This is a genomic window from Sulfitobacter dubius (assembly GCF_900113435.1).
GTDB lineage: Bacteria > Pseudomonadota > Alphaproteobacteria > Rhodobacterales > Rhodobacteraceae > Sulfitobacter > Sulfitobacter dubius.
In genome coordinates this window covers 846,015-902,447 of record NZ_FOPG01000001.1, presented here as the reverse complement: position 1 = coordinate 902,447, position 56,433 = coordinate 846,015, and the positions used below count along the sequence as shown (strand labels likewise).

General features: G+C 60.4%; 55 protein-coding genes (2 of these 55 running past the window's edge). 30 read left to right on the top strand and 25 right to left on the bottom strand.

Going from position 1 to position 56,433, the window contains the following annotated elements; translation table 11 throughout:
* From BM229_RS04420 to BM229_RS04400, 5 genes are all read left to right on the top strand, one after another.
* Positions 1-720 carry the 3' portion of a transketolase gene (locus tag BM229_RS04420; protein WP_093926442.1) on the top strand. 150 nt of this gene lie to the left of the window's left edge, so the window shows 720 of its 870 coding nt (coding positions 151-870); its start codon lies off the left edge, out of view; it ends in the stop codon at positions 718-720.
* A complete protein-coding gene (locus BM229_RS04415) occupies positions 717-1,742 on the top strand; it encodes a transketolase family protein (RefSeq protein ID WP_093926441.1) in 1,026 nt (341 codons plus the stop codon). The genes BM229_RS04420 and BM229_RS04415 overlap by 4 nt, the downstream gene beginning before the upstream one ends.
* A 249-nt stretch (positions 1,743-1,991) precedes the next feature.
* Positions 1,992-2,936 (top strand): helix-turn-helix domain-containing protein, encoded by a 945-nt coding sequence (locus BM229_RS04410; RefSeq protein WP_093926440.1) that lies wholly within the window; start codon positions 1,992-1,994, stop codon positions 2,934-2,936.
* 100 nt (positions 2,937-3,036) lie between these two features.
* Complete coding sequence (locus BM229_RS04405; protein ID WP_244152108.1) at positions 3,037-4,455, top strand: aldehyde dehydrogenase family protein; 1,419 nt, start codon at positions 3,037-3,039, stop codon at positions 4,453-4,455.
* Between the two features lie 74 nt (positions 4,456-4,529).
* Positions 4,530-6,512 carry a copper amine oxidase gene (locus tag BM229_RS04400; RefSeq protein WP_244152107.1) on the top strand — a complete coding sequence of 661 codons (1,983 nt, stop codon included), beginning with the start codon at positions 4,530-4,532 and terminating at the stop codon, positions 6,510-6,512.
* A gap of 652 nt (positions 6,513-7,164) precedes the next feature.
* Here BM229_RS04400 and BM229_RS04390 read toward each other — a convergent pair.
* Positions 7,165-7,377, bottom strand: coding sequence for a hypothetical protein (locus BM229_RS04390; protein ID WP_093926438.1), 213 nt, complete (start codon positions 7,375-7,377; stop codon positions 7,165-7,167).
* A 112-nt stretch (positions 7,378-7,489) separates the two neighbouring features.
* On the opposite strand from BM229_RS04390, the gene BM229_RS04385 reads away from it, so the two are divergent.
* A complete protein-coding gene (locus tag BM229_RS04385; protein ID WP_093926437.1) occupies positions 7,490-8,035 on the top strand; it encodes a YaeQ family protein in 546 nt (181 codons plus the stop codon).
* A 47-nt stretch (positions 8,036-8,082) separates the two neighbouring features.
* On the opposite strand, the gene BM229_RS04380 is transcribed toward BM229_RS04385, so the two are convergent.
* Positions 8,083-8,529 carry a hypothetical protein gene (locus BM229_RS04380; protein ID WP_093926436.1) on the bottom strand — a complete coding sequence of 149 codons (447 nt, stop codon included), beginning with the start codon at positions 8,527-8,529 and terminating at the stop codon, positions 8,083-8,085.
* Between the two features lie 156 nt (positions 8,530-8,685).
* The gene (locus BM229_RS04375; RefSeq protein WP_093926435.1) at positions 8,686-9,252 is read right to left on the bottom strand and encodes a carboxymuconolactone decarboxylase family protein; all 567 of its coding nucleotides are present in this window, start codon (positions 9,250-9,252) and stop codon (positions 8,686-8,688) included.
* A gap of 99 nt (positions 9,253-9,351) precedes the next feature.
* On the opposite strand from BM229_RS04375, the gene BM229_RS04370 reads away from it, so the two are divergent.
* Positions 9,352-9,924, top strand: coding sequence for a TetR/AcrR family transcriptional regulator (locus BM229_RS04370; protein WP_093926434.1), 573 nt, complete (start codon positions 9,352-9,354; stop codon positions 9,922-9,924).
* A gap of 12 nt (positions 9,925-9,936) precedes the next feature.
* On the opposite strand, the gene BM229_RS04365 is transcribed toward BM229_RS04370, so the two are convergent.
* A complete protein-coding gene (locus tag BM229_RS04365; protein ID WP_093926433.1) occupies positions 9,937-10,551 on the bottom strand; it encodes a hypothetical protein in 615 nt (204 codons plus the stop codon).
* 122 nt (positions 10,552-10,673) lie between these two features.
* On the opposite strand from BM229_RS04365, the gene BM229_RS04360 reads away from it, so the two are divergent.
* From BM229_RS04360 to arsH, 3 genes are read left to right on the top strand one after another with little or no spacing between them, the layout of a single operon-like run.
* Complete coding sequence (locus BM229_RS04360; protein WP_093926432.1) at positions 10,674-11,003, top strand: ArsR/SmtB family transcription factor; 330 nt, start codon at positions 10,674-10,676, stop codon at positions 11,001-11,003.
* Positions 11,004-11,032: 29 nt separating this feature from the next.
* Positions 11,033-12,091: an ACR3 family arsenite efflux transporter gene (gene arsB / locus BM229_RS04355; protein ID WP_093926431.1), complete on the top strand. Its 1,059-nt coding sequence runs from the start codon at positions 11,033-11,035 to the stop codon at positions 12,089-12,091.
* A gap of 39 nt (positions 12,092-12,130) precedes the next feature.
* Positions 12,131-12,841 (top strand): arsenical resistance protein ArsH, encoded by a 711-nt coding sequence (gene arsH, locus BM229_RS04350; RefSeq protein ID WP_093926430.1) that lies wholly within the window; start codon positions 12,131-12,133, stop codon positions 12,839-12,841.
* A gap of 64 nt (positions 12,842-12,905) precedes the next feature.
* Here arsH and BM229_RS04345 read toward each other — a convergent pair whose 3' ends face one another.
* From BM229_RS04345 to BM229_RS04300, 10 genes are all read right to left on the bottom strand, one after another.
* A complete protein-coding gene (locus BM229_RS04345; protein WP_093926429.1) occupies positions 12,906-14,345 on the bottom strand; it encodes an aldehyde dehydrogenase family protein in 1,440 nt (479 codons plus the stop codon).
* A gap of 168 nt (positions 14,346-14,513) precedes the next feature.
* Positions 14,514-15,650 carry a sensor histidine kinase gene (locus BM229_RS04340; protein ID WP_093926428.1) on the bottom strand — a complete coding sequence of 379 codons (1,137 nt, stop codon included), beginning with the start codon at positions 15,648-15,650 and terminating at the stop codon, positions 14,514-14,516.
* Entirely contained in the window at positions 15,650-16,657 is a 1,008-nt protein-coding gene (locus BM229_RS04335) for an ATP-binding protein (RefSeq protein ID WP_093926427.1), read from the bottom strand. The genes BM229_RS04340 and BM229_RS04335 overlap by 1 nt, the downstream gene beginning before the upstream one ends.
* The gene (locus BM229_RS04330) at positions 16,654-17,094 is read right to left on the bottom strand and encodes an ATP-binding protein (protein ID WP_093926426.1); all 441 of its coding nucleotides are present in this window, start codon (positions 17,092-17,094) and stop codon (positions 16,654-16,656) included. The genes BM229_RS04335 and BM229_RS04330 overlap by 4 nt, the downstream gene beginning before the upstream one ends.
* On the bottom strand, positions 17,066-17,419 hold the full coding sequence (locus BM229_RS04325) for an STAS domain-containing protein (RefSeq protein WP_093926425.1): 354 nt from the start codon (positions 17,417-17,419) through the stop codon (positions 17,066-17,068). Before BM229_RS04325 ends, BM229_RS04330 begins: the two co-directional genes overlap by 29 nt.
* A gap of 1 nt (position 17,420) precedes the next feature.
* Positions 17,421-18,296 (bottom strand): STAS domain-containing protein, encoded by an 876-nt coding sequence (locus BM229_RS04320; protein ID WP_093926424.1) that lies wholly within the window; start codon positions 18,294-18,296, stop codon positions 17,421-17,423.
* Positions 18,297-18,531: 235 nt separating this feature from the next.
* Positions 18,532-19,578 (bottom strand): quaternary amine ABC transporter ATP-binding protein, encoded by a 1,047-nt coding sequence (locus tag BM229_RS04315; protein WP_093926423.1) that lies wholly within the window; start codon positions 19,576-19,578, stop codon positions 18,532-18,534.
* Between the two features lie 8 nt (positions 19,579-19,586).
* On the bottom strand, positions 19,587-20,612 hold the full coding sequence (locus BM229_RS04310) for an ABC transporter permease (protein WP_093926422.1): 1,026 nt from the start codon (positions 20,610-20,612) through the stop codon (positions 19,587-19,589).
* A 246-nt stretch (positions 20,613-20,858) separates the two neighbouring features.
* Positions 20,859-21,827, bottom strand: coding sequence for an ABC transporter substrate-binding protein (locus BM229_RS04305; RefSeq protein ID WP_093926421.1), 969 nt, complete (start codon positions 21,825-21,827; stop codon positions 20,859-20,861).
* A gap of 302 nt (positions 21,828-22,129) precedes the next feature.
* A complete protein-coding gene (locus BM229_RS04300; protein ID WP_093926420.1) occupies positions 22,130-22,417 on the bottom strand; it encodes a DUF1127 domain-containing protein in 288 nt (95 codons plus the stop codon).
* A 1,370-nt stretch (positions 22,418-23,787) separates the two neighbouring features.
* On the opposite strand from BM229_RS04300, the gene BM229_RS04295 reads away from it, so the two are divergent.
* Positions 23,788-26,700, top strand: a complete 2,913-nt coding sequence (locus BM229_RS04295; RefSeq protein ID WP_093926419.1) for a Hint domain-containing protein — start codon at positions 23,788-23,790, stop codon at positions 26,698-26,700.
* Between the two features lie 72 nt (positions 26,701-26,772).
* Here the strand turns inward: BM229_RS04295 and BM229_RS04290 are convergent, their stop codons facing one another.
* Positions 26,773-27,381, bottom strand: coding sequence for a nucleotidyltransferase family protein (locus tag BM229_RS04290; RefSeq protein WP_093926418.1), 609 nt, complete (start codon positions 27,379-27,381; stop codon positions 26,773-26,775).
* Positions 27,382-27,525: 144 nt separating this feature from the next.
* Here BM229_RS04290 and BM229_RS04285 point away from each other — a divergent pair, with 144 nt between their 5' ends.
* The gene (locus BM229_RS04285) at positions 27,526-28,836 is read left to right on the top strand and encodes a DUF2254 domain-containing protein (protein WP_093926417.1); all 1,311 of its coding nucleotides are present in this window, start codon (positions 27,526-27,528) and stop codon (positions 28,834-28,836) included.
* 7 nt (positions 28,837-28,843) lie between these two features.
* Here BM229_RS04285 and BM229_RS04280 read toward each other — a convergent pair whose 3' ends face one another.
* On the bottom strand, positions 28,844-30,151 hold the full coding sequence (locus BM229_RS04280; protein WP_093926416.1) for an HlyC/CorC family transporter: 1,308 nt from the start codon (positions 30,149-30,151) through the stop codon (positions 28,844-28,846).
* An 87-nt stretch (positions 30,152-30,238) separates the two neighbouring features.
* Here BM229_RS04280 and BM229_RS04275 point away from each other — a divergent pair, with 87 nt between their 5' ends.
* The gene (locus BM229_RS04275; protein WP_244152106.1) at positions 30,239-31,069 is read left to right on the top strand and encodes a metallophosphoesterase family protein; all 831 of its coding nucleotides are present in this window, start codon (positions 30,239-30,241) and stop codon (positions 31,067-31,069) included.
* Here BM229_RS04275 and BM229_RS04270 read toward each other — a convergent pair.
* From BM229_RS04270 to BM229_RS18185, 3 genes are read right to left on the bottom strand one after another with little or no spacing between them, the layout of a single operon-like run.
* Positions 31,006-31,989: a tyrosine recombinase gene (locus BM229_RS04270; protein WP_093926415.1), complete on the bottom strand. Its 984-nt coding sequence runs from the start codon at positions 31,987-31,989 to the stop codon at positions 31,006-31,008. The two genes, BM229_RS04275 and BM229_RS04270, sit on opposite strands and share 64 nt — an antisense overlap.
* Entirely contained in the window at positions 31,986-33,620 is a 1,635-nt protein-coding gene (locus tag BM229_RS04265) for a hypothetical protein (protein ID WP_244152105.1), read from the bottom strand. The genes BM229_RS04270 and BM229_RS04265 overlap by 4 nt, the downstream gene beginning before the upstream one ends.
* A gap of 17 nt (positions 33,621-33,637) precedes the next feature.
* Positions 33,638-33,787, bottom strand: coding sequence for a hypothetical protein (locus BM229_RS18185; RefSeq protein ID WP_167360187.1), 150 nt, complete (start codon positions 33,785-33,787; stop codon positions 33,638-33,640).
* Positions 33,788-33,867: 80 nt separating this feature from the next.
* On the opposite strand from BM229_RS18185, the gene BM229_RS04260 reads away from it, so the two are divergent.
* Positions 33,868-34,464: a shikimate kinase gene (locus tag BM229_RS04260; protein ID WP_243267292.1), complete on the top strand. Its 597-nt coding sequence runs from the start codon at positions 33,868-33,870 to the stop codon at positions 34,462-34,464.
* Positions 34,457-35,572, top strand: coding sequence for a 3-dehydroquinate synthase (gene aroB, locus BM229_RS04255; RefSeq protein WP_093926412.1), 1,116 nt, complete (start codon positions 34,457-34,459; stop codon positions 35,570-35,572). Before BM229_RS04260 ends, aroB begins: the two co-directional genes overlap by 8 nt.
* Positions 35,573-35,866: 294 nt before the next feature.
* On the opposite strand, the gene BM229_RS04250 is transcribed toward aroB, so the two are convergent.
* The gene (locus BM229_RS04250; protein ID WP_093926411.1) at positions 35,867-36,397 is read right to left on the bottom strand and encodes a single-stranded DNA-binding protein; all 531 of its coding nucleotides are present in this window, start codon (positions 36,395-36,397) and stop codon (positions 35,867-35,869) included.
* A 204-nt stretch (positions 36,398-36,601) separates the two neighbouring features.
* Here BM229_RS04250 and BM229_RS04245 point away from each other — a divergent pair, with 204 nt between their 5' ends.
* Both BM229_RS04245 and BM229_RS04240 read left to right on the top strand, forming a co-directional pair.
* On the top strand, positions 36,602-37,213 hold the full coding sequence (locus tag BM229_RS04245; RefSeq protein WP_093926410.1) for a lytic transglycosylase domain-containing protein: 612 nt from the start codon (positions 36,602-36,604) through the stop codon (positions 37,211-37,213).
* A 182-nt stretch (positions 37,214-37,395) separates the two neighbouring features.
* On the top strand, positions 37,396-37,923 hold the full coding sequence (locus tag BM229_RS04240; RefSeq protein WP_093926409.1) for a hypothetical protein: 528 nt from the start codon (positions 37,396-37,398) through the stop codon (positions 37,921-37,923).
* Between the two features lie 94 nt (positions 37,924-38,017).
* Here BM229_RS04240 and BM229_RS04235 read toward each other — a convergent pair whose 3' ends face one another.
* The 5 genes from BM229_RS04235 to miaA all read right to left on the bottom strand — a co-directional run bounded on the left by BM229_RS04235 (position 38,018) and on the right by miaA (position 44,826).
* Entirely contained in the window at positions 38,018-40,108 is a 2,091-nt protein-coding gene (locus BM229_RS04235; RefSeq protein WP_093926408.1) for a dipeptide ABC transporter ATP-binding protein, read from the bottom strand.
* Positions 40,109-40,170: 62 nt separating this feature from the next.
* A complete protein-coding gene (locus BM229_RS04230; RefSeq protein WP_167360186.1) occupies positions 40,171-41,637 on the bottom strand; it encodes an ABC transporter permease in 1,467 nt (488 codons plus the stop codon).
* 12 nt (positions 41,638-41,649) lie between these two features.
* On the bottom strand, positions 41,650-42,738 hold the full coding sequence (locus tag BM229_RS04225; protein ID WP_093926407.1) for an ABC transporter permease: 1,089 nt from the start codon (positions 42,736-42,738) through the stop codon (positions 41,650-41,652).
* Positions 42,739-43,058: 320 nt separating this feature from the next.
* The gene (locus BM229_RS04220; RefSeq protein ID WP_093926406.1) at positions 43,059-43,835 is read right to left on the bottom strand and encodes a helix-turn-helix domain-containing protein; all 777 of its coding nucleotides are present in this window, start codon (positions 43,833-43,835) and stop codon (positions 43,059-43,061) included.
* A 100-nt stretch (positions 43,836-43,935) separates the two neighbouring features.
* Entirely contained in the window at positions 43,936-44,826 is an 891-nt protein-coding gene (miaA, locus tag BM229_RS04215; RefSeq protein WP_093926405.1) for a tRNA (adenosine(37)-N6)-dimethylallyltransferase MiaA, read from the bottom strand.
* A 130-nt stretch (positions 44,827-44,956) separates the two neighbouring features.
* Here miaA and pyrH point away from each other — a divergent pair, with 130 nt between their 5' ends.
* From pyrH to lpxB, 13 genes are all read left to right on the top strand, one after another.
* Positions 44,957-45,682: a UMP kinase gene (gene pyrH / locus BM229_RS04210; protein ID WP_067261559.1), complete on the top strand. Its 726-nt coding sequence runs from the start codon at positions 44,957-44,959 to the stop codon at positions 45,680-45,682.
* A gap of 173 nt (positions 45,683-45,855) precedes the next feature.
* On the top strand, positions 45,856-46,422 hold the full coding sequence (gene frr / locus BM229_RS04205; RefSeq protein ID WP_007120421.1) for a ribosome recycling factor: 567 nt from the start codon (positions 45,856-45,858) through the stop codon (positions 46,420-46,422).
* A 48-nt stretch (positions 46,423-46,470) separates the two neighbouring features.
* Entirely contained in the window at positions 46,471-47,208 is a 738-nt protein-coding gene (gene uppS / locus BM229_RS04200; RefSeq protein ID WP_067628873.1) for a polyprenyl diphosphate synthase, read from the top strand.
* A gap of 11 nt (positions 47,209-47,219) precedes the next feature.
* Positions 47,220-48,011, top strand: coding sequence for a phosphatidate cytidylyltransferase (locus BM229_RS04195; protein ID WP_093926404.1), 792 nt, complete (start codon positions 47,220-47,222; stop codon positions 48,009-48,011).
* 6 nt (positions 48,012-48,017) lie between these two features.
* Entirely contained in the window at positions 48,018-49,199 is a 1,182-nt protein-coding gene (gene dxr / locus BM229_RS04190) for a 1-deoxy-D-xylulose-5-phosphate reductoisomerase (RefSeq protein WP_093926403.1), read from the top strand.
* A 4-nt stretch (positions 49,200-49,203) separates the two neighbouring features.
* Positions 49,204-50,556 (top strand): RIP metalloprotease RseP, encoded by a 1,353-nt coding sequence (gene rseP, locus BM229_RS04185; protein ID WP_093926402.1) that lies wholly within the window; start codon positions 49,204-49,206, stop codon positions 50,554-50,556.
* A gap of 175 nt (positions 50,557-50,731) precedes the next feature.
* Positions 50,732-50,857, top strand: a complete 126-nt coding sequence (locus BM229_RS18420) for a hypothetical protein (protein WP_276326634.1) — start codon at positions 50,732-50,734, stop codon at positions 50,855-50,857.
* A 195-nt stretch (positions 50,858-51,052) separates the two neighbouring features.
* The gene (gene bamA / locus BM229_RS04180) at positions 51,053-53,386 is read left to right on the top strand and encodes an outer membrane protein assembly factor BamA (RefSeq protein WP_093926401.1); all 2,334 of its coding nucleotides are present in this window, start codon (positions 51,053-51,055) and stop codon (positions 53,384-53,386) included.
* 4 nt (positions 53,387-53,390) lie between these two features.
* A complete protein-coding gene (locus BM229_RS04175; protein WP_093926400.1) occupies positions 53,391-53,975 on the top strand; it encodes an OmpH/Skp family outer membrane protein in 585 nt (194 codons plus the stop codon).
* An 82-nt stretch (positions 53,976-54,057) separates the two neighbouring features.
* Positions 54,058-54,528, top strand: coding sequence for a 3-hydroxyacyl-ACP dehydratase FabZ (gene fabZ, locus BM229_RS04170; protein WP_067939985.1), 471 nt, complete (start codon positions 54,058-54,060; stop codon positions 54,526-54,528).
* Positions 54,525-55,307, top strand: coding sequence for an acyl-ACP--UDP-N-acetylglucosamine O-acyltransferase (gene lpxA / locus BM229_RS04165; RefSeq protein ID WP_093926399.1), 783 nt, complete (start codon positions 54,525-54,527; stop codon positions 55,305-55,307). The genes fabZ and lpxA overlap by 4 nt, the downstream gene beginning before the upstream one ends.
* On the top strand, positions 55,304-56,104 hold the full coding sequence (locus BM229_RS04160; protein WP_093926398.1) for an LpxI family protein: 801 nt from the start codon (positions 55,304-55,306) through the stop codon (positions 56,102-56,104). The genes lpxA and BM229_RS04160 overlap by 4 nt, the downstream gene beginning before the upstream one ends.
* Positions 56,101-56,433, top strand: partial view of a lipid-A-disaccharide synthase gene (lpxB, locus tag BM229_RS04155; RefSeq protein ID WP_093926397.1) — the 5' end (the start) only. It continues 819 nt past the right edge of the window; 333 of the gene's 1,152 nt are visible here — the first part of the coding sequence; its start codon is at positions 56,101-56,103; its stop codon lies beyond the right edge, outside the window. The genes BM229_RS04160 and lpxB overlap by 4 nt, the downstream gene beginning before the upstream one ends.

The following is a 56,433-nucleotide window of genomic DNA, read 5'->3' as shown; positions in this document are numbered from 1 at the left end:
TACGATCAGATGCGCCTGGAGCCGGGGCAACCACAGTGGCCCGAGCGGGATCGCTTTGTCATGTCCAAGGGGCATGCCGCCATCGGGCTCTACCCCGTGCTGGCAGATCTGGGGTTTTTCGACCCCTCTGAGCTCGACACCTATACCCGGCTGGGGTCAAGCTACGGTGACCATCCGGATATGAAGAAGGTCAAAGGGATCGACTTTTCCTCCGGCTCGCTGGGGCATGGGCTTTCTATCGGCGTTGGCATGGCGCTGGCAGCCCGGATGACGCAGCGCGACTACCGGACCTACGTGATGCTTGGCGATGGCGAGTTGAGCGAGGGACAGATTTGGGAGGCTGCAAATTCGGCTGGGCATTTCGGACTGCAGAACCTCGTGGCCGTTGTGGACCGCAACGGTCTCTCGATCGACGGGCATACCGAAGACATCATGACCGTTGAGCCGATGGAGGACCGCTTTGCAGCCTTCGGTTGGGAGGTGCAGCGCATTGATGGCCATGACCTTAACGCCGTCCGCGAGGCATTCGCGCGCCTGCCTTCGGGCCGCAACGGGCGACCGCAGGTGATCATCGCCGACACCGTAAAAGGGCGCGGCGTGGCGCATATGGAGATGTCGCTCGATTGGCACGTCGGCAACCTTGTGGGCGAAGACTACGACGCCGTGATGGCCGAGTTGGAAGCAGGCCTGAGACCCTATGAGCCGGAGAGCATGGCATGACCAAGGATATGCAGGACGAGAGCGAGATTTTTCGCGGCACCACCACCGGCAGCACCCGGCTGCGCGATGCCCGTTCGGTACGCGGCACGCCCAAGGCCGGGATGCCGGCCTTTGTATTGGGAGAGGAGCTTGCCGATCTGGCCGACAGCGATCCGCGCATTGTTGTGGCGACGGCGGATCTGGCTTCGGCCAACCGCACCAATGATTTTCGCGACCGGCACCCTGAGCGTTTCGTGAATTTCTCCATCGCGGAGAAGAACATGATCACGGCGGCGGCGGGCATGGCTTCGACCGGCTTGGTGCCCTATGTCGCGACCTTCGCCAGCTTTGCGGCGATCCTCGGGGCTGAGGCGATCCGCACAGACTGCGCCTATCCGCGCATGAAGGTCCGAGTGCTCGGCAGCCACTCTGGCATGTCGATGGGGTTCTACGGAAGCTCGCATCATGCGTTGGAAGACCTCGGGATGTTGCGCTGTATGGCCGATCTGACGGTGGTTTGTGCCACAGATGCCAATCACCTGCGCGCGATCCTGCGCGCCTCGGTTGACCATCCCAAAGCGATGTACATCCGGCTGGGCCGGGGGCGCGATCCCGAAGTTTATCCGTCCGTGCCGCAGATCACTTTCGGTAAGGCGGCACGGCTGCGCGAAGGGACCGACTTGACCATAATCACCTGCGGCTCGCAGGTCCGCGCCAGCCTCGACGCGGCAGAGGTTTTGGCAGGCGAGGGGATCTCTGTTCGCGTTGTTGACATGTTCACGATCAGCAAGATGGATCGCGATGAGATCAAGGCCGCTGCCGCGGAAACTGGGGCGATCCTGACCATAGAAGAGCACAACATCACCGGCGGTCTCGGATCAGCGGTGACTGAGGTGCTAATTGACCTGCCAAGGTGCAGGTTTCGCAAGCACGGCGTTCCAGACAAATACGTCGAAGTCGGTCCACCCGCAGCACTTTATGCGCATTACCGATTGAATGCGGAGGGTGTCGCCGAAATCGCGCGTGAGTTTCATTCATCTTGAAGGTTGATGTGAGCTTGGCGTTTAGCTCTCATCTGAGCCCGTCAGCCTGCGGCGTTTTAGGTTTCGATGCAGCTTTGTGCCGCAATCTATACTTCGGTGCGGCCGGACGGTGGAAGGAGCGAAAGCACCTCTTTAGATGTTGTAAACCGTCAATCGGCCTTCGTTCGACCGCGCTTGATGCATGCAAATGAATGCGATAACCTTTTCTAAGGGGCGCCACAGCGCGGGTTTCTGAGGGGTTGCGGGATCATGAAAGCACTGAGCCGAATCTCGACGAAATCCACGCCTATCGAAGTCCTACGCAACGACATTCTACAAATCTGCGGCGCTTTTGAGGTGGAACCAGCGCGCCACGGGGGGCCGTCTCATGGTCGGGCGCGGAAACAAGGAATGGGTGGGTTCGAAGCCGCACTGGTCTCGCTCGATGCCCAGGAAGCGGCCCGCACGCAGACTTGCATCCGGCGCGATCCGGGCGAATATTTCTTTATGCTGGTGCAGGATGTCGGCGAATGCGTGGTGCATCAAAACGGTGCATCGACCCTTTTGCGGCCCGGCGATATGTTCATCGTCGACGCGACCCGCCCCTCGAAATTTGTCTATGACGGGCAATTGGCGCATCAGATTTCAGTGCACCTCCCCCGGGATGAGATGATTGGCAGGTTTGGTGGCGTCTGCGATGGCGGCGTGGCGATTGACCGCAATGATCCCCTGTGGCTGGCGCTGCGCGCGGTGCTTTACAAGATGATGCACTGCCCGCCCGAAACCGGCTTGCAGTTGAGCGAAGCGTTTTATGGGCTGATGGGGGCCTATTTCCACGAGCGGCGCAGCCAGACCTTGGATGCACGTGGGCAGGTCATGGAGCGGGCTCTACAACTCATGACCCGACACTACCGCGATCCTGAGTTTGGGCCGAGCGCTTTGGCGCTGCACTTGGGCGTATCGCTGCGCAGCTTGCAGCGCTATTTCGAACCCTTGGGCGAAACGCCCGGTCAGCGTCTGTTGCAATTGCGCCTGACACAAGCGCACGCAGAACTCTCCCGCCGAGGGCCCAAAGAGGTCGCTGTCGCCGACTGCGCCTATAGCTGCGGCTTTAACGATCTTTCGCATTTCTACCGCGCCTTCCGGCAGCGTTACGGCATGACCCCCGGTGCCGTTGTCGCACAGGCCCGCGACGGTGGCGCGATCGTCCAATAGGGCTGTCGCGTTATCCCAAGATGCCCGTCCAATCCGCGCCTAACCTCCTGCCCGAGGAGGCGTTTCGGCACAGTGCCGGAACGGGATGACGGAGGATATCATGAAAGACACCATTGATAGCATCGGCCTGATTGCGGGCGGTACGCGGGTTGAAGCGGGCGCGCGTTTCCCGGTGGCCAATCCCGGCACGGGCGGCCAAGCAGGCACGGCGCCCGATGCCGGTCAGGCGGAATTAGACCGCGCAGTTGCTGCGGCAAAGGCGGCTTTCCCCGCGTGGTCGGCCAAATCCGACGAAGAGCGCGCCGCCGCGTGCACAGCCGTGGCCGATAAGATCGAAGCCCATGCGGAGGAACTGGCCCAGCTTGTCACCGCTGAACAGGGCAAACCCTTGGGTGGCATCGGTTCGCAATGGGAGTTGGGCGGCGCGGTCGCTTGGGCGCGTTATACCGCCAGCCTGTCGCTGCCGATGGAAGTGCTGCAAGACACGCCTGAGGGCCGGGTCGAGATGTACCGCAAGCCGCTCGGTGTGGTGGGGTCGATCACCCCGTGGAACTTCCCCGTGCTGATCGCGGTCTGGCACATTCTGCCCGCGCTGCGTAGCGGCAATACTGTGGTCAGCAAACCATCCCCGATGACCCCGCTCGCGTCCCTGCGCATGATTGAGTTGATGAACGAAGTACTGCCAGCAGGCGTGGTCAATTCCGTGAGCGCCGCCGATGGCGCCTTCAACATGGGCGCGGCCATGTCGGCGCATCCGGACATCGCCAAGATCGTCTTTACCGGCTCTTGCGGGACCGGCCAGAAGGTCATGCAATCCAGCGCTGAGACGATGAAGCGTCTGACCCTTGAGATGGGCGGCAACGACGCGGGCATTGTCCTGCCCGATGCCGATCCACTGGCGATTGCCGAAGGGCTGTTCTGGGGGGCCTTCATCAATAACGGCCAAACCTGCGCCGCGATGAAACGGCTTTATGTGCACGACGATATCCACGACGCGGTCTGTGACGCACTGGTCGCCTATGCACGTAACATCAAAGTGGGCGAAGGCACGCAGGAGGACAGCGTCCTTGGCCCCGTCCAGAACCAGATGCAATTCGACAAGGTGGCGAAGCTGGTGGCGCAGGCCAAGGAAAGCGGGCAGGTTCTGCTAGGCGGTGAACCGGGCGAGGGGCTGTTCTACCCGCCGACGATCATCGCCGGGATGAGCGCCGACGACCCGCTGGTCTACGAAGAGCAATTCGGCCCCGCGCTGCCGATCATCCGCTATAGTGATCTCGACGATGCGCTGGCGCAGGCCAATGCGCTGGACGTGGGCCTTGGTGGTTCGGTCTGGTCGTCGGATAAATCGGCTGCCAAGGAGGTGGCGAAACGGATGGAATGCGGCTCGGTCTGGATCAACAGCCACGGCATGATCCAGCCCAACGTGCCCTTCGGGGGCGTCAAGAAGTCAGGCTTCGGCGTCGAGTTCGGCGAAGAGGGGCTGAAGGAATACACCGACATTCAGGTGATTTTCGCCTGACGCTGGGAGGCGAGGGCGATCATTCGGTGTCCGCCATGGCGGGCGCCTTCAAGAAAAACATGAAGGGAGACAGCATGTTACGTAAAACTCTACTCGGCGGGGCCGCGGCCCTTGCCTTGACTGGCGGGGCGTCATTCGCGCATCCGCTCGATGGTTTTTCCGGTGAGGAATACCAAAAGATCAACGAAATCCTGCGCGCAGGCGATCTGGCGGGGGATGACACGCTCTATCCGCTGATCGAATTGATCGAGCCGCCCAAGGCCGATGTGCTGGCATGGAACGAGGGCGACACGCTCGACCGCCGCGCGATGGTGCATATGTCCAACGCCGACAACAGCGGCTTTGTCGAGACCATCGTGAACCTGACGACCGGAGAGATCGAGAGCAGCGCGCCCACCGAAGGGCAGCCGATGATCCTTTTCAACGAGTTTGCCAACGCTATGACCGCCGCGCTAGAGCATCCCGACATGATCGCGGGGCTGGAGAAACGTGGGCTGACGCCGGATCAGGTGTTCTGCCTGCCGCTCACTGCGGGCAACTTCTTCTCTGAAGAAGACGACGGCACGCGCTTGATGAAAGTGCCTTGCTACGTGTCGCCCGAAGGGTCGAATTTCTATGCCAAACCGATTGAGAACATCTATGCCGTGGTGGACCTGCAAACCGGCAAAGCGCTGCGGGTGATCGACGAAGGCAATGTAGCAATCCCCGAAGACGGCTGGGGCTACACGGGCGAAGAGATCGAGGCGCGCACTCCACAACGTGCCGCGACCAATCCCGCCGTGCTGACCCAAGAGGGCGGGCCGAATTTCACCTATGCCGATGGCGCGCTGGAATGGGACATGTGGCGCATGCGTCTGCGGGTCGACAAACGCCCCGGTCCAGTGCTGTCGAACATTGACGTGAAGGATGGCGAGGAGTGGCGCACGCTGCTCTATCAAGCGCATCTGTCTGAGGTCTTCGTGCCCTATATGGACCCGAGCGCCGGGCTCTATTGGCGGACCTATATGGACAGTGGCGAATATGGTTTCGGGCTGTTCCTGACCCCACTGGTGGCCGGGATCGACTGCCCGTCTTACGCGACCTTCCTGCCAGCAATGATCGCGGGTGACGATGGCCAGCCGCTGGAGATCCCCGACGCGGTCTGCATCTTTGAGCGGAACATCGGTGATCCGGCGTGGCGGCACTTCGAGGTCTTCGCTCAAGGCCCCGATCAATACACCCCCGCCGAGGGTCGCCCCGAGACCGAGTTGGTGGTCCGCACAGCGTCCGAAGTGGGCAACTATGACTATCTGATCGACTACCGTTTCAAACAGAACGGCCAAATGGAGATCAAGATCGGTGCCACAGGTCTCGACGGTGTGAAAGGCGCTGATGCGACTTCGATGGATGATCCTTCGGCAGCGCGTGAGACAGAGTACGGCACGCTCATCGCGCCCAATCTGGTGGCGGCGAACCATGACCACTACTTCAACTTCCGGCTCGATTTCGACATCGACCAGCCCAGCAACCGCTTCATGACGATGGACATTGTGCCTGCCGAAGTGGCCGAAGACAGTCCGCGCCGGTCCCTATGGAAGGTCGAGCATAACATGCCCAAATCCGAGGCCGAGGCGACCTATCAGGTGTCTTCGTTCAAGCCGCGCTACTTCATGCTGCAAAACCCCGACCGCAAAGGCCCGTTGGGGCACAAGCCGGGCTACATGATCCACCACGGCAGCGTCGCCTATGGGCCTTTCGACTTTGAGAACGACCCCCCGATGATCCGCAACGCCTATATCGAGAATTCGGTATGGAACACGGTGCATGATCCTGAGGAACGTTATGCTGGCGGCAAGTTCGCTTTGCAAAGCGACGGCTCCGACACGCTGGCGCAATGGGTCAAGGAAGACGCGCCGCTACAGGATCAGGACATCGTTACGTGGTTCACCGCGGGCTTCCACCATGTGCCCCGCACCGAAGATTGGCCGGTGATGTCGACCGAATGGAAGACCGTGCATATCATGCCGCACAACTTCTTCCCGATGAACCCGGCGATCACGATCCGCGATCCTGAATAAGGGCGCGTGCGAAAGAAGAAAGGCGAGCAGCGCAAGCTGTTCGTCTTTCTCAAGCACAAGGTAGAGTTATCTTGAGAGGCGTGTCGGCCTTGAAGCCATCCCGGCAGCTATTTTCAAACTCGCAGTGGAACAAGGCGAGCGAGAGACCATTTATCCTTCCGAAGTCGTCTGAGGCCTTTGCGGCAGTTTGGCATTTTCTTGCCCTTTCGCCCTTGACGCAGACGTCTCTCCTCAAACTCATGGCTTAACGAAAAGCAGGACCAGAGCCCCGAAAATATAATCGCCAGACCGCCCGTGCAGGGCGCAATGTTCGGAATAGGGCGCCGCGCCGAGCCCGATAGCGCCGCGCGCCGGTGAAGCCCGGAATGCGAACGCGCTCTTCCATATGCTCCCGGTCATACCACCGATTGAAATCAGCCTCATGATCGGGGTCTATATCGCTCCAGACGAGAAGCTGGGCCTGATCGGTCGTACGGATATTGCTGCATTCTGCATCCTGATCCTCGGGCAATGTTCTCCAGTCACGTGGCGGGGCGCGGTCGATATGCGGTCAATCTCTGTCGATTGTTGTTGGGGCCCCCTTGCCGAGATGGGGTCCAACGACAAACGGGATTATTCAGGGGGGTGTTAGTGTGTTCCGATCAGCCCCGTTTCAGGCCGCGCTAGGTCTGGCGCTGATGAGGTTCTGCGCAGGCTGGGCCAGATCGGCACTGGTTTCGTAGGTCGCCACATCGGAACTGCGCCGCCAGATGCAATACAGCGGCAGGGGCGACAGTTTCGCATCGACATCAAGCTCATAAATACCCCTCCCGGCTGGCCGCAAGCCATGAGGTAAGGTCAGCCCAACGATAAAGTCACTGCCCAAGCAGAAACATAGGGTCCTTGGTCAAATGCGTGACGCTGGCCATCGCTATCGCCTTTCCTCGGCAGCCCCAAGCGCGTAGGCAGCCCGTAACCCAGAAAAATTGAGACATATCATGGCGCAGAATGCCACCATCTACAAAGTCGAACTGTCGGTCTCTGACATGGACCGCCACTATTACGAGACCCACAAGCTGACCATCGCCAAACATCCTTCGGAAACGGATGAGCGGCTGATGCTGCGTCTTGCGGCCTTTGCCCTGAACGCCCATGAGCATCTGGAAATGACAAAAGGCCTGTCGACCGACGATGAGCCGGACATCTGGCAGAAAAGCCTAAGCGGGGAGTTGGATGTTTGGATCACGCTCGGTCTGCCAAGCGAGAAGGTCTTGCGCCAGTCCTGCAACAAAGCGGCCAAGGTGGTGGTCTATCCCTATGGCGGCCGAACGGCTGAGGTTTGGTGGGACAAGATCAAGAACAGCACAACCCGTTTTGACAATCTCGAAGTGGTCAACCTGCCCGAGGCCGACACGAAAGCGCTGGCCGATCTGGCAAACCGCGCGATGAAGCTTCAGGTGATGATCCAAGACGGCGAAGTGACGGTCAATCTGGAAGAGGCGTTGGTCACACTAACGCTTGATCGATGGAAAAGCGCCGCCTGATTCATACTGCGGGCGCGGCAGGGAGCAATTCACCTGCCGCGCTCGATTTACGCCGTTTGTTTGCGTTGCAACGCCGCGATGACATAGCCGATCACCATGGCCATCCCGACATGTCCGACAAAGGATGACTGCGTGTAAGCGCCAAATCCCATCATAAAGCTACGCCCGATCAGTGGTGCCAGAAGCCCCTGTGCGACAAACCAAAGCACAAGACCCGACAGCGCCCCTGACAGCACTAGCCCCAGCCGCGTCAAGCGATGCGCGAGCCAGACCGTGGCGGAAAAGCCTGCGATGCCAATGGCGATATGCAGCGCAAACCCAAGCCAATAGGGCAGGGTAACCCCGATAAGCTTAGCAAGTGCTACGACAAGGTTCGCCGGGGCGAGTGCGACGCCAAAAAGGAGGGGGGACAACAGCCAAGCATAAAGCTCAAAGGCGATTTCACCGGCAAGCCCTGCCAGTGCGAGGGTGCGAAGGGTCTGAGTGAGGGGCATGGGGGCGGTTCTCTTGAAGAAGGACAGCACATTTGGACCACCAGCAGCCAATTAGGCGTTGGGGCAGATATCTGTCGGCCATGGAAGGGAGAATGGGCGCGCTACGTCCGCGCGAAGGCGAAAAAAGGCGCGCCGCAATCGGGCGCGCCTTTAACTTTATACGTCGAGTTTGTTGTCGCCGCGGCTCCATGCCAGGGGTTGGAAAACTTCGTCCACGGGGGTTTCGGCCACGTGGTTGACGTAGTTCGAAATGGTTTTCTGCGCCATGCCAAGGATCACGTCCAGCACCGCGCGGTGGCTGTAACCTGCGTCAAAGAACGTCTTCATCTGCTCGTCAGAGACAAAACCCCGGTTGCGCACCATCTGAACGGTAAAGGTCCGCAACGCTTCCAGTTTCGGCGTGGGCAGTGCGGTTTCATTGCGCAGCGCGTCGCTGATCTCGTCCGAGACTTTCATCATCTTTGCGATGCCGGTGTGGGCGGGCACGCAGTAGTGGCACTCGTTCTCAACGTTGATCGACTGCCAGACAACGGTCAGCTCTTCGGCGTCGAAATCGGTCTCGGTGAAAAGCTTGTGCAGCACCTGATAGCCTTCATAGGCCTGCGGGCTTTCTGCCAGCACCTTGTGAAGGCCGGGCAGGCGGCCAAAGGCTTTTTGCGATTCCGCCAGCAGCGGTTTGGAAGCTTCGGGCGCGCTATCTTGATCGTGGGACGGGAAGTTCATGTTTTTCGCCTTTGTAATTCATTGATGATTGTTAATTAGGGTTTCTTGAGCGATCACTCAAGTATATATTTGAGTGATCGTTCAACATTTGGTGATCCCATGCCCCGCAAACCCAACCATGACCGGAATGAACTCATCGCCCGGGCGCGTGATCTGTTTTGGCGACAAGGCTGGGCGGGCACGTCGCTTAAAGACCTCGAAGCGGTGTTGAAAATGAAGCCCGGTAGTTTCTACGCAGCCTTCGGATCAAAAGAGGCGCTGTTCGAAATCGCAATGGATAAATACGCCGAAGACGGGGCCGGACGTTTGGCCGAATTGGTCGAGGCACATGGCCCGATGGCGGCGCTGAAACGTTATCCCGAACTGGCGATCTGCCGCGAGGAGGCCCCGGCAAAAGCCTGCATGCTGTCCAAGACTTTGTTAGAACTACAGGCGCATGGCCACCCATTGGCTAAACGTGCCAGCGCGCATCTCATGGGGATGGAAGAACAATTTGCGGCCCTTTTCTCACAGATGCAGCAGGACGGAGAGATTGCCGCGACGCATGATCCGAAATCACTGGCGCGGCGCTATCAAAGCGATCTGCTCGGCCTGCGCGTCTCGGCCGAGCGGGAGGGGATCGACGCCCATGCCATCGCCCGTGAAATCGCGGAAGGGCTGGACCGGCTGTAACCACAGCCGCCGCTATTCGATCTGCTCTTCCAACATGGCAGTGATCTTGCGCCGTTGAAAAATATTTCGGATCTGATGCGGCATGATCCGTTCCGGCACGAAATAAGGCTTGCCGTCTTTCCACTCCGCCCGGAACTTATGCCGCGCGGCGATCAATTTGGTGGAGTGGCCATCTGCTGCGGCGACGGTCAAATCCATCTGGCGCACTTTGTCGAACAGACCCTCGGTACCGATACGCGATTCGGCCCGACGCAAAAGATCAAGAAAGCTGCCGATGTCGATGAAATCGCCGCTTTTTATCGGCCCTTGGTTGGTGCGGGTCAGCGGGTTTTCAACCTCATTCAACGCGACTTCTTCGCGTTCGGTGACCTTGACGTGATAGGTTTTTTCATCGGTTACGACCCGCGCCATCACTTCTAACAAATAGATCGGTTCAGCGCCCATATTGGTGACGAAGCAATGCGCGTTTTCATCTCGCGCGATAGAGCGGTTGATCAGGATCACCGCCTGTCTCTGCCGCCGAAAATTCAGCCATAGGATATGCAGATAGGCCAGCCAGACCACTGCCGTAAAAAGGCTGACCGCGACCTGCAATGTCGCGGAATTCTCTGCAATCCACTCCAACATCTTCTGCCTCCCCTGTCTTGTCTAGCGCAGTCGCCAAATTAACGCGTAGGCCAGCGCATCGTTGCATTCAGATTGACACAAGGGGCTTGACCCGCCAATATTATATCAATAATTCACGATATATGGATAATGAAAATGCTCTCCAAGCCTTTGCCGCCTTGGGCCAACCGACCCGACTGGATGTCTTTCGCCTGCTGATTAAAGCGGGGGGCAAGGGGATGTCCGCCGGAGAGATCGGCACCGCGCTGAACGTGCGGCAAAACACAATGTCTGCCAATCTTTCGGTGCTTGCCCGCGCCGGCCTGATCCGCAGCAACCGAGAAGGGCGCAGCATCCGCTATTTCGCCGATATGAACGGGCTGCGCGCGCTGCTGGGGTTCCTTTTGGAGGACTGCTGCGGCGGGCAGCCAGAGCTTTGCCAACCCCTGCTGGATGAGTTGACCTGCTGCTAACCCCCGAAAACCACGAACGAAAGACTGCCATGACCGATATTGCACAACCTGCCGCCGCTGGCCTTGGAACCTTTGAACGCTGGCTCTCGCTTTGGGTGGCACTGGCCATCGGCGCGGGGCTTTTGCTAGGCAATCTCTTTCCCGACCTCTTTGGCGCACTGGCCGCGCTTGAGGTCGCCTCGGTCAACCTACCGGTGGCGGTGCTGATCTGGGCCATGGTCTTTCCGATGATGGTTGGCGTTGATTTCGGTGCGCTGCGGCAGGTGGGGGAGAAGCCCAAAGGGCTGGTGGTGACGCTGGTGGTCAATTGGCTGATCAAACCCTTCACCATGGCCGCCCTTGGGGTGCTGTTCTTCAACTACGTCTTCGCCGGGTTGATCCCACCGGATGATGCGCAGGCATATCTGGCGGGGGTGATCCTGTTGGGGGCCGCGCCCTGCACCGCGATGGTTTTTGTCTGGTCCAACCTCACGCGCGGCGATGCCACCTATACGCTGGTGCAGGTCAGCGTGAATGACGTGATCATGGTCTTTGCCTTTGCGCCGATCGTGGCTTTCCTCTTGGGCGTGACCGACATCACCGTGCCTTGGGACACGCTACTGATCTCGGTCGGGCTTTACGTCATGCTGCCGCTGCTGGCGGGCTATCTCACCCGTGAGCGGTTGGTGGCCAAAGGCGGAGAGGCGGCAGTCGACGCCTTTAAGGCCCGCGTGCAACCCTTTGCGATCATGGGGCTTTTACTAACCGTGGTGCTGCTCTTTGGCTTTCAGGGCGAGGTGATCCTTGACCGTCCGCTCGTCATCGCGCTGATCGCCGTGCCGCTGCTGCTGCAATCCTACGGCATCTTCTTTATCGCCTATGGTGCTGCGCGGGCGTGGGGCATTCCCTATAACGTCGCCGCACCCTGCGCGCTGATCGGCACGTCGAACTTCTTTGAACTGGCCGTCGCCGTGGCGATCAGCCTTTTTGGGCTGGGGTCCGGTGCTGCCTTGGCCACCGTTGTGGGCGTCTTGGTCGAAGTGCCGGTTATGCTGTCGCTCGTGGCCTTTGCCAACCGCACGCAGCATTGGTTTCCCATCTCCAAGTGAAGCTCATCCGATAACCCACTGCCGCCTAAGGAAATTCCCGTGACCGATACGCCGAACATTGAAGAAGACCACTTCAACCCCGTCGACGATGCCCGCCTGCTGTCGCCCGAGCGCGCCACCCACGGCCCGCGCATTCTGCTGCTCTACGGCTCGCTCCGCCCGCGGTCCTTCAGCCGCCTGATGACCGAGGAAGCCGCCCGCATCCTCACCCGCCTCGGGGCCGAGACGCGGACATTTAACCCCACGGGCCTGCCGCTACCCGACGATGCAGAACCAGAGCACCCCAAGGTGCAGGAACTGCGCGATCTGGTGTCATGGTCCGAAGGCATGGTCTGGTGTTCGCCCGAGCGTCACGGGGCGATGACGGGCGTCATGAAAACCCAAATCGACTGGATCCCCCTGTCGCTGGGCGGGGTGCGCCCGACTCAAGGCAAGACCTTGGCCGTGATGCAGGTCAGCGGCGGCTCGCAAAGTTTCAACGCGGTGAATCAGTTGCGAATCTTAGGCCGTTGGATGCGGTTGCTGACCATTCCCAACCAATCCTCAACCCCCAAAGCCTTTTTGGAGTTTGACGAGGATGACCGGATGAAACCCTCACCCTTCTATGACCGGGTGGTCGACGTGATGGAGGAACTGGTGAAGTTCACCCTGCTGACCCGCGACAACAAGGACTATCTGCTCGACCGATATAGCGAGCGCAAAGAAAGCGCTGCGGAGCTTTCCAAACGGGTGAATCAAAAGGCGATCTGACCGCCAAAACGCAAACGGCAGGGCCAATCTTGGCCCTGCCGCATTATGCTACGCTAAAAAGCGATCAGTCGTTGGACCAGCCCGAAACGGCTTTGACTTCGCAGAAGTCCTCGATCCCCCAGACGCCGCCTTCGCGCCCGTTGCCCGAGCGTTTCATGCCGCCAAAGGGCGCGCCGGCGCCACGGCTTTCGCCGTTCATCTCAACCATGCCCGACCGCAGCTTAGCCGCCAGACGGTTGCGCCGCGCGCCATCGCTGGACTGGACGTAGTTGGTGAGGCCGTAGACCGTGTCATTGGCCATCTCGACGGCTTGATCTTCGTCCTCGAACTTCATGATCGCTAAGACGGGGCCAAAGATTTCCTCGCGGGCGATGGTCATGTCGGACGTGACATCAGCAAAAACCGTGGGTTTGACGTAGAAACCGCGGTTCAGATGCTCGGGCCGTCCGGTGCCACCGGCAACCAGCCGTGCGCCTTCGTCGATGCCTTTCTGGATCAGGTCTTGGATCTTGCCCCATTGCGCCTCGTTCACGACAGGGCCGATGTGGCGACCCTCTTCGCTGGCGGGGCCGACTTCGACCTTATTGGCGACTTCGGCGGCCGTCTCGACCGCTTGGTCATAGGCGCTGGCTTCGACGATCATCCGGCTTGGTGCGTTACAGCTTTGGCCGGTGTTGTTCATCATATGCAGCACGCCGCGTTTCACGGCCTTGTCGTCGGCATCGGCGAAAACAAGGTTCGCGCCTTTGCCGCCAAGCTCCAGATGGACCTTTTTCAGCGTATCCGCCGCGTTCTTTGAAATCGCGATGCCCGCGCGGGTGGAGCCGGTGAAGCTCACCATATCCACGTCTTCATGGCCGGTCAGGGCGGTGCCCACGGTCATACCATCGCCGTTCACAAGGTTAAAGACACCGGCGGGGAAGCCTGCCTCATCCATCATCTCGGCAAAGATCACCGCGCTCAGCGGGCTTTCCTCGGAGGGTTTCAGCACCATGGTGCAGCCCGCGGCGACAGCAGCGCCCACTTTCAGCATCACTTGGTTCATCGGCCAGTTCCACGGCGTGATCATCGCCACGACGCCAACCGCCTCATGGATGATCCGGTCGTTCGGCGCGTGATCGCCCAAGGGCTTCACGAATTTGAAGTCTTTCGCCGCTTTGATGAAGTTCTTCAGGTGGCTATAACCAGCGCCCCATTGCGAGCTGCGCGCCATTTCGATGGGCGCGCCCATCTCGGTGCTGATTGCTTGGGCCATGTCCTCGGTGCGGGATTTATAGACCTCGGCCAGTTTCTCCATCAGCGCGATACGCTCTTCGGGGGCGGTGGCCATCCAACCGGGCAGGGCGGCCTTGGCCGCTGCCACGGCGGCGTCCACATCCTTCGGCCCGCCGAGCGAGATCACGGTGCAGGGTTCTTCGGTCGACGGGTTGATGACCTTATGTTCACTGCCCTCAAGCGGGGCGACCCATTTACCGTCGATATAGAAATCACGTTTTTCGATCATGCTCTGTCTCCGTTATTGGCCAAGCGGGCGTCTTGGTTGCCGCTTAGAAGTGTCCGGGAATCGCCGGCTCCCGATATGCCTAGGACAATTTTACGGGGCGGAAAAGTTCAGAGGTGATTTTTGATCAAAAAGACTGGCGCGGCGGCGGAAAACCACGGGGCGGGGGTATTAATCCTGCGCCGGGAAACGGATCTCGACGCAAAGCCCGTTATGGCCTTCGACCTTCAGCGTCGCTTCATGCTGGAACGTCAGCGTGCGGATCATTCGCCAGCCCAGCGAATCCGACCGCTCGGGCCGTTTGGCGTCCTCAGGCAGGCCAACCCCGTCGTCGTAGACCTTGAGCGTCAGACCTTCGTCGTCCTCTTGAGTGACCTCAATGGTGATCACCCCTTTGTCGCGCCCTTTGAAAGCGTGTTTATAGGCGTTGGTAATCAACTCGCCGACAATCAACCCAATGTCGACAGCCAGTTTGTTGTCCATCTTGAGGCTGGGGCAAATCAGCTTGATCGCGATGCTCTGACGATCCCCAGTAAAGGCGCGTTCGGCGTTCTTGGTGACCTCATCCAGCATGTCAGACAGATCAAGGTCGGTGCTGTCGGTTGAGCGTTGCATCAACTCATGCGCCTTGGAGAGCGAGCCGACGCGGGTCTCCAACTCGCGCAACACTTGGCGCGTCTCATCCTCTTTGGCTTGGGTCTTGCTCATCCGGATCAGCGCCACGATCAGGGCAAGGTTGTTGCCTGTGCGGTGGTGCAATTCCTGCATCAAGAGGTCACGGTCGGCGATGCCTTCGCTCAACTCGCGGTTCTGTTCGGTCAGCGCGGCGGTCGGGTCTTTGGCGTTATAGGCCTCCAGCGCTGCCATGGCGTCGGCTTTGATCTGCTCTACCGCTCCTTGTGGTTCTGGCAACAGAAACTCCGCATGAACGCGCGTGCCTTCTTGGCCGGTGTCCACATCAAACCGCGCCGCGATCCGCTGCACGCCGCGCAGGCCCAGCCCCATGCCGGTTGCCGAAACGATATCGCGCGACGGATCAAGCTTTTCTTCTTCGATACCGCGGCCTTGATCGATCACCGTCAGCCCAAGGGCGGGCTTGCCGTTCAAATCAGTCAGCGAGAACCGCGCCCGGCCTTTCTGCCCATGTTCAATCGCATTGCGGCCCAGTTCCACGGCGGCGGTCACGGTGCGCGTCCGCTCGAAAGAGGTAAAGCGCATGGCTTCTGTCAAGGTCATCGCGATCTGGCGCAGGGCCGCGATATCACCACCTTTTTCAAGGTTCACCGAGGCGAGGTTGGTCGCTTTCATCAGTCCGCGCTCCGTGCAATGCGTATGACCACGATCGAGACGTCATCGCGCCCGCGAAATGCCCGGTCAAGCAGGTAGCCCGCGATCAAAAGCGGAGATTTCCACAATAGACCCTGAGGGAGATAGCCGTCGCGCAGGGTTTTCAACCCATCGCTGTGCAATATCAGCAGATCCCCCGGTTCGAGGTCAAAGGTTTCTTCATAGCCACGGGTGGCGCGTGCGCCGATCCGCCCATCGCGGACGGGCAGGCGTTTGATATCGCCGTCGCGCACCCGCAGCGTGGCGATGTTGCCCAAGGCCGCATAGCGCAGCACCATCTGTGGCTGTGCGATATGCACAAGGGCCGCCACCGCGCCGCGCTTCCCGATCAACTGCTCGGTCACCTCATGCATCACGGCACCGGGTTCGCTGTTGAAGCTGCGCGAGCGCAACACGGCCTCGGTCACCTCTAGCGATGCCGCCGCTGCGTCGGTTCCGTGGCCCAACCCGTCACACAGCAGAATATCCGTGGCCTTGGGCGTTTGGCGCAGCAGATAATCGTCGCCGCACTCATCCTCATTTGGATGGCAAACCCGAAGCCCCACAGCTTCGACGCCATAGGTCGGGCGGGGGGCATCTTTTGCAAAGCTGCAAACGATGGTGGTGCCAACCTCAGGGCCGCTGAAAATGTCGAAGCCGTTCGACAGGCGTCGGATCGCGCCAAGGCCCAGCCCGGCGGAATCGCCGCTGCTCATGCCATCTTGGAACATTTGGTCCATGTCGCTGATGCCGGGACCACGGTCGGTAAAGATCATCACGATCTCGTCGCCCTTGCCCTCGGCAGGGGCGTTGATCAAAACACGACCTTGTTCTGCATAGCGCAGGATATTGGTCGTGGCCTCGGTGGCGACGATCGCCAGTTCATCAATCCGCAGCTTGGGCCAATCGTGCCGTGTGGCCAGACTGCGCGCCGCGCGGCGGACTACGGCGATGGCGCTTTGGTCCTGTACTTCGACCCATTGTTTCATAGGTTTACACTCATCAACACGCTGGTGCCCCCGCCAATGGCGGTGCGGATTTCAAATATCTTGGCAAGCCGTTTCGCGCCTCCCAAGCCCCGGCCAAGCCCGCCGCCTGAAGTATAGCCGTCGGTCAGGGCCAGTTCCACATCTTCAATCCCTGGCCCCTTGTCCCAACAGACCACGGTTAGCTGCTTGGCCCTTGGATCGACATAGATGGAAAATTCCCCCCCGCCAGCGTGAACAATCGCATTGCGCGCGATTTCACTGACGGCGGTGGCAAAGCGTGTCACACTCAGCGCCGTGGCGCCGTGTTCTTTCATATAGCGCGCCACGGCCTGGCGCACCGTTACCGCGTCGCCGCTGGTCCTTAACTTGTACTGAGAGAGAAGGACCTGCGCCCCAAGGTCCTTTTCGTCAAACGCGGCGTAGCTGGGCGAGGGCATGTGTCAGGCTTAACGCGGTGCGGATTTCTGGCAGGTACATGCCAAGCTCGACCAGCGTGACCGCCACCGTGGGGCGCATGCCGACAACATAGGTATCCGCCGCCAGCAGGCGGGAGATCCCCGCCAACTGGGCGATTACACGGCCCACGAAGGTATCCACGATCTCAAGCGCTGAGATATCAAGGATCACCCCATCGACGCGGTTCTCGGATATTTTGGTCGACAACCGGTCTTGAAGCTCCAAGATCTCGGTGTCCGTGATGTCATCCTGTATCGAAACGAGGAGCGCATGTTCGACCAGATTTATCGACGTGACACCGGCCACCTTATTGGCCCTCGGTTTTCTTGATCACATAGCCGACGGTCAACAGCGCGTCCGACAGGGCGGTGCGGATGCTCGACCGGGTGGAAACGGTGCCGACATCAATGCCAAGCTGCACCATTGTCTGCGCGATCATCGGGCTGATGCCGCTGATGATGCACTCGGCCCCCATCAGGCGCACGGCAGCGGCCGCGCGCAGCAAGTGCTGCGCCACCTGCGTGTCGACGGTGCCGACGCCGGTGATGTCCATGATGACCACTTCGGCCTGACGCTCCAGAATGGTCTGAAGCAGGTTCTCCATCACCTCTTGGGCGCGGGCGGAATCCAGCGTTCCGATCAGTGGCAGCGTTAGGACGCGGTCCCAAAGCTCGACGACCGGGGTCGACAGTTCCAGCATCTCTTGGCGTTGCCGATCAATGATCTGCTCGCGCTCAAGAATGAAAATTTCGTTGGTGTAGATGGCAAAGGCGTCGACCAAACGGGTGACCAGCATCACGTCGCGGATCAAGACGCCGTGGTCGCTGTCCAGCATCGCTTCGAGCCGCTTAAACAGCGGGGTCTTCAACGCCAGAACAAAGGTCGCCATTTCGGTCGGAGTCACGCCACGGTTGACCCGCTCGCGGCTCACATCGGCCAGAACGGCGCGCAGGTCGTCCCATTGGTTATCGTCAAAGTCAAAATCTTCGCCCGTGACGCCATCGCGCACACCTTTGGAAAAGGCTTTGAGCAATTCGCGGTTCTGGTTCCGGCTCTCCGCATCAGAGAACAGGTCAGAACGCTTTACGCCTTCTTTGACCTGCGTTCCCAGCCACTCCTCGATGATGCCTTTGAAATCGGTGTCGAGAACAGTCAGAATATTGGCCGTAGCAGATTGCGGCATCTTGAACCCCAGTGTTTATTTCATCCCCCATAGGCCAATCGTGGGGCAAAGTGTCAATAGGATGCATAGATTTTGATCGGCGGCAATGCGCCGTTCTGCAGAATGAAAGGCGGCTTAAGCTGCTGTTTTCAAGCGGTCTCACGCGGTGGCAGCGGAGCAGAGCGGGCAGAAAGGGCAGCGCCGACGCTTTGGCCGGGCGCTGCCCCTGTCTTGCCGCGGTTAGGTTGCCGTGGCGTTACTCTGCTGCTTCGCCGGGGTGGCGCGGCACCAGCGCGCGTACCAGATCGCGCATATGCAGCACGCCGACCTGACGGCCTTCGCGCATGACGCGGTAGTTGTTGGTCGTGTCACCTCCGGAAACCGCGATGATCGATTCCAGCGTGTCGTCGTGGTCAACCTCGCCCGCCACGTCGCTGGGCGGTACGTCAGTCTTCTCCATGACCGAGCGGACGCGCAGCACCCGCGCGCGGTTAATGTCGCTGACGAAGGCTTCGATATACGGGTCGTTGGGGTTCAGCAGAATATGCTGCGGCTCGCCTTGTTGCACGATGAACCCGTCTTTGAGGATCACCAGATGGTCCGCCAGTTTCAGCGCTTCGTCCAGATCGTGGGTGATGAAGATCACCGTCTTATGCAACTCGGCCTGTAATTCGATCAGCAGATCCTGCATGTCGGTCCGGATCAGCGGATCGAGGGCCGAAAACGCCTCATCCATCAGCATCACGTCAGAGTTCGACGTCAGCGCCCGCGCGATGCCCACACGTTGCTGCATCCCGCCCGAAAGCTGTGCCGGATACTGGTCGCCCTGACCCTGTAGACCCACGCGGTCGAGCCATTTCGTCGCCTCAGCCGCGTATTTCTTGCGGGTCTTGCCTTCGATCTCCCAAGAGATCCCGGCGTTCTCCAACACGGTGCGATGCGGCAGCAGCGCGAACTTCTGAAACACCATCGACATCTCGTGCTTGCGCATCTCACGCAGCCGCCGCTCGTTATAGTCGAGGATGTTCTCGCCGTTCATGATCACCTCGCCCGAGGTGGGGTCAATGAGCCGGTTAAGGTGCCGGATCAGGGTCGATTTGCCCGAGCCCGACAGGCCCATAATCACCGTGGTCTTGCCCGCAGGCATGTCCACGTTGATGTTGTTGAGGCCCAGCACATGGCCGGTCTCGGCCTGAAGGTCGGCCTTGCTCATGCCGCCGCGCACCTTCTCCAGCGCGCCCTGTGGGTCATCGCCAAAGATTTTATACAGGTTGCGAACGCAGATTTTGATATCGTCTGTCATGGCTGGTCTCACTTCTGCGATGCATTGATCCGCGCAAGCGCGGCTTTGGTGACCCGGTCGAGGATGATCGCCAAAAGGACGATCCCCAGACCCGACAGAAGACCGACACCCAACTCAAGGCTTCGGATGCCGCGCAGTACCAGCACACCCAGACCGGGGGCCGAAACGAGCGAGGCGATGACGACCATGGCAAGGCTCATCATGATGGTCTGGTTCACACCGGCCATGATGTTAGGCAGCGCCAGCGGGATCTGCACCTTGTAGAGCTTTTGACGGTTGGTCATGCCAAAGGCATCTGCGGCCTCGATCACGTCCTGATCGACAAGGCGAATGCCAAGGTCGGTCAGGCGCACCACTGGCACGATGGCGTAAAGGATGATGGCGATGCCGTAGAGCTTCGGCTCGGTCACCGAGAACAGGAAGATCAGCGGGATCAGATAGACAAAGGGCGGCAGGGTTTGCAGCATGTCCAAGATCGGGATCATCGTGCGCTGCACCCGGTCACTGCGCGACATGGCGATGCCAATGGGCACGCCCAAAAGCACGCATATGAATGCACAGACAAAGATGATCGCCAGCGTCTGCATGGTGTGGTCGTAAAAGTCGATGAAGGCGAGAAAGCCAAAGACCAGCGCGACCAGACCGACCAATTTCAACGAGCGGCCAACGGCATAGGTGATGACCATCAACAGCGGGATCATAATGAACCACGGCACCGCCTGCATGATCCACAACGCGTTCTCCAATGCCCAGCTCAGCGGTTGGGTCAGCGGGTCAACGACCACCTTCAGGCTGTCCTTGACCGAAAGAAACCCTTGTTCCAGCCCTTGGGTCAGGTCGCGCGACTGCGGGATCGCATCGCAGCTATCGTGCAGCGCATCGAGCGAGGGGAAGGGCATGTCCCAGAGCGTCGTGTCGGTATCACCGCCCGCTTGGCCCATGAGGTCGGCCATGGAGCTAAGCCCACCGCCTTGGTCGTCGCCACACCAGCCGCGCAGGCCGAGCGTGTCAAAGAAATTGTCGTAAGTTGCCATCTGTCGCTTTCCCGGTCCGGAACAGACCGTTTGCTTTTCGAGAGGCGGTTCAACATGCGCGTCGCACGGAACAATTTGCCCCAAAGAGGGGCGGCAAATCTACACCTATGTCCTTGCAAAGAAACTGCGCAGCGCGGCCAAATCCCGCGCGCAGTGGGTGTGAAAAGACGTAAGTTTTGCCACCAGTTCTGAAACAATCGGGCGGGAACCTGAAAAGGTCCCCGCCCGATAATCTGTCATACTGTCTTACTGCTCAAGTAGCTTGGACAGGTTGCCACGGGCGTCTTCGCTCAGCCAATCGGCCCAGACGTCCTTGTTGTTCTGCAAGAAGTACACAGCCGCTTCCTCGTTGGAGGCGTTGTTCTCACCCTGCCAAGCCAGCAGTTGGCTCATCGAGTCTGTTTTGAAGGTCACATTGCCGATGAATTCCGCGATTTCGGGGTTCGCGTCATGGAAATCTTTGGTCATGACAGTCAGCACCGGCGCCGTTGGGAATGCCGATGCCTTGGGCTCCGGCGTGTCGGCGTTTTGGTTGGCGCTATGCGCAGCTTCGTCATATTCGCCCAGATCGACGCTGGTCATGTCGTATTTGCCAAGCGGGGTGGTCGGCGCCCAGTAGTAGCCGAACCAAGGCTCTTGGCTCTCGTAGGCCGACGCCATCGAGGTCACCATCGTCTCACCCGAGCCGTGGTTGAAGACTTCGATGCCGTTACCTTCGAGGTCATAGGCGCGTGCGAGGTTGTCGCTCACCACGCGGCAGCCCCAGCCATCGGGGCAGTTGTTGAACATGCCGCCGACCAGTTCGGGATTTTCCAGAATGCCTTCGATGGTCTTAAGCTCGGGGTGTTCTTCGGCCAGATAGGTGGGGATCCACCAGCCTTCGACGCCGCCGGGATCGAGGACGGAGGTCAGCTCGACGATCTTGCCGTCTGCTTTCAGCTTTTTGTAGGCGTCACCGGCGGAGTTCGGCCACAGTTCGGGCACGATGTCCGGCTCGTTGTTTTCCGACAGCGATGTCACGGCAGGCGTGGTGTCGGACGGGACAACGGTCACGTCGCAGGAATAGCCTTGGACCAGCAGGAATTCGGTCACGGCGGTGACGATCTGCGCCGAAGCCCAGTTCATTTCCGCGATCGAGACTTCGCCGCAGTCCTGAGCGGCAGCAGCCATGGGGGTTGCGACGGCGAAAACCGTGCCAAGTAAATAGCGTTTCATAGTGATATCTCCTCTATTGTATCCGCAGTTCCGCGCAGGCGCGGTCCGCTGATTTGTTGACCCGTTGCATGAGTAAAAAAGCCAGTCGCGCGGATTGGCGCGGCAGCTTTGGATGGCCGGGTTTGCTGGAGATAAGAAAACAGATCGGTCGGCTAAGTGCAACACGATTGCGTGACGATACACGCAAGATCAGGCCCCGCGCCGGTGTCGGCGCGGAGGATTGGAAGGTGGCAGCCCGATGCGAGGCGCCATATAGATAAGGCCGTTCGCGCGTCATTCGGCAGACGCGCGTGCCCAAGCCATTAGCGGCGGGAAAAACTTTCCATGTCGCGAATATGCTGCGGAATGTCTTTGCGGTTGATGCCGATATCTTGCAGCAGACGGTCGTCCATGGCGTTCAGGGTCGACAGGGTGCGGTTACGTTCCCAACGGCGGGCCATGTCGCGCAGCACACGGCGCAGCATGGCGACAAGTGCCAGGCCGTCTGGCGCACCGGCATGGGGCATTGCGCTTCCGGCAAAGGCGTTTCCGGGCATTCCGGCGATTTGGTTGGTGTTTTTCAGCAGGCGGAAATGCATAGCATGCTCCATATCTATTTAGTGTCAGAGGTGGATGGATCCGCGAAAGATGACGGTCTGTGCCAAAAGGCCGGGCCGGGTCGGTCGTGTGGGTCTCATCCCGAGTGTGATCCGGAAAGTCAGTTGGAACCCCCATGGCACGAACAGGCGGATCGGCCTGTCCGACCGGGGCTACCGGCGGTTCAGCAATGTGCCCGGTCTGCGCGGGCGCCTCATATGAACTGCATACATCAACATAGGGCGCATTTGGTTCACCCGAGCGGCCTTTGCAATAGGGCGGAATGGGGGTGTGACAACCTGCCACATGCAGAGGCCGCATCGCACAGTATGGTTGGATTATCGCCTGTGTCGCCGCCGTGTCTGCACCGTGTCGTTTGGGGCGCATGAAAGGTCGTTTTGAGTGCCGGTTCGAGGCGGTTTTGGGCAGGGGGGATAGAGGGCAATACTGTGCTTGGTAGCCGTCATCTGATTTAGCGGTTTTGTCCGCGCCGCTGCTTGTTCGTGCTGGCGGTGGTTTAGTCGCCATATCAGCTTTATCGCGCTCAGCTGGCGTTCTTTCAGGGCTGGGGTTGCGGTTTCAGCCTCGTTTCTCCGGTCAAGGTGATTCGACGTAAATAAGGCGAGCGCAGGGGCGTCGCGTCACCAGTTTCACAGGTTTTGGCCGCATTGGTTCCATGCCGTGAACAAGCATTCAGGAAATATGACAAGAACATGGCGTAGCGCTTAAGGTCATTTTGTGGCCAAATTGTAGCGGAATATGAAACAGTATCCTCAGCGGTCGCGCGTATCCGGCGGTCGCGTTTCGTTCTTTTTCCTTAATTTTATGACGATCTGCTAATTTGGCACCCTGAGCTTAGGAAACAATCGCCACAATCTGACCTGCTAAACCACCTGAATTGTGGCAAAACTTCACTTGGTTCCGGCAATTTTCAAACATTTTTCGCTTTGTCCATGAGAATAGGTTGTCTATTCATATAGGTGCCCAACTGGGGGGCATAAGAAGTCTGTAGGTCACGGGGGCGGCCGCATTGAGCGCATCGAGTATGCGGGAAATGTGGGTACGCCGTATAGTTTGCGACCGTATTCACAAAGCCACCGGGAAATTCATCTCGGTTAAGGCCCTATGCCGGCTTGTTCCCCACGTTGTTGCAAAAGGTGCGTGCCGTCAGACCTGGAGCTTTAGCCAGCGGGGCGCGTATGAACGGAGGGAGAGACAAGATGATACAAAAGCGACTGGCCAGTCCATCGGCCTTCTGCGGGGCAAGAAATGCCCAATTCAGCCGCTCTTCCGTTCGGCGCCCTATTCGTCAGATTGAAACTGCATTCACTTCCAAGACGGCCGCGTTGCGCGCCGCGTGCAACACCGCTCAGGAGAATTCACAATGATTAGAACACTTGATTTCAACGCGTTCAGCGCAGGCACCGTCGTCGATGATGAATACGCAGATCTGGGCGTCACGGTTTCGGCCAGCGGCGGCTCCGGTCAGGCGATGATCTTTGACAGCAGCAATCCAACAGGCGGTGATAGCGACCTGGGATCCGACACGCTTGAAGGTCTGTTGATCGTCTCGGAAGACGGCGACCAGAGCGACCCTGACGACAACGCTGGCGGCGGCAGCCTGTTCTTCGACTTCGAAGATGGCGTCCAGATGAAGAGCCTGACTTTCAAAGACATCGAAGAAACCGGCGGCGAAGGCACGCGGATGATTTTCTACGATGCGAATGGCAATGTCATCGACAACCAATTCGTTGACCCAACAGGGGACGGGGGAGAGCGCACTGTGCTGCTTAACGTGCAGGACGTGTCCCGTATGGAGGTCCGTTTTGAAGGCTCCGGTGCGATTGATAACGTGACCTTTGATGATGGCCAGCCCCAAGGTGGCGGCAACGATGCCCCGGTGGCCGAAGACGACATGCTGGAGATCGACGAAGACACCTCTGGCACCGTTGACGTGTTGGGTAATGACACAGACGCCAATGGCGACACGCTGACCATCACCATGGCAAGCTGCCCCGTCGGTGATGTTGTCATCAACGATGATGGCACGCTGACTTTCACGCCGAACGCAGATTTCAACGGTGACACCACAATTACCTACACCGTGGATGACGGCAACGGCGGCACCGATACCGGCACTGTTAATGTCACCGTAAACCCGGTGAACGACGCGCCCGTCGCAAACGACGACACGGCCAGCACCACCGGCACCGATGCGGTTGTGATCCCGGTTCTGGAAAACGACACCGACGTTGACGGCGACGTGCTGAGCGTGGCGGATGCCTCCAGCGACGATGGCACCGTGACCATCAACGACGATGGCACCATCACCTTTGAAGCCGACGACGGTTTCACCGGCGACGCGACAATCACCTACACCGTGTCCGATCCCGACGGTCTGACCGATGAGGGCACCGTGACGGTCACCGTGGGTGACGGCGGCGCGACCCGCGACGGCTATGTTGACGGCACGGCGGGCGCAGACCTGATCGACACCGCCTATACCGGCGATCCCGATGGCGACATGATCGACAACGACGACGCGCTGCTGCCCGGTGCCGAAGGCGATGACGACTACGTCCGCGCAGGCGACGGCGACGACACCATTTTTGCGGGCGACGGCGATGACAACGTCGAAGGCGGCGCAGGTTCTGACGAAGTCTATGGTGGCGACGGTGACGATATGATCACCACCGGCAACGGCGATATCGCACCTGATCTGGGCTATCCAGAAAGCGACAGCGACAGCCTGAGCTTTGACCCCGACACCGATCCCGAGAACGACCGCGACTATGTCGACGGCGGTGCGGGCAATGACACGATCAGCACCGGCGACGACCGTGACACCATCTATGGCGGCACCGGCGATGATGTCATCAACGCAGGCATCGACGATGACTTTGTCGACGGCGGCGACGGCGATGACCGTATCGTTGGCGGCGAAGGCAACGACAGTCTGCTCGGCGGTGCTGGCAATGACACGATCTATGCTGGCAACGACCCCGATCTGGGTCTCGACGTGCTCGACATCCCCGACGAAGAAGACGCGTCCAACCCCTTCACCCCAGACCGCAACCCGACCAACGGGATGGATACGGTCGACGGTGGGGCAGGCGATGACGTGATCTATGGCGCCGATGACGCAGACCTGCTGCGCGGCGGCTCGGGTGACGACTATATCGACGGCCAGATCGACGATGACATCATCGAAGGCAACACCGGCAACGACACGCTGCTTGGTGGTCAGGGCGACGACAGCATCTCCGGCGGTCAGGGTAATGACATGCTCTATGGCGGTACTGGCGATGACACGCTGCGCGGCAACCGTGACGACGACTATCTCGAAGGCGGCGAGGGCAACGATCTGCTCGACGGTGGCGGCGAGAATGACACGCTGATGGGCGGCGAGGGCGATGACACGCTGATGGGCGGTCAGGGCGATGATCTGCTCGACGGTGGTGCGGGTGTTGACGTGATGACCGGCGGGGCCGATCAGGATACCTTCGTCAACGTCAACGCGGGCGATGATGTCGACGGGGGCAGCGCAGGCGTGGACTATGACACGCTCGACCTGCGTGGCTCGGCGCCCGAGGGGGGCCGTTTGGAGGTCACCTATACGTCGGACGACCGCGAAGACGGTTTTGTTGACTACTTCAACGAAGACGGCAGCGAGGCCGGGCGTCTGAACTTTGTCGAGATCGAGAATGTGATCCCCTGTTTCACACCTGGCACCAAGATCGCCACGCCAAAAGGCGAGGTCCGTGTCGAGGAGCTTCAGGTCGGTGACCGGGTCATCACCCGCGACAACGGCATTCAGACGATCCGCTGGGCCGGTGCCCGTGAGATGACAGGGGCCGAGTTCGAAATGGCCGCACATCTCAAGCCGGTGCTGATCCGCAAAGGCGCGCTTGGCAATGCACTGCCAGAGCGTGACATGATGGTCAGCCCCAACCACCGCGTGCTGGTCGCCAACGAGAAGACAGCGCTGTATTTTGAAGAGCGTGAAGTCTTGGTCGCGGCGAAACATCTGACCGGCATGGACGGCATCGACGTGGTCGAAGTCTCTGGCACCACTTACATCCACGTGATGTTCGACCGTCATGAGGTGATCCTGTCGGACGGCACATGGACCGAAAGCTTCCAGCCTGGTGATATGTCGCTGGCCGGTATCGGCGAAGAGCAACGCAACGAGATCCTTGAGCTCTTCCCAGAGCTTGCGACGCAAGAGGGGATCGAAGGATATACCGCCGCGCGGCGTTCGCTGAAAAAGCACGAAGCCAGCTTGCTGGTAAAATAAACCCGCGGGGGCGGGAAGCGATGCAGCTTAGAAACGGGGCGGGTGACCGCCCCGTTTTCTTTTGTGCGGGGGCTATTTCTCCCGCTGCTGGGTCCGCCATGCGGCCCAGTCTTCAGGGGTGTCGAGATCTAGCCTTGCGCGCTGACCGGGCAGGGGGACCAGTTGCACACGGCCTGCGGCACCGCGAACCACCGCGCGCCCGCCATCATCGCCGCTAAGCTGCCTAAGCTGATCGAACAGCGCGGCTGCAAAGATGATCGGATGTCCGGGCGTGCCGTCTTCAGTCGCCGCGCGCCAGATCAATGTCTCGCTGTTCAGATCAACCGCCGCCGCGAGGCGGGTAAGGTCTGCCGCCTGTACCTTTGGCATATCGGCCAGCATCACCATCGCCGCTGGGGTCTTGGGCGGGAGGACGGCAAAGGCACCCCGAAGGCTCGCCCCCATGCCCTCGGCCGCATCAGAGATGGGCAGGGCGGTGACCTCAAGCCCGCTGAGCGCGGTATAGCGCGGGTGCGGCGCTGGCGGCAGGGCAACTGTGACGGGGCCAAGGCATAGCGCGAGTTGGGCCTGACGACGCAACAAGGGCTGGCCGCCGATGTCTTCCATCAATTTGTCACGCCCGCGCATCCGGGTCGAGGCACCAGCGGCAAGGAGGATCACGGGGAGAGGGGTATGTGTCATGCCGCCAGAGTAGCGGGGGAATGGCGCGGGGATAAGACCCTTCGGGGCTAGGGCCGCGTTGGCGATATCCCAACAGTCCCTTCAGGCCGAAGAATCCCGCTAAGGCACCGTTGGCAGGGCGCTTTTTCGTGCTACCCTTGCCCCATGAACATTAAAGATCTGATCCCGCATACCCTGTTTCGCAAGGCCCGCGAATATTCCCGCAAGCTTTGGGTGCGGGTGGTTTTCATGGGGCTGTTGGCCTTTGTCGCCCTTGGGATGACGCAACTGTTTGAACCCTTGGTGCCCAAGGAAGTCGCAACGCGCTTAACAGGCGACGCCGCGGATCGGCTGTTGCAGATCATTGCGGATGCGATGTTGGCTGTAACGATCTTTTCGATCACGATTATGGTCACGGTCTACCGCTCTACCTCGGCGCAGTTTACGCCGCGTGCGCATCGGTTGATTATCCAAGATCGGACCACCCAGAACACGCTTGCAGTGTTCATCGGTGCCTATGTCTATGCGCTGGTGGCAATCATCATGCGCGAACTGGGTATCTATGTCGACGAACGCTCCTTCGTGCTGTTTCTGACAACGGTCATGGTGCTGGCGATTATCGTGGTCTTCCTGATCCGCTGGGTGCTGCATCTGCAAAGCTTTGGCAGTCTGATCGACACCACGCGCCAGATCGAAAGCGTGACCACGTCGCTGTTTAAGGAACGGCTGAAAACCCCTTGTATGGGCGGCCACCCTTTGACGGGTCCGGTCCCCGAAGATGCCCGTCCAATCCTTGCCCGCGAAAGCGGTTATCTGAAACATATCTATCCCGAAGCCCTCGATCAGCAGGCCCGCGATCATGGGGTTGAGGTCTATCTTACCCGGCGGATTGGGGATTTTGTCTTTGTCGGAGAGCCGCTGGTGAGGGCCGCCCGGCGTGGTTGCCCGCAGGATGCCGAACATGATTGGGAAAGCCTTGAGAAGAAAGTGATCAGCACCGTTCGGCTGGGCGATCTGCGCACCTTTGACCAAGACCCGCGTTTTGGGTTGCGTGTGCTGGGAGAGGTCGCCTCAAAAGCGTTGTCGCCGGGGATCAACGATGGCGGCACGGCGATTGATGTGATCACCCGTATCGGGCGCATTCTGTCCTATTACTCGGACGAAGCGGAACCCACAGAGGAAGTGGAACTGCCCAACCTGCATATCGCGCCCATTGCGGCAGAGGCGCTGATCGAGGATGGTTTCGGCGCATTGGCCCGCGACGGTGCGTCTGTGGTTGAGGTGCAGATGGCTTTGCAACAGGTGCTTGCCGGATTGATGCATCATCCTGATGCGGGCCTTGCTGCCGCAGCCCGAGAAGCGGCAGAGAACCATCTGCGCCGCGCCTTTGAGGAAGTGCCCTTTGGCCCAGACCGGGCGCGCATTTGGTCCGCCGCGCAGGAAGATGTGCGCGCGGCGGTGCAGTCGCCGGAATAACCCGCGCTTAGAGCGGGCGGATCTTCAGCTGGGTAATGCGGTTGCCGTCCCGCTCAATCACCTCGAACCGGAAACCGTGGAACGAGAAAACCTGCCCCACGGTGGGGATCATCTGCGCCTCATGGATCACCAGACCAGCGATGGTATTGGCCTCATCATCGGGCAGCGACCAATCCGTTGCGCGGTTGAGGTCGCGGATCGTCATCGCACCTTCGACCATCAAATGCCCGTCTTCGGATTGCTTTAACGGGTGATCCGCATCGGGGTCGAATTCATCGGTGATCTCGCCCACGATTTCTTCCAGAATATCCTCAAGCGTGATCAGACCTTGAAGCGAGCCATATTCATCCACCACCAGCGCAAAATGCGTGCGGCGCCGCAGGAATTGGCGCATCTGCTCATCAAGGGTGGATGTTTCGGGCACAAAATAGGGCTTCATCACCACATCGGCTACGTTGAACCCGTTGAGCGCCGCTGCGTCGCCATTGGGACCGCCGATCAGCTTGTACATGGCGCGCAACAGGTCTTTGGCGTGGATCACGCCGATGATGTTTTCAGGGTCATCGCGGAAAACGGGCAGGCGTGTGTGGTTCGATTGCAGGCATTTTTCCATGATGTCGGTCGGGTCAGACGCCGCGTCGATCATCTCAATCCCCGAACGGTGCAGCATGACCTCTTCGACCGCGCGTTCGCGCAGGTCGAGCGCGCCCAAGATGCGGTCGCGGTCCTCTTTTTCGACGACACCCTCGGAATGGCCCAGTTGCAACGCCCCGGCGATCTCTTCGCGCACGGCGAGGATGTTGCTGTCGGGGTCAATCTGCACCCCAAACAGCCGCAGCACACCGCGTACGAAAAACCGCACTGCCGTCACGACCGGAGAGAACATAAACACCACAAGGCTAATGGGCCGCGAAACCAGCGCGGCGGCAGTCTCGGCATTGGTGATGGCATAGGTCTTGGGCAGAACCTCGGAGAAGACGAGCACCAGAAGCGTCATCACCAATGTTGCCAGCGCCACACCGCTCTCACCAAAAAGCCGCGTAAACAGCGCCGTCGCCATGGAGGCTGCAAGGATGTTGACCAAGTTGTTGCCCAGAAGGACCGAACCGATCAGCCGCTCATTATCCTCGGTGATCTTGAGCGCCCGTATCGCCCCGCTTGACCCTTTGTCGGCCTGCGCACGCAGTTTGCCGCGCGAGGCGGCGGTCAGCGCCGTTTCGGACCCCGAAAAGAAGCCCGACAGGACAAGGAGAAAAAGGATAATTCCGGTACTGATCCAGAAAGCGGTGTCAAAAAGGGCGGGGCCCGTTTCCATGAGGTCTAAATCCATCCATTATGTGTGTGATTGTTATGGGCTCAGGGGCTGCGTCATTCAAGGGTTGCGACAGTGCAGGGTGGTGCGATGCAGGCGAAAATCAACTGGGCAGACCTTCAGGTTCTGGACGGACCGCTGCTGTTGTTCGGCGGGCCCTATTCAAACCTTCAGGCGGTAGAGGCGCTGGCGGATTTTGCCGCCGCGCGCGGCATCGGCGGAGATCAGATGATCTGCACCGGGGATATGGTCGCCTACTGCGGGGCACCAAGCGGAAGCGTGGCGGCGATCCGGGCGCTTGGCTCTGCCGTGGTGGCGGGCAATTGTGAGTTGCAACTGGCCAGCGGGGCCGAGGATTGCGGCTGTGGTTTCGCGCCGGGCAGCAGTTGCGACATGCTGTCGGGCGCGTGGTATGCCCATGCCGCGCAGGCGTTGGCCGCAGAGGCGAAGACGTGGATGGGGTCACTGCCGGATGTGGCGGTGTTTCAGCATCACGGGCAGCGCTATGGCGTGATCCACGGCGGGGTGCGCGACGTGGCGCGGTTCATCTGGTCTGAGAGTGCCGAGGCGGTGTTTGAGGAGGAGTGGCAGGCGCTGGAGGAGGTCGTTGGCCCGGTGGATCACATCATCGCCGGGCATTCCGGCCTTCCGTTTATCCACGAGACACCGCGCGGGCGCTGGATCAATGCGGGCGTCATCGGCATGCCGCCCCACGACGGTGCCCAGCAGACGCGGGTGGCTGTGCTGGATGGGGGCGAGGTGACGTTTCATCGGTTAAGCTATGACGTCGCAGGTGCCGTGGCAGATATGGCCAAGGCCGGTCTGCCGCGCGCCTATGCGGACGCGCTGCAAAGCGGTTACTGGCCTTCGGAGGACGTGCTGCCACCCGGTTTGCGGGTACCGTCTTTGGCCAGAGGGTGACGCTCTAGCACAAGGTCGGACAGACGCTCTTCCAAGACATGGGTGTAGATCTCGGTCGTGGCGACATCGGCGTGGCCCAGCATGGTCTGGATCGCGCGCAGGTCTGCACCATTGGCCAGAAGATGTGTTGCAAAGGCATGGCGCAGCGTGTGCGGCGTGACCTTTACAGGGGGGACACCGCCAGTCACGGCGAATTCCTTGATCAGCAGATAAAACCGATGCCGCGTCAGATGGCCCGTCGCCCCGCGCGAGGGGAAGAGGTGCCGCGCGGGCGGTTTGCCCTTGGCTTGGGCTGCATCATCCGCCTTGTCGCGCACCACCAGCCATGCGGCCAGTGCATCACGTGCGGGTTCCGACAGGGGAACCAACCGCTCGCGCCCGCCTTTGCCCGAAATCAGCAGCAGGCGCGGATCGCCCCGCGCGGCGCTGACCGGCAGGCTGACCAATTCGCTGACCCTCATGCCAGTGGCGTAAAGCAGCTCCATCAGGCAAGTGTTGCGCAGTTGATCGGCCAATGCGCGGCCAGAGTTGCGCGCGGCATCCAGAAGGCGGTCGACCTCTTCCTCGGAGAGGATCTTGGGCAGGCGTTTGTCTTGGCCCGGTCCGGCGATCTGCACTGCGGGATTGTCTTCGCGCAGCCCTTCCTCGAAAGCGAAACGGTAAAGCTGCTTGATCGCCGACAGACGCCGTGCGCGGGTCGATTTGGCAAGGCCTTGGGCATCGCAATAGACAAGGTAATCCTCAACCTCGCCCCGGCTCGCGGTAAGGAAGTCATGGTTCTGCCGCGCCAAAAAGGCGTCAAAATCCTTGAGGTCGCGGCCATAGGCAAGCTGCGTGTTCGTGGCAGCGCCCTGTTCGGCGGCAGCGGCCTCTAGAAAGCTAGAGATCCAGTGGAAGGTCGGGGTCTGGGACATCATCATTGCTGAAGCAATACAATCTGCAAGGCGGCGCGGCGGGCAGTGTCTTCCAGCCCGAGGGCGCGCAGGGTGGCTAGGGCGTCGCGGAGCGCCGATGTGTCACCACTGGCGCCATCATGCAAGAGCGAGAGCAGGCGCAAAACCGCCATCCCTAGTTCTTTGTCCCGCGCCAGTGCCATCAGATCGGCACGCGGGGCAGAATTGGTAAATGCATCATGCACCGCGGCGGCCAAAGGCGCATCGGGGGCGGGGCCTGTGGGGGTATTGCCGCGGGCCACGGCGCGCAGCAATTCGTCTTCGGGCGATCTGCCAATGACCCGCGCAGCGGCGGCTTCATAAGCCGGAGAGAGCAGCGCCACATCCCGCGCCAAAATGGCCGCATGGCCCGCCAGCGGAATGGTCGACAAGGGTTCGGCAAAGAGCGTGGCAAAGGCCACTTCGAGGGAGGCCTCGCGCATCGCTTCCCAAGCGGGGGGCAAGGTTTTGGCCACCGCTTCGGGGCTGCTGGTGCGCAGGGCCGTCTCGAAACGTTGCAGCGCCGCGACACGGTCCCAGACGCCGCCCGATGCGGCAGGCTGCCTGTCGGTATAAAGGCCCAGCAGCAGGTTGTCGGGCAGGGCACCTGCGCGGGTCAGGCGCTCGGCGGCCTCTAGCTGGGATTTCCAGCCGGCGATGTCCCGCAGATCGGCCACCGCATAGGCGCGGGGCAGAATGCGCGAGGGCAGCGGCTCGCCAATCGTTTCAAACAGACGGAAGGTCATCGGATCCATCTGACGCGGCACGCGCAGCGGCTCGGCCCCTTCGTAGAAATCGGGGTTGAGGAACCGATCAAAGAGTTCAAGTTGCTCTTCCGGCAACAGGCCAAGCGCCTGTGCCGAGCCAAAGGTCAGCGCCGCGTTTTCCCAATTTCCCGCGCGGGCGTTGCAAAAGATACGCGTGCCATAATCACGGGTCAGATGCGGTGCTTTCATGAGGCGTTCGCAGACGCGGTGTTCGGTCCCGGTCAGCAGGGAAAGCTGCATCCACAGGTCGAAATGCGCGGTCGAGGTGGTCACCCCGGCCTGTTCAATCAACGAAAGCGCCGGGTCGAGCGCGCCCAGCTCCATCAATTTTTCGCCCCGCGCCAGTGCCAAGAGATCACCATTGCGCGCTTCGCCTTGCGGGGCTTGCGCCTCGGCCAGAAGCACAGTGTAAAGCAGCGCTTGGGCGGCGGGCAGATGAAGATCAGGCAGGTCGCGGATGCGGTCAATCAGGGCGTCGGTGTCGCTGCCCATCCAAATATCGCCGCGCAGCCCAGTGACGCTGCTGGGCACCAGCCCAATACGGCGCGGTGCGCCATCGCCCAACGGGGTGACCTGCACCTCAGGGGCCAAGGCGTTATCGGCGACCGGAGGCTCGTCTGCCCGGCCGGGATTGGGCGGGCGTTTGGGGAGGTTCTGGGGCGGAGACTGCGCGCCGAGCCAGTCGATCACCGACAGCGGTTGGCCGCCCGGGGCGGGGGGCGACTGCTCTGCCTCTGACGCTTGGCGAGGGGTGCGGCCCAAATTGCGGTCCTCGGCAGATTCGGCAAGCAATGCGCTGGCGCTGACCGAGCAAATCAAAGCAGCACAGACGGCCCAGCCGCGATTTGACATGGCGGTTGCCACCCTGTTCAATCCGCTGTCAGCGTGACGGGCTGGCGAGTCTCGATTTGTTCGGGTGAAAAATCCACGCCGAAGAAAGGACCGACATAGGCATAGCCCACCAATCCGATAAAGCCGACAATCAATAGAAATATCAAAAGCTTAAAAATTTTACCCATGAACCATGCCTGCCCGAAATTCTGCTATTTTGCCAAACTATATATGGCCTTTTCGGCAAGATCACGTCATTCAGAGAAAAATGAGCGGAATTAAGCACAGCATGACCGATGGCGAAGAAACGCCGCCCCGTTACCGTCTGAACAAGACGGTGGCGCTGGTTGGCATGATGGGAGCGGGCAAGACGGCGGTGGGGCGTGCGGTCTCGGCCAAACTTGGTGCGCCCTTTCTGGACAGCGATGCCGAGATTGAAGCTGCGGCCAATCTCAGCGTGCCGGAGATCTTTACCCGCGACGGGGAGCCGTTCTTTCGCAAGCGCGAGACCGAGGTGATCGCCCGGCTGTTGGCAGAAGAACGGTGCATCCTCTCCACAGGCGGCGGCGCGTTTCTGGCTGAGGTGAATCGCGACAATATCGCGGCTTATGGTGTGGCGCTTTGGCTGGATGCGGATCTGGATCTGTTGTGGAACCGAGTGCGTTATAAAGACAGCCGCCCGCTGTTGCGCACGGCCGATCCCAAGGCGACGCTGGGGGCGCTCTATCGCGACCGGGTGCCGCTGTACCGGCTGGCGGACCTGTCGGTGTATTGCGACCCGCGCCTGTCGATTGACGCAATGGCCAACCGGGTCATCGAAAAGCTGCTGACCCGGCCCGATGTTTTGGAGAAATTGGATGCGTGAGACGGTTTCCGTGGCCCTGCCGGGGCGCGAATATGATGTGGTCATCGGGCCGGGGTTGCTGGCCGAGGCGGGTGCGCTGATTTCTCCGTTGTTGCGTCGCAAGCGCGTGGCCGTCATCACTGAAAGCCGTGTCGCCGCGCTGCATTTGCAGACCCTGCGCGAGGGGCTGGCCGCCGAAGGCATCACGATGTCGGCGCTGGAACTCGCGCCGGGCGAAGGCACTAAAGACTGGACCAATCTTCAGCGCTGCGTTGACTGGCTGCTGGATGAACAGGTCGAGCGGGGCGATATCGTCGTGGCCTTTGGCGGCGGGGTGATCGGCGATCTGGTGGGCTTTGCTGCTGCCGTCTTGCGGCGCGGGGTACGGTTTGTGCAGATCCCGACGTCGCTTCTGGCGCAGGTCGACAGTTCGGTGGGCGGTAAGACCGGGATCAATGCAAGCCAAGGCAAGAACTTGATCGGTGCGTTTCATCAGCCATGCCTCGTGCTGGCCGATACAGATGTGTTGGGCACCATGCCTGAGCGCGATTTTCTGGCGGGCTATGGCGAAGTGGTCAAATACGGGCTGCTGGGTGACGCAGGTTTCTTTGACTGGCTAGAGGTGCGAGGCCCGAGATTGGCTGCAGGCGATATGGCCGGGCGGGTCGAAGCGGTGCGTCGCTCGGTTCAGATGAAAGCCGATATCGTGCAGCGCGACGAGACAGAGCAGGGCGACCGTGCGCTGTTGAACCTTGGCCATACCTTTGGCCATGCGCTTGAGGCCGCGACGGGCTATTCCGACCGGTTGCTGCACGGTGAGGGCGTGGCGATCGGCTGTGCGCTGGCCTTTGAACTCTCGGCCCGTCTGGGGCTGTGCCCGCAAGAAGACCCTAGCCGGTTGCGGGCGCATCTGGTGCAGATGGGGATGAAGACCGACCTGCGCGATATTCCCGGTGTTTTGCCGGACGCCGATGAGTTGCTGCGCCTCATGGGGCAGGACAAGAAGGTCGTCGACGGGCGCTTGCGCTTTGTTCTGGCGCGGGGCATCGGGCAGGCCTTTGCCGGGGCCGAAGTCGACAATGCCGACGTGCTGACCTTACTGCGCGATGCGTTAAGCGCGCGACAGTGATCCGCAACGGGCAGGGCCCGGCGGTTCATATCCTCTGATCTGTGCAGTTTCGGGGCCGTTTAAAAAGGGCGGCGCCGCCAAATCGGATGTCTGAGACAGGCGTCACCCTGCATGTCTGAACGTCTCGACATGGCCCCGAGCTGGAGCCTCTGATCCTGTTGCCGAACAATTCACCTGCCCGGCGGGTATCGCGATGGGGAGGGTTCTATTGCGGCAAGGTTAAGCGCGCGTCACGTCAGCGGCCGCAGGGGGTGGGCAGGGCGCAACAGCGCCCCGCCGAAAATCGCGCTTGGCTTAGAACGGGATTTCGTCGTCAAGGTCACGGCTTCCGCCGCCGCCGCCGGCTCCACCGCCCGAGGAGGACGGGCCGCTGTCATAGCCGCCACCGTAGTCATTGCCACCGCCGCCACTGCCGTAGTCATTGCCGCCACCACCGTAGCCGCCGCCACCACCGCCGCCGCCGGAGCCGCCGCCGGGACCGTCGAGCATGGTCAACGTGCCGGCGAAGCCTTGCAGCACGACTTCGGTGCTATAGCGGTCTGCGCCGGATTGGTCTTGCCATTTGCGGGTCTGCAATTGGCCCTCGATATACACTTTGGAGCCCTTCTTGAGGTATTGCTCGGCCACGCGGACGAGCCCTTCTTGAAAGATCGCCACCGAATGCCATTCGGTCTTCTCGCGGCGCTCACCGGTGTTGCGGTCTTTCCATGTCTCCGAGGTGGCGATGCGCAGGTTGCACACTTTGCCGCCGTTCTGGAACGACCGCACCTCGGGGTCGCGCCCGAGGTTGCCGATAAGGATCACTTTGTTCACTGAGCCGGCCATCTTGCCCCCTCGTTTGTCATTGCTGTGTCATTGCTCAGGGCGCGAATCCGACCGCGCCCAATTCGGCCGTTTATACCGTGGTTGTTCGCCGGATGACACCGGCTTTCCGCCCCGCGCAACCATCCGCGCGGGGGTGGAACCGGGGCTGGCACGCGGCGAGGTTTTGGGTATACTGCGCGCGATGCAACGACAGGGGGCAGGTTGATGCAAAAGACGGGATTTGTGGCCAGTCTGGCTGCAGTAGGGGTCACTGCGGCAGGGTTGATCGCAATCGGAGCAGCTTCGGCGGCTGCTGATGTGTTCGCGACCAAAAACCGTGCGGGATTGTTTTCATCGCAAAAAAGCATTCTCGATAACCGTGCGTCCAAGCAATATTCCGCGTCTGTCAGGCTGCAACCGCCCACGGTTGTCACCCCCACCAAATGGGATGTCCCGAAATATAATGGCTCTTACAAAGGTGTTTACCTGAGCACTGCGCGCGATGCCGCGACCCGGCATGGCATTCCGGTTGATCTGTTTCTGCGTCTTGTTCAGCAAGAAAGTGGTTGGAACCCCAAGGCGCTGTCTCACAAGGGCGCGATGGGGTTGGCGCAACTGATGCCCCAAACGGCGCAGGCCTTGCGGGTGGATCCGACCGATCCCGCGCAAAACCTTGAAGGTGGGGCGCGCTACCTCAAGATGCAGTACCGTGCGTTTGGCACGTGGGAGCTTGCTTTGGCCGCCTATAACGCTGGTCCGGGCGCGGTGAAGAAATACGGCGGCGTGCCGCCCTATAAAGAAACACGCAATTACGTCAAAGTGATCTCTGGTAGTTAAGCTGCTGAAATTTATTGCGAATGGCTGATATCTCTGCCCGATTTGGGCGGGGTTCTTCCTATGCCCCTCAATCATTGTCGGCGTGCGTGGGAACCACCGAGGCGTTCGTGGTGTTCTCTGATCAGAACCTCTTGCAGCGGGATTGGCCCGCCGCAGAGAAGAAAAGATCGTAGGAGAACAACATGTTCACGAATATGAAAAATACCGCCCTCGCTGCCGGTGTTAGTGCCATTGCTCTTAGCAGTTCCGCCTTTGCTGATGAAAAGATCATGGTATCCGCAATTGACGTAAAATCGTCTGTGTCGGCTTCGACCGAGGCCAACGCGATGGATTTCTATCCTGATCTGGAAGAAGACCTGCGTGCCGAAGTGGCCGAGCGTGTGCCGATGAGCAGCGACGCCGCTGATCCGCAGATCAAGATTGATATCCGAAAGATCGCGCTGAACGGTTCGACCATGCTGCCAGACAGCAAAGAATTCAACCAGTTGGAAGGCGTTGTTGATATCACCAGCCCTAATGGCGACAACGCTGGTCTTAGCTTTCCGGTTATGATTTCTGCCTATGCTGGAGACGAAATTGCGCCCGAAGGCTATGTCAACGTGCAGCCGTCCGAGACTGAGTTCTACGTCGCGATGGTGTCGACATTCGCGGATGTCGTGGCCGAAGGTTTGGCCAATGTGAACACAGCTGGCGAACCAATCGACCCATAAGGTCTATTACAGGATTCCTCAGGCGTTCCCCTGTACCCCAGCCTGAGGATCAAGGCGCGGATCTTCCCCGGATCCGCGCCATTTTTATGTGCAGTTACTCGGCAGCGGTGCCCACTTCGATCACTGGCTCCATCTCGGCGAACTGCTGGTTGGAGAGGTGGCATTTGACCTGATGCCCGTCCGTCATAGTGACCATTGGTGGCAGTTCGCGCTCGCAAAGATCGCCCGGGACCTGAGATTTCCAGCGGCAGCGCGTTTGGAAGGGGCAACCGGGGGGCGGGTTCATCGCCGAAGGCACGTCACCCTCCAGCACGATATGCTTTTTCTTTACCTTGGTATCGGCGATCGGCACCGCGCTCAGCAATGCTTCGGTATAGGGGTGATAGGGGGGCGAGAAGACCTGATCGGTGGTTCCAAGCTCAACCACATGGCCCAGATACATCACCATGACCCGGTCCGACAGATAGCGCACGATCGACAAGTCGTGGCTGATGAACAGGAGCGTGGTTTTCTGCTCGCGCTGGATTTCCATCAACAGATCCGTAACCGCCGCCTGCACCGAGACATCAAGCGCCGAGACGGGCTCATCCGCCACCACGATCCGCGCGTCGCCCGCAAAGGCGCGGGCGATGCCGACGCGTTGTTTCTGGCCACCAGAGAGCTGGCGCGGCATACGGGTGGCAAATTCACGCGGCAGTTTTACAAGATCGAGCAGTTCCAGCATCCGCTGCTTGCGCTCTTTCTCATTCTTGCCGATGCGGAAAATTTCCAACGCGCGGATGATCTGCCGCCCGACGGTCATCGACGGGTTCAGCGTGTCGAAGGGGTTCTGAAACACCATTTGAACATCGGCGACGTTCTTGGTCGTGCGGTCGTCAATGGGCACCCCGCCGATATCTTTGCCATCAAGGTAGATGTGCCCCTCGGTCGCTGTCTCCAACCCCATGAGCACCTTGGCGAAGGTGGATTTGCCGCAGCCGGATTCCCCGACGATAGCGAGTGTTTCGCTTTCATGGGCCTCGAAACTCAACGACTCGTTGGCTTTGACCACCTTGGTATTGCCGCCGCCGAACATGGCATTGGCCGCGACTTGATAGTATTTCTTGAGCTTGTCCATCTTGAGGACGACCTCGCCAACATCGCCCTTTTCCTTGACCTCGGCCAGTTCCAGTGGCGCTTGCCAGTCGATTTCTTGGAAGCGAATACAGCGGGTTTCGTGCCGGTCATTGCCGGGGACGCTTTCCATCGGGATCGGCGCGGCATCGCAGCGGCCGGGCACGAAATAGTCGCAGCGGGGGCCGAAGTTGCAGCCGGGCGGGCGTTCATGGGGCAGGGGGAAGTTGCCGGGAATGGCCACAAGAGGCCGCGCGTTCTTGTCAGCGCCGGGCAGCGGGATCGAACGGAAGAGCGCCTGCGTGTAGGGGTGCTGCATCTCGTCGAAGACATCGTGGATGGAGCCTTTCTCCACCGCCTCGCCGGAATACATCACGCAGATACGGTCGCAGGTTTCCAGCACCAGCCCGAGGTTGTGAGAGATGAACAGCATCGAAGTGCCGTATTTCTTGCCCAAGTCCTTCACCAGATCCACCACCGCCGCTTCGACGGTCACGTCGAGCGCGGTCGTCGGCTCATCAAGGATCAGAAGCGAGGGTTCGGACATCAGCGCCATGGCAATCACGATGCGCTGCTGTTGCCCGCCCGAGAGTTGGTGCGGGTAGGCTTTCAGGATGCGCTCTGGATCGGGGAGTTTCACATCCGTGACCACCTGAAGCGCCCGCGCATAGGCTTCCTTCTCAGACATGCCCGCGTGGATCATCGGCACTTCCATCAACTGTTTGCCGATCCGCATGGCGGGGTTGAGGCTGGCCATCGGCTCTTGATAGATCATCGCGATTTCACTGCCGCGGATGTCGCGTAGCTCTTCGGGGCTCATCTCGCTGAGGTCGCGGCCCTTGAATTTGATGGAGCCGCCGACGATCCGGCCATTGCGGCCCAGATCCTGCATCACGCCCAGCGCCACCGTGGACTTGCCGCAGCCGCTCTCGCCCACCAGGCCCACGGCTTCGCCCGGTTGGACGCTGACGGAGAAATCCATCACGGCGGGGATCTCGCGCAGGCGGGTAAAGAACGAGATCGACAGGTTGTTGATCTCAAGAATGGGGCCGTCGTAATCTGTTTTTGGCATTTGTCTCTCCCAGTCGGGGGATCAAAAGGGTCCGGGAGGGCGCGCCCCCCGGAGGATGTTTCTTAGTCGCGCAAGGATTCTTCGCGCAGGCCGTCGGCCAGTAGGTTCAGACCCAGCACGAGGCTCAGAAGTGCAAGCGCGGGCGCGATGGCCGCGTGTGGATACAGCGACAGCAGGCGGCGGCCCGCGTTGATCGTGCTGCCCCAATCCGGGCTTTCGCTTTCCAGCCCAAGGCCGAAGAACCCCAAAGTGCCGAGAAGGATCGTGGTATAACCGATGCGCAGGCAGAAATCGACGATCAGTGGACCACGGGCATTGGGCAGAATCTCCCACAGCATGATGTACCACGGACCTTCGCCGCGGGTTTGGGCGGCGGCCACATAGTCGCGCGTTTTGATATCCAGCGCGAGGCCGCGCACGATGCGGAACACCGTGGGCGAATTCACGAAGACGACCGAGACAAAGACCACCAGCACGCCGGGGTCGATATCAAAGAGGTCGATCATGCCGGGTAGGCCCGGGATGCGGTAGCTATCCGTCGCCACGATCGCGCCGTTGGTGGACACCAGCGACAGGTACAGCCAGCCGACAATACCCAGCACCACGATCAACAGCGGCGTGCGGAACGATGGCTGCGTGTAGTAGCGCGAGTTCAGCAGCACAGCGAGGAAGATCAGCGGGAAGATGAACAGGAACACGGCCATATAGTTCGGAATGCCGGTCAGCACGATCTCGGGCGTGACCAGCAGGTAGAACAGCAGGATTACCGGGAAGGCGAGGATCAGGTTTGCCAAAAAGCTGAGGATCGTATCAAGCCGACCGCCGTAGTAGCCCGCAGGCAAGCCCAGTGTGATCCCCACCATGAAGGCAAAGAGCGTCGCCAAGGGCGCGATCTGCACCACGACCCAAGACCCTTTAATGAGCCGAGAGAAGACATCGCGGGCAAGGTTATCACCGCCAAGCAGGAACCACGGGTATTCGCCCTCATCGGGGCTGCGCAGCGGGGTGCCGGGCAGCTTGTTCTTCATGCCCGACGTTTGGCTGAGGCTGTCATGCGTCACCAGCAAGTCGAACAACCCGCCAAAGACTCCGGTGAAGACCCAGAACATGACGATGGCAAAGCCTATCATCCCCACGGTGCTGTCGAAGAGTTTGCCGTAGAAGCCAAGGCGACGTTTGAAATGGATAGAGACGGCGAAGGTCAGGATCAGCGCAATCCAGACTGGTAGCATCTGCTGCGACATGCCGCCGAAGATGCCCGCCTGCGGCCCCATGAAGGCACCGGCGACGATATAGATCAGCACCACAAGGATCAGCAGCGCGAACAGCAGGATCACCGCGCGGTTCAACCCGCCTGCCAGCCCGCCCCGCCGGGCCACGGTGCCATCGGGGTTGATCTCCTGCGCGTCACTGGCAGGGAGGAAAGAAACGACGATCTGCATCGCGACAGCCAAGGCCAGCATCACGCAAAGGCCGAGGAAGATGATATTGAGCCCCGCAAGAGACCCGGTCCATGTCAGTTGTTCCATGTCCATGCTCCCTTAAGAAATGCGAATGCGCGGGTTGAGGAAGACGTAGCCGATATCCGAGATCAACTGCGTCACAAGAACGACGATGACCGACACGACCGAAACGGCGAGCAGCAGTTCGATGTCGTTGTTGGCCGCCGCTTGAACGAGCAGCCAGCCGAAGCCCTTGTAATTGAACAGGGTCTCCACGATCACCACACCGTTCAACAACCATGGGATTTGCAGCATGATGACGGTGAAGGGCGCGATCAGCGCGTTGCGCAGGGCGTGTTTCAGCACGATCTCAGAGAACTTCACGCCCTTAAGCCGCGCTGTGCGGATATATTGCGCGGTCATCACCTCGGTCATCGAAGCCCGCGTCATCCGGGCGATATAGCCCATGCCGTAGAGCGAGATGGTCAGCACCGGCAGGAAGAAGTTCCAGAAGTTGGCGTCTTTCATGGCAGACGTGGCGGAGCCGAGAAACAGGGTTTTACTGTCGATCCAACCCCATTCCGCCAGAAGCGGCGAGAGGCCAAAGCGAGAGGAGGCCAGCACCGCGATGAAGATCACGCCTGAAACATATTCAGGCGTCGCCGTGGTGGCGATGGAGAAGGTCGAGAGCGAGCGGTCAAGCTTGGAGCCTTCGCGCATCCCCGCCAAAACGCCTACGATCAGCGCCGAGGGGACCATCAGCATCAGCACCCAGAACATCAACTTGCCGGTGAGTGCAAGACGGGTGAGGACAGTCTTGCCCACGGGCTCTTTGAAGACGGTGGAAAACCCCCAGTCGCCCTGCAGGATGCCGCAGCGGGTGGGGCGATCCTCTACCGGGGTACCAGCGGCGAAACAGCGCCCGAGTGTTTCGTCGGGCGTTTCACTTTCCGTCACCCAACCGGGCAGCACACCCAGCCATTCGCCGAATTTATCGACCGTGGGTTGCAGATAGCCGCGGCTTTCGAGGTAGCTGGCCACGGCCTCGTCCGACATGCGGAAATTGCCTTGGGTTTTGGCGAGCTTTTCAAGGTTCGGATAGAGGTTGGTCAGCCAGAATACGATGAACGTCAGGCACAGCGCCGTCAGCAACATCACACCCAGCCGGCGCAAAATAAATAGTCCCATGTGGTCCCCTGTAGCAGGGTCGGGCGGTGACTTGGCCCGACAATGCGGCCTTTTTGGCCTTTTTAATTCGTGCGGCGCCATGACAGCGCCGGTACTGGAGGCGGCAGTTTTTTGCCGCCTTGTTGAGCTATGGCAGCATGGCCCTAAGGCAAGGCATTTTTATCCTCATTCGCTTGGCCGACTATCCAACCCTTCGCAGAACGGTTCGACCATGAGGCATGGAAATTGGTCGCGCGTCAACATTTCGTAGTTTTGCTGGATGCGGTTTTTGCGACATGACTTTGGTCTGAAAGCGACATTTGCCGCGCTCTTCGGTGTGTTTAGCGCAGTTTGCTGGGCGGCAGACCGCTGTGTTGTTGCATGAATCGGGTGAAGTAAGCGGCGGAGCGAAAGCCCAGATATGCGGCGATCTCTGCGGCGGTTTGATCGGTTTCACCCAACAGGCGCCGGGCGGCGTGACAACTGCGCTCTCTGAGCAGATCGGCGGCGGATTTCCCGGTGGCGGCTTTTACCGCTCGGGTCAGATGGGTGGGGGTCACACCCAATTCGGCGGCGTGATCGGCCATGCTACCGCCTTTGGGATGGCGCTGGGCCAGCAAAGCGCAGAACCGCGCGCTGAGCCTTGCGCCCGCGTTTGGGCGGGTGGTGACATGGTCCTCTGACATGATCTGGCGGTGCAGCCAGACTGACATCAAAGCTGCCTGCGCTTCAAGCGCGTCTTGTTGCAGGGGACGGCCTTGGTGCAATTCGCGTTGGGCAAGTTCGATCAGTGCCGAAAGTTCGGCTTGTGCCTGCACCTCGCGGATGCGCAGCTGACGTGGGATATCCGGCAGACGCAGTCTGGTGTTTTCGGGAATAACGACAGCATGGCCCACACATTGAAAGCCCAGTTCCATCGCAAAGAGTGACCGCGCTGGTATCCAGAGCGCGTTATAGGCGCCCAAGCCCCGGCGCTGCCCGTCAAGTAAAAGCCGCCCCTGACCACGGGTGATCCAGATCAATAAATGGTGGTCGCGGTCATGGGCAAGGGACAGCCGCCACTCCTGCCCAGCGGAAAGCTGCGCCAAAGTGAGAAGCTGTATCTGCGGCTGTTGCACAGGGGCCTTTCGTTGAGAATTGAAAACCCCTTGGGGCCAAACTTCAACGATACGCTATCCGATGATCGCTATTATGCAAGGGTTTGGAGCAGGTCTAATCCTATTGTGGCGTCACCCGCTGCCAATCTGCCATTTTGCTACGCATCCAAGTGCGCTGCCGTTTGGCGAGGCGGCGGGTGGCGACCACGGCGGCTTCGCGGGCGCGGTGCAAGGGCCAATCGCCGTCAAGGTGGCGGATCAGTTCCGGCACGCCGATGGCGCGATGGGCGGGCAGCGTGGGGTCATAACGCGGGCGCAGGGCGGCAACCTCTTCCAAGGCGCCTTGCTCTAGCATCTGGTCAAAGCGCTTTTCGATGCGGGCGTTCAGCCAATCCCGCTCCACGTCGAAGACAATCCGCAGACAGTCTGCCAGCGGCAAAAGCGGCGCGCCGGTATTGCGCTGCCAGTCCGACAGGCCGCGCCCGGTGGCCTGCAACACTTCCCAAGCGCGCTGCACCCGTGCGCGGTTGCGCTGGTCGATGCCCGCCGCGGTCTCGGCATCAAGCTGCGCCAGCAAGTCGTGGAGCGTCATGTCATCGCCTCGGGCGCGGACCTCTGGCGGGGTTTCCGGTATCTCCGCTAATCCTTGGGTCAGAGCCGCGAAGTAAAGCCCGGTGCCACCGGTGATAATCACCCGCTGATCGCCGCCCAGCAGCGGGGCCACCTCGCGCAGCCAATGGCCGGTGGAATAGGGTGCATCCTCGGCCAGATGACCATAGAGCAGATGCGGCGCACGGGCCTCTTCTTCGGCTGAGGGCCGGGCGCTGATGATGCGCAGCGGGGCGTAGACCTGGCTGGCATCGGCGTTCACGATCACACCGCCCTGCGCCTCGGCAATGGCGAGTGCCAGGGCAGATTTGCCGCTGGCGGTCGGCCCGGCGATGAGCACAGGCCGCTCGGGCGGCAGGTCTTGCAACAGGGCATCCATCTGGGCCTTGGGAATATCCGGCATTTCTTTGCGTCTTCCTTACGTCCCGCATTGAACCTTGGGCGTATTTGCGACATTTTGGCGCGAAATGAAAACCCTTCACCGCCGCAAGGCTCAAATCTCCCCCGGTTGGTGAAATAATAAGGTGTGCCCGATGTCCCAAGACACCCCCCAAGTCTCCTTTAACCGCGTGATGCTAAAGATTTCCGGGGAGGCGCTGATGGGTGACCTCGGCTATGGCCTGCACCCGCCAACCGTCGAACGCATCGCCCGCGAGGTGCAATCGGTGCACAGTCTGGGCGTCGAGATTTGCATGGTGATCGGCGGCGGCAACATTTTTCGCGGGCTGCAAGGCTCGGCGCAGGGGATGGAGCGGACCACGGCGGATTACATGGGCATGCTCGCCACGGTGATGAACGCGCTGGCGATGCAATCGGCGCTCGAAGGCTTGGGCATCCATACCCGCGTGATCAGCGCGATTACCATGAACGAAGTGGCCGAGCCCTATATCCGCCGCCGCGCCGTACGCCACCTTGAGAAGAAGCGGGTCTGCATCTTTGCCGCGGGCACTGGCAACCCCTATTTCACCACAGACACCGCCGCGACCCTGCGCGCCAATGAGATGTCTTGCGAGGCGATCTTTAAGGGCACCAAGGTCGATGGCGTCTATGACAAGGATCCGGCCAAGTTCGACGACGCGAAACGCTATGATCTGGTGAGCTATGACGATGTGCTGCAAAAGCGGCTTGGCGTGATGGATGCCTCTGCCATCGCGCTGGCGCGGGACAACAACCTGCCGATCATCGTCTTCTCGCTGGACGAGCCGGGCGGCTTCCAAGGCATTTTGGCGGGGCAGGGTACTTACACCCGCGTCGGTTAAGACGCGCACCACAGCGCGGGGATCGTCCTACGGCGGGGCGATTGGCCCGAGGTCGCCGCGCCTCTCGCAAGGGGGCGCGGTTGTCAGATGGTGGCGGAATAATGGGCAGTTGTGAAAGCGCCGCGCCACCGTTAGAAAGCCGTAACGCAAGGAAACAACAAGCAGGCCTCGCCATGTCAGACGAATTTATGCTCGATACCGATGATCTTGAACGGCGGATGAACGGCGCAATTGCGTCGCTTCGGACCGAGTTCGCATCGCTGCGCACGGGGCGTGGCTCGGCCTCCATGCTGGAGCCGGTGATGGTTGAGGCCTACGGCCAGATGACCCCGGTGAACCAAGTGGGCACCGTCAACGTGCCAGAGCCGCGCATGGTCACGATCAACGTCTGGGACAAGGGTCTTGTTGGCAAGGTCGAGAAAGCCATTCGTGAAAGCGGTCTGGGCATCAACCCGCAGCTCAATGGCACCATCATCATGCTGCCGATCCCTGAGCTGAACGAAGAGCGCCGCACCCAGTTGACCAAGGTCGCGGGCCAATATGCCGAACACGCCCGCGTCTCGATCCGCAACATCCGTCGCGACGGGATGGACCAGATCAAGAAGGCCAAGAACGACGGCGCGATGTCCGAAGATGACCAGAAAATCTGGGAAGGCGAAGTGCAAGACCTGACCAACCGCTTCATCACCCTCATCGACGACCAGCTTGAGACGAAACAGGCCGAAATCATGCAAGTTTGACCCGCGCTTTCGCGCAGGGACATAGAACTTGAAAGAAAAGGTCGAGACATGAGCACCGCCGAAACCCAGCCCCAAACGATACCCGGCGGGCCACGCCATGTGGCGATTATCATGGACGGCAATGGCCGTTGGGCCACCCAACGCGGGCGGCCCCGGCTTTTTGGCCACCACGCCGGTGCCAAGAGGGTGCGCGAGATCGTTGAGTGCTGCCCCGATGTGGGGGTGGAGTATCTGACGATCTTTGCCTTCTCGACCGAGAATTGGAAACGCACGCAGGTCGAAGTGGCCGGGCTGATGTCGCTGTTTCGGCGCTATATCTCCAAGGAAATGCGCAGCCTTAGCGAATATGGCGCGCGGGTCCGTTTCATCGGGGACCGCGACAGGCTGGATGACAAGCTCATCAAGCTGATGGGAGAGCTTGAGGACCACACCGCGCATAACACCCGTATCAATCTGACGATCGCGCTCAATTACGGCGGCCGCGATGAGGTGGCCCGCGCCACGCACCGCTTGGCCCAAGATGTCGCCAGCGGCAAACTTGACCCCGACAGCGTGGACGAAGAGACCCTGCCGCGCTACCTCGATACCCATGTGCTGCCCGACCCCGATCTGGTGATCCGCACCAGCGGCGAGGCGCGGATTTCGAACTTTCTGCTGTGGCAGTCGGCCTATGCGGAATATGAGTTCATCGACACGCTGTGGCCGGATTTCACCCGCGAGGAATTCGCCCGGCTCTGCGCCGCCTATGGCGGGCGTGACAGGCGGTTCGGTGCGGTCAAGACCTGAGGAGAGCTGCGATGAAATCACCTGAACAATGGTCCGACCTCCGCTTGCGGATGCTATCGGCCAGTGCGATGATCCTGATCGGTCTTCTGGGCATCTGGTTGGGGGGCGTTGCCTTTCACCTTTTGGTGGCGCTGGTCTGCGGTCTGATGGTTTGGGAACTTGTCGGCATGCTGCGCGGCCCCGGTCAGGCGGCCTCTTGGCAGCTTGGGCTGGTGACGGGCGCGGCTGTGCTGGCGTCGGTCTATCTGCCGGTGGGCTTTGGCCTGCCGCTGCTGCTGGCACCCGCGCTTCTGGGTTTTGCCCTGCTGACCGCGAACCGCACGCTCTACATGAGCTTTACTGCAATGATCCTGCTGGCGGGCTTTGGTTTGATCCAACTGCGCGATGACATGGGCTTTGGCTGGCTGATCTGGCTGGTGCTGGTGGTCGTGGTCACCGATGTGGTGGGCTATTTCGCTGGTCGCGCCATCGGCGGGCCAAAGTTCTGGCCCAAGGTCAGCCCCAAGAAAACATGGTCCGGCACCGCCTCGGGCTGGGTCGGGGCGGCTGTTGTTGGGCTGATCTTTTCCTTCAACACAGGCTTTGGCCTGCAACTCGTCGGCATCTCGGTCGCGCTGTCGATGGCCTCGCAGATGGGCGATATGGCGGAATCGGGCATGAAACGGAAGATGGGCGTCAAGGACAGCTCGGCACTGATCCCCGGCCATGGCGGTCTGTTGGACCGCTTTGACGGGATGCTGGGCGCTGCGGTTTTCTTGCTGATTGTTGGGCCGCTGATCGGCTTCCCTCCGGGCCTGAATTAACCCGCCATGCCACGCAAAATTTCGATACTGGGGGCGACCGGGTCCATCGGTCAGAACACGATTGATCTGATCCGGCGCACGCCTGACAGTTATGACGTAGTGGCGCTGACCGGCGCGGGCAATATTGCCCAACTGGCCGAGGACGCGAAGGCGTTGAAGGCCGAGGTCGCGGTCACCGCCCGCGAAGACCTGTTGGACGATCTGCGCGATGCGCTCAGCGGCAGTGGGATCGAGGCAGCGGCGGGGTCCGAGGCGATTACCGAGGCGGCATCGCGTCCCGTGGATTGGACCATGTCGGCGATCATCGGTGCCGCGGGGCTCGCGCCCGGTCTGGCCGCCCTGCACCAAGGCGGCACGCTGGCGCTGGCCAATAAGGAATCGCTGGTTTGCGCCGGAGCGCTGATCATGGGCGAGGCCAAGCGCTATGGCGCGACGATCCTGCCGGTCGATAGCGAACATTCCGCCGTTTTTCAGGCGCTGGTCGGCGAAGACATGGCCGCCGTTGAGCGCGTTATCATCACCGCCAGCGGCGGCGCGTTTCGCGATTGGCCGCTGGAAGACCTCGCCAATGCGACGCTTGACCAAGCCTCGAGCCATCCGAACTGGGACATGGGGCAGCGCATCACCATCGACTCGGCCTCGATGTTCAATAAGGCGATGGAAGTCATTGAGACACGGGAGTTTTTCGGCGTATCGCCTGAGGCTATCGAAGTGCTGGTGCATCCGCAGTCGATGATCCATGCGCTGGTGGGTTTCTGCGACGGTGGCCTGATGGCCCATGTCGGCCCGCCTGACATGCGCCATGCGATCGGCTATGCGCTGCACCACCCGCAGCGCGCGCCCCTGCCAGTGGAACGGCTGGACCTGACCAAAATCGGCCGGTTCGATTTCACCGCACCTGACGACGCCCGCTGGCCCGCACTGCGGCTCGCGCGGGAGGTGATGGCGGCAGGGGGGCTCATGGGCGCGGTCTTTAACGCGGCCAAGGAAGTGGCGCTGGATGGCTTCATCGCCGGGAAGTTGCGCTTTACAGAAATGGCCGAGATCGTCGAAGAGGTGCTGGACGCACGTGCTTCTGACGCATCTTTGGGTCGGGGCAGCGACGATATGACACTTGATTTGGTGGGCCAAGCCGACCATTTCGCACGTAAGGCTGCTGAGGCCGCAATTCAAAAAAGGGCAGGGTAGCACGTTGGACATCATGGGATTATTGCCGGAGTTCGGCGGGCTGATCTGGACGATATTGGCTTTTGTCGTGGCGCTTTCGGTGATCGTGGCGATCCACGAATACGGCCATTACATCGTTGGCCGTTGGACCGGGATCAAGGCGGATGTCTTCAGTCTGGGCTTCGGCCCGGTGCTGTTTTCGCGCATGGATAAGCGCGGCACGCGCTGGCAGTTCGCGCTGCTGCCCTTTGGCGGCTATGTGAAATTCGCGGGCGATTCCAATGCGGCTTCCGGCAAGGACGAAACCGCGATGCAGGCGCTGGCCGAAGACCCCGAGGCGCTGCGCCACACGATGCATGGCGCGCCGCTTTATGCCCGTGCGCTGACCGTGGCGGCGGGGCCGGTGTTCAACTTCGCCCTTTCGATCATTATCTTCTTCGCCGTGGCGATGACCGCAGGCACTGCCCGTGATCCGCTCACCGTGGGGGAACTGCGCGATTTACCGAATGCTGCATATGAGTTGGAACCGGGTGATGTGCTGCGGGCGGTCGAAGGCACGCCTGTGCCGTCGCTCTCTGCCGGGGAAGGTTATGGCGATTTCCTGACCAACCTGCCGCAGCAGTCGGTGCTGAGCTATGACATCACCCGCGACGATGCGGAGCTGACGGTGCCCGGCCCTTACTTGATGCCGCCGCTGGTCAGCAACGTGGCACCGCAATCGGCGGCCCAAGAAGCGGGGCTTCGTGGTGGTGATGTGATTACAGCCGTGAACGGCCAAGAAATCGTAGCCTTTGGTGAGTTGAAAGAGGTTGTTGAGGCATCGGAAGGTGTAGCGCAGCAGCTTACGGTTTGGCGGGATGGCGAGACGCTGGAGTTCACCCTTGTTCCCAAAGCCACGGATGAGCCGCAGCCTGACGGCAGCTTTAAGCAGAACCTGCGCATTGGCATCGTTGGCGGCATGGCCTTTGTGCCTGCGACCGATACGCCCGGCGTGGGCGAGGCGCTGAGCACCGGGGTAGGCAATACGTGGCAGATCATCAAAGGGTCCATCTCGGGGCTACGTGAGATGATTGTCGGCAATATCAGCACCTGCAACCTGAGCGGCCCGGTGGGCATCGCCCAAACTTCGGGCGCGATGGCCAGCCAAGGGGCGCAGTCATTCATCTATTTCATCGCTGTGCTGAGCACGGCGGTCGGGCTGCTGAACCTGTTCCCGATCCCGGCTTTGGACGGGGGGCATCTGGTGTTTTATGCTTATGAGGCCGTCACAGGCAAACCGCCCAGCGATGGCGCGCTGCGGTTTTTGATGACCCTCGGCATTACGCTGGTCCTGACCTTGATGCTCTTTGCGCTTGGGAACGATCTGTTCTGCCCTTAAGCGGTGGTTGCGAGAGCCTTGCCCCAGCGGGGCAGCGTTTATTTCGCCCCAACGGGGCAGGGCTCTTATTAACGCCGACGGGCAAGTCAGCGACTTGCCTTCAAATGGCCATATTTGAACACACTCCTGCCGCAATGCCCTGGTAAAATTATCCTTCATCTGGAAGGAACCGAAGATGCACTTGATTCAAGGGTCAACCCGCGGCCTAAGCCTTTTGCTGGACCTGAACTGGGACCGTGCGTTTTTTGGTACGGCGATCGTCGCCGCCCTCTCTGCCGGTGCATTTGTCGCCTCTTTGTGACCGTCCGATCGCGGCAAATCGGGCAATCCTGCCCTTTGCCCGCCTATGATGTCATTCCTGCCCATGTTGCCGCATGATATGGTATATTTTTACCGCCGTTGCTTTTGACAAACCCCGTTAACCTGCGTAGTCAGGTTGACAATTAATGTCGCAAAAAAACGGGTCGGTGTAATGGGACTGAGGAACGAGGGCAGAATGCCCATCGAATGGGCGCAGCGCAGCAATGTTGGCAGGACCCTTCGGGGCGCATCGCTTTGTGTCATGTTGTCCGTCGCGTGGCTTGTGCCGGGCAGCGATGTGCAGGCGCAGCAATATCAGTTCAATACGGTCGTGATTGAAGGCAACGAGCGGATCGGCGATAGCGCCATTCTGCGCCGGGCTGGCATCGGGCGGGGGCAGGCCGTTTCGGGCGGGCAGTTGAACGACGCCTACCAGAACCTGCAAAACTCGGGCCTGTTCGAATCCGTCTCCATCGAGCCGCAGGGCGGCACGCTGGTGATTTCAGTGGTGGAACTGCCGACGCTGAACCGGGTAAGCTTTGAGGGCAACCGCCGCATCAAAGATGAGATGCTGGCCGAATTGATCGGCTCGACCGAGCGCCGGGTGTTCAACCCCGGTCAAGCCGAGCAAGACGCCGCCGCGATCGCTGAGGCCTATAGCAACGAAGGCCGTCTGTCGGCCCGTGTGCAGCCACGCATCATCCGCCGCGATCAAAACCGCGTCGATCTGGTCTTTGAAATTTTCGAGGGCGACAACGTCGAGATCGAGCGCCTGAGCTTTGTCGGCAACCGTATCTATTCCGATCGTCGTCTGCGCCGCGTGTTGGGCACCAAACAGGCGGGTCTGTTCCGCCGCTTGGTCAAGCGTGACACCTATGTCGAAGGCCGGGTTGAGGCCGACAAGCAGATGTTGCGCGATTTCTATCTGTCGCGTGGCTATGTCGATATGCGCACCGAAGCGGTCAATGCCGAACTGACCGAAGAGCGTGATGGCGTCTTTGTCGCCTATAACATCACCGAGGGGCAGCAGTTCCGCTTTGGTACTGTGTCGCTTGAATCCGAAGTGCCGGGGCTGAATGCTGCGGTCTATCGTGACCTTCTGAAAATCCGCCCGGGTGTGATCTATTCCCCGACATTGATCGAGAATGACATCGCCCGGATCGAACGCCAAGCGATCCGTGATGGTGTGGATTTCCTGCGTGTTGAGCCGGTGATCGACCGCAATGACCGCGATCTGTCGCTGAACGTGACCTACAAGCTGTCCCGTGGCGAGCGCATCTTTGTTGAGCGGATCGACATCGAAGGCAACACCACCACGCTTGACCGCGTGATCCGGCGTGAATTCGACAGTGTTGAGGGTGACCCGTTCAACCCGCGTGAGATTCGCCAGTCGGCGGAACGCATCCGTGCGCTGCAATACTTTGAGACAGCAGAGGTTAACGCCCGTCAGGGGTCCAGCCCTGAGCAGGTCGTGATCGACGTGGACGTGGAAGAAAAACCCACCGGCTCGCTGAACTTCGGCGGCTCCTTCTCGAACAACGACGGTTTTGGTGTCGCGGTCAGCTTTCAGGAGGATAACTTTCTTGGACGTGGCCAGAAGCTGAGCCTGTCGATCTCCACCGCCGAAGACGCTACACGCTATGGTGTGACATTTGTCGAGCCGCGTTTCCTTGGCCGTGATGTGGCGCTTGGCCTCAAGCTTGACTATGCTGAAACCAATTCGTCCTACACCAGCTACGACACCGAGCGTTTGTTGTTCCAGCCCAGCCTGACCTTCCCGGTGAGCGAGAATGGCCGTCTGTCCGCGCGCTACACGTATGAAGGCATCGAGATGCTGGAACGTGACGACGAAGATAACAGCGCCACCATCGCCAACGAGATCGACGCAGGCGCGCTGTTCTCCTCCTCGGTGGGCTATACCTATACCTATGACACCCGCCGCACTGGGCTGGACCCAACGCAGGGTATCTTGTTCGAGTTCGGTCAGGATTTCGCAGGTCTGGGCGGTGACAATAAGTTCATCAAGACTTCGGCCAAGTTTGGCGCCGAGAAGCGTATCTTTAACGAAGAAGTAACTCTTCGTGCCACGCTCGAAGGTGGGGCGCTGGCTTGGAACAGCGGCACCAACCGTGCGGTTGACCGTTTCATCCTTGGCCCTTCCATCATGCGCGGCTTTGAGCCGGGCGGGATTGGCCCGCGTGACCAGAGCAACGGCGTTGACGATGCACTTGGCGGTAACTTCTTCGCCGTGGCCCGTTTCGAGGCAGAGTTCCCACTGGGGCTGCCCGAAGAATATGGCATCAGCGGCGGCGTCTTTTATGACGTGGGCAACCTGTGGGACCTAAGTGATGTGGACACCACGGGCGGTTCGATCGTCGGCGAGGGGGGCTCTTACCGCCATGTGGTCGGTTTTTCGGTCTACTGGGATACACCGCTTGGCCCGCTTCAGTTCAACGTCTCTGACGCGCTGAAGAAAGAGAGCTTTGACAAAGAGCAAAGCTTTGAGATCACATTGCGGACCACGTTCTAAGACCATGTACCGCGCGTTCATCCCCTTTGTGATGATGCTGGCCGGGGTCACCCCCGGCCAGGCGCAACAGGCCCCTACGGCAGAGACACAGCAGAACGCAACGAGCGGCACCGCGCAGGGCGTGATCAGCCCGGTTCTGACCATTGATTCAGAACGCCTTTTCCGCGATAGCGCTTTCGGCAGCCGGGTTTCCCGTGAGATCGAAGCCCAAAGCGAGCAATTGGCCACCGAAAATCGAGAGATCGAGGCCGAGCTGGAAGCCGAAGAGCGTGAGCTTACCGAAAAACGCACCCAGATGACGCCAGCGGCGTTCCGCGTTTTGGCAGATGCCTTCGATGAAAAGGTGCAGCGCACCCGAGCAGAGCAGGCCTCAAAAAACCGAGCGCTGAGCGAAGCGCTCGACCTAGAGCGGGACCGTTTCCTTGCTGCCGCAGCCCCCGTAATGGAACAGTTGATGCGCAATTCCGACGCGGCTGTCATTCTTGAACGCCGGCGCGTCTTTGTCTCGTCCTCGGCGATTGAGGTGACGGATCAGGCGATTGCGCTGTTGGATGAGACCATTGGCGATGGGCTGACCGAGGCCGACTGAGCGGCAGGGCGCCGGGGGATGCTTGCCCCCAGCCGTCTGAATTGGTAGCCATTCAGCAACCTTCTGAGACAAAGGACAGTCCATGACCGAAGAGCTGCTGCGCGCCGATATCCAGTTGATCCAGCGCATCCTGCCGCACCGCTACCCGTTTTTGCTGGTCGACAAGGTCGAAGAGATCAAGGGCACCGAGAGTGCTGTCGGCTACAAAAACGTCACCATGAACGAGCCGCATTTTCAGGGCCATTTCCCCGGCACGCCGATCATGCCGGGCGTCACCATTGTTGAGGCGATGGCCCAGACCGCAGGCGTGATGGTGGGCACCGCCCTTGGCATGCAGGACCGCGACATGCTGATCTATTTCATGTCCATCGACAAATGTAAGTTCCGCCGCAAGGTCGGTCCCGGCGATGTGCTGCGGATGGACCTAAAAACCCTGCGCGGCAAGCCGGGTGCGAAAATCTGGAAATTCGGCGGTGTGGCCACCGTTGATGGTGAAATGGCCGCCGAGGCCGAGTTCATGGCGATGTTGGACCTGCCACAGGACGCAGCATGAGCAATATCCACCCCAGTGCCGTGATCGAAGAGGGCGCGCAGATCGACCCTTCGGTCAAGATCGGCCCTTTCTGCGTGGTAGGGCCACAGGTTGTGCTGAAGGCGGATGTGGAGTTGAAATCCCATGTCGTCGTCACCGGCCAGACCGAGGTGGGCGCGGGTACGGTGATTTTCCCCTTCGCCGTGATCGGTGAAATCCCGCAGGATTTGAAGTTCAAGGGCGAAGCCAGCCGTCTGGTCATAGGCGAACGCAACCGCATTCGCGAGCATGTCACCATGAACTGCGGCACCGAAGGCGGTGGCGGCATGACGCGTGTGGGCGACGACGGGCTGTTCATGGCGGGCTGTCACATTGCCCATGACGCCATCGTCGGCAACCGGGTGATCGTGGTGAACAACGCCGCCGTGGCGGGGCATTGCGTGCTCGAAGATGACGTGATCATTGGCGGGCTTTCGGGCATCCATCAGTGGGTCCGCATCGGCCAAGGCGCGATCATTGGCGCGGTGACGATGGTGACCAATGACGTAATCCCCTACGGGCTTGTGCAAGCGCCGCGCGGGGATCTGGACGGGCTGAACCTTGTCGGGCTGAAACGCGCGGGCGTGGCACGTAGAGACATCACGGCGCTGCGGGCGGCGTTCCAGATGCTGGCGCAGGGCGAGGGGACATTCTCGGACCGGGCGCGGCGTTTGGGGGACGAGACCCAAAGCGATTATGTGCGCCAGATCGTCGATTTTGTCATGGCCGACACGGGCCGCCATTTCCTGACGCCGAAATGAGCCTTGCGCTGATCGCCGGACGCGGCGGCTTGCCCGCACGGGTGGCGGCGGCGCAGGAAGTGCCGCCTTTGGTCTGCGTCTATGAGGGCTGCGCGCCGGATGGGTTAAAGGCCGATCTGACCTTTCGGTTGGAGACGCTGGGCAGCCTTCTGGCGCATCTTTTGGGCGTGGGCATCCGTGAGGTTTGTCTTTGCGGCGCAATCGACCGACCAACGCTTGATCCGGCAAAGCTCGACATGCGCACAGCGCCCTTGGTGACGCAGTTCAAACAGGCACTGGCAGCGGGCGACAATGGCGCGCTTGAGGTGATCAAGACGATTTTCGAGGATCATGGCCTGAGGGTGGTCGGGGCCGACGAATTGGTGCCCGACCTGCTCGCCGACAGCGGTGTGCTGTCGCGCGAACTGCCCGACGAACAAATGCGCCGGGATGCGGCGCGTGGTGCTGCCGTACTGGATGGCTTGGCCACGCTCGACATCGGACAGGCCTGCGTGATCGGGCGTGAGCAGGTGTACGGGGTTGAGACCATCGGCGGCACGGATCACTTGCTGACGACCTTGCCGGAAGCCGTGCGTGATGCACGAGCGGTGCTCTGCAAAGGTCCGAAAACCGGCCAAATCCGCGAGATTGATCTTCCGACCATCGGCCCCGATACGCTGCGTGCCGCCCATGCGGCGGGGCTGGCGGGCGTGGTGATCAAGGCGGGCGGCGTGATGCTGCTGGAACGTGACGCCTGTGTGGCGCTGGCCGATGAGCTGGGGCTAGTGCTCTGGGTCCGAGAGGGGGATGCAGCATGAAAGTGTTCATTCTGGCAGGCGAGCCTTCCGGTGACCGGTTGGGCGGTGCGCTCATGACGGGGCTGAAAGAGCTCTGCCCCGAGGTGACATTCGACGGCATCGGCGGGCCGATGATGATGGCTCAGGGGCTGGAAAGCCGCTTTGACATGGACGAGCTCAGCGTCATGGGGCTGGCCGAGATCCTGCCCAAATACCGCGCGCTGATGGCCCGGATCAATGAGACGGCACAGGCGGTGATTGAAACCAAGCCAGATGTGCTCATCACAATCGACAGCCCCGATTTTTCGCTGCGCGTGGCGCGTAAGGTGAAAGAGAAATCCGACATCAGA

What these genes read in the sequence shown, in the direction of transcription:
- BM229_RS04415 (WP_093926441.1), top strand. Translation starts at nt 717, where the DNA reads ATGACCAAGGATATGCAGGACGAGAGCGAGATTTTTCGCGGCACCACC.
- BM229_RS04410 (WP_093926440.1), top strand. Translation starts at nt 1,992, where the DNA reads ATGAAAGCACTGAGCCGAATCTCGACGAAATCCACGCCTATCGAAGTC.
- BM229_RS04405 (WP_244152108.1), top strand. Translation starts at nt 3,037, where the DNA reads ATGAAAGACACCATTGATAGCATCGGCCTGATTGCGGGCGGTACGCGG.
- BM229_RS04400 (WP_244152107.1), top strand. Translation starts at nt 4,530, where the DNA reads ATGTTACGTAAAACTCTACTCGGCGGGGCCGCGGCCCTTGCCTTGACT.
- BM229_RS04385 (WP_093926437.1), top strand. Translation starts at nt 7,490, where the DNA reads ATGGCGCAGAATGCCACCATCTACAAAGTCGAACTGTCGGTCTCTGAC.
- BM229_RS04380 (WP_093926436.1), bottom strand. Translation starts at nt 8,529, where the DNA reads ATGCCCCTCACTCAGACCCTTCGCACCCTCGCACTGGCAGGGCTTGCC.
- BM229_RS04375 (WP_093926435.1), bottom strand. Translation starts at nt 9,252, where the DNA reads ATGAACTTCCCGTCCCACGATCAAGATAGCGCGCCCGAAGCTTCCAAA.
- BM229_RS04370 (WP_093926434.1), top strand. Translation starts at nt 9,352, where the DNA reads ATGCCCCGCAAACCCAACCATGACCGGAATGAACTCATCGCCCGGGCG.
- BM229_RS04365 (WP_093926433.1), bottom strand. Translation starts at nt 10,551, where the DNA reads ATGTTGGAGTGGATTGCAGAGAATTCCGCGACATTGCAGGTCGCGGTC.
- BM229_RS04360 (WP_093926432.1), top strand. Translation starts at nt 10,674, where the DNA reads ATGGATAATGAAAATGCTCTCCAAGCCTTTGCCGCCTTGGGCCAACCG.
- arsB (WP_093926431.1), top strand. Translation starts at nt 11,033, where the DNA reads ATGACCGATATTGCACAACCTGCCGCCGCTGGCCTTGGAACCTTTGAA.
- BM229_RS04345 (WP_093926429.1), bottom strand. Translation starts at nt 14,345, where the DNA reads ATGATCGAAAAACGTGATTTCTATATCGACGGTAAATGGGTCGCCCCG.
- BM229_RS04340 (WP_093926428.1), bottom strand. Translation starts at nt 15,650, where the DNA reads ATGAAAGCGACCAACCTCGCCTCGGTGAACCTTGAAAAAGGTGGTGAT.
- BM229_RS04335 (WP_093926427.1), bottom strand. Translation starts at nt 16,657, where the DNA reads ATGAAACAATGGGTCGAAGTACAGGACCAAAGCGCCATCGCCGTAGTC.
- BM229_RS04330 (WP_093926426.1), bottom strand. Translation starts at nt 17,094, where the DNA reads ATGCCCTCGCCCAGCTACGCCGCGTTTGACGAAAAGGACCTTGGGGCG.
- BM229_RS04320 (WP_093926424.1), bottom strand. Translation starts at nt 18,296, where the DNA reads ATGCCGCAATCTGCTACGGCCAATATTCTGACTGTTCTCGACACCGAT.
- BM229_RS04315 (WP_093926423.1), bottom strand. Translation starts at nt 19,578, where the DNA reads ATGACAGACGATATCAAAATCTGCGTTCGCAACCTGTATAAAATCTTT.
- BM229_RS04310 (WP_093926422.1), bottom strand. Translation starts at nt 20,612, where the DNA reads ATGGCAACTTACGACAATTTCTTTGACACGCTCGGCCTGCGCGGCTGG.
- BM229_RS04305 (WP_093926421.1), bottom strand. Translation starts at nt 21,827, where the DNA reads ATGAAACGCTATTTACTTGGCACGGTTTTCGCCGTCGCAACCCCCATG.
- BM229_RS04300 (WP_093926420.1), bottom strand. Translation starts at nt 22,417, where the DNA reads ATGGAGCATGCTATGCATTTCCGCCTGCTGAAAAACACCAACCAAATC.
- BM229_RS04295 (WP_093926419.1), top strand. Translation starts at nt 23,788, where the DNA reads ATGATTAGAACACTTGATTTCAACGCGTTCAGCGCAGGCACCGTCGTC.
- BM229_RS04290 (WP_093926418.1), bottom strand. Translation starts at nt 27,381, where the DNA reads ATGACACATACCCCTCTCCCCGTGATCCTCCTTGCCGCTGGTGCCTCG.
- BM229_RS04285 (WP_093926417.1), top strand. Translation starts at nt 27,526, where the DNA reads ATGAACATTAAAGATCTGATCCCGCATACCCTGTTTCGCAAGGCCCGC.
- BM229_RS04280 (WP_093926416.1), bottom strand. Translation starts at nt 30,151, where the DNA reads ATGGAAACGGGCCCCGCCCTTTTTGACACCGCTTTCTGGATCAGTACC.
- BM229_RS04275 (WP_244152106.1), top strand. Translation starts at nt 30,239, where the DNA reads ATGCAGGCGAAAATCAACTGGGCAGACCTTCAGGTTCTGGACGGACCG.
- BM229_RS04270 (WP_093926415.1), bottom strand. Translation starts at nt 31,989, where the DNA reads ATGATGATGTCCCAGACCCCGACCTTCCACTGGATCTCTAGCTTTCTA.
- BM229_RS04265 (WP_244152105.1), bottom strand. Translation starts at nt 33,620, where the DNA reads ATGTCAAATCGCGGCTGGGCCGTCTGTGCTGCTTTGATTTGCTCGGTC.
- BM229_RS18185 (WP_167360187.1), bottom strand. Translation starts at nt 33,787, where the DNA reads ATGGGTAAAATTTTTAAGCTTTTGATATTTCTATTGATTGTCGGCTTT.
- BM229_RS04260 (WP_243267292.1), top strand. Translation starts at nt 33,868, where the DNA reads ATGAGCGGAATTAAGCACAGCATGACCGATGGCGAAGAAACGCCGCCC.
- aroB (WP_093926412.1), top strand. Translation starts at nt 34,457, where the DNA reads ATGCGTGAGACGGTTTCCGTGGCCCTGCCGGGGCGCGAATATGATGTG.
- BM229_RS04250 (WP_093926411.1), bottom strand. Translation starts at nt 36,397, where the DNA reads ATGGCCGGCTCAGTGAACAAAGTGATCCTTATCGGCAACCTCGGGCGC.
- BM229_RS04245 (WP_093926410.1), top strand. Translation starts at nt 36,602, where the DNA reads ATGCAAAAGACGGGATTTGTGGCCAGTCTGGCTGCAGTAGGGGTCACT.
- BM229_RS04240 (WP_093926409.1), top strand. Translation starts at nt 37,396, where the DNA reads ATGTTCACGAATATGAAAAATACCGCCCTCGCTGCCGGTGTTAGTGCC.
- BM229_RS04235 (WP_093926408.1), bottom strand. Translation starts at nt 40,108, where the DNA reads ATGCCAAAAACAGATTACGACGGCCCCATTCTTGAGATCAACAACCTG.
- BM229_RS04230 (WP_167360186.1), bottom strand. Translation starts at nt 41,637, where the DNA reads ATGGAACAACTGACATGGACCGGGTCTCTTGCGGGGCTCAATATCATC.
- BM229_RS04225 (WP_093926407.1), bottom strand. Translation starts at nt 42,738, where the DNA reads ATGGGACTATTTATTTTGCGCCGGCTGGGTGTGATGTTGCTGACGGCG.
- miaA (WP_093926405.1), bottom strand. Translation starts at nt 44,826, where the DNA reads ATGCCGGATATTCCCAAGGCCCAGATGGATGCCCTGTTGCAAGACCTG.
- pyrH (WP_067261559.1), top strand. Translation starts at nt 44,957, where the DNA reads ATGTCCCAAGACACCCCCCAAGTCTCCTTTAACCGCGTGATGCTAAAG.
- frr (WP_007120421.1), top strand. Translation starts at nt 45,856, where the DNA reads ATGTCAGACGAATTTATGCTCGATACCGATGATCTTGAACGGCGGATG.
- uppS (WP_067628873.1), top strand. Translation starts at nt 46,471, where the DNA reads ATGAGCACCGCCGAAACCCAGCCCCAAACGATACCCGGCGGGCCACGC.
- BM229_RS04195 (WP_093926404.1), top strand. Translation starts at nt 47,220, where the DNA reads ATGAAATCACCTGAACAATGGTCCGACCTCCGCTTGCGGATGCTATCG.
- dxr (WP_093926403.1), top strand. Translation starts at nt 48,018, where the DNA reads ATGCCACGCAAAATTTCGATACTGGGGGCGACCGGGTCCATCGGTCAG.
- BM229_RS18420 (WP_276326634.1), top strand. Translation starts at nt 50,732, where the DNA reads ATGCACTTGATTCAAGGGTCAACCCGCGGCCTAAGCCTTTTGCTGGAC.
- bamA (WP_093926401.1), top strand. Translation starts at nt 51,053, where the DNA reads ATGCCCATCGAATGGGCGCAGCGCAGCAATGTTGGCAGGACCCTTCGG.
- BM229_RS04175 (WP_093926400.1), top strand. Translation starts at nt 53,391, where the DNA reads ATGTACCGCGCGTTCATCCCCTTTGTGATGATGCTGGCCGGGGTCACC.
- fabZ (WP_067939985.1), top strand. Translation starts at nt 54,058, where the DNA reads ATGACCGAAGAGCTGCTGCGCGCCGATATCCAGTTGATCCAGCGCATC.
- lpxA (WP_093926399.1), top strand. Translation starts at nt 54,525, where the DNA reads ATGAGCAATATCCACCCCAGTGCCGTGATCGAAGAGGGCGCGCAGATC.
- BM229_RS04160 (WP_093926398.1), top strand. Translation starts at nt 55,304, where the DNA reads ATGAGCCTTGCGCTGATCGCCGGACGCGGCGGCTTGCCCGCACGGGTG.